Here is a 56271-nt window from a genome sequence, read left to right on the forward strand (position 1 = left end):
CCGCTCTCCACCTGCGCCAGGAAGTCGTCCAGCAGGCGGTTGTAGGCGTCGGGCTCCTCGACCGAGAGGGCGTGGCCGGTATTGGGCAGCATGGCGAGGGCGGCGGAGGGGATGACCCGCTTGAGCATCAGGCTCGGGGCGAGGCAAGGCCAGTCCTCGTCGCCGGCGACGATCAGGGTCGGGACGGTCATGCGCCCCAGCTCGTCCGTGAGATCGTAGAGCGACGGCCGCCCCTTCTGCACGCCGGCCTGGGTGTTGGCCGAGCCGAGGGCCGAATGCTCGGCGAGCATCCGCCTGAACTCGGCGTGCCCGCGCGGGTCCTTGGTCTCGAACTGCACCCGCGTCGGCCCGACGGCGTAGCGCTCCGCGAAGGCCGCCATGCCGTCGCGGAGGAGCATCGCGGCGGTCGCGTCCGCCTCGGCGCGGAACAGCGCCTGCCGCTCCGGCTCCGCGCCGTAGCCGCAGCCGCCGAGGCACAGCGACAGCGCCCGGTCGGGGTGCCGCAGGCCGAAATGCAGGGTCGCGAAGGCACCCATGGAGATGCCGGCGACGTGGGCCTTCGGCGCGCCGAGATGGTCGAGGATGGCCAGGATGTCGTCGGCCGCGCGCGCCTGCGCGTAGGCCGTGACGGACTCCGGCACGTCGGAGGGCGGGTAGCCCCGGGCGTTGAACGCGACCGCGCGGTAGCGCCGGCCGAAATGGCGCAGCTGCGCCTCGTAGCTGCGGTGATCGCCGGCGAACTCGTGGACGAAGATCAGCGGCGTCCCCTGGCCGCTCTCCTCGTAGTGGAGCCGTATCCCGTCGTCCGTCGTGGCGCTCGGCATGGCGATCCTCTCATCGGCCTCCCCCGGGTTTCCGAGATGGCGCGACGGGGCGCCCGGTCGAGAGTCGGGACCGGAGTTCGTGGAAGGAACGACGAAGCCGCACCCGGCGGACCGGGCGCGGCGCGTGGATCTCCGTGCCGGCGGGGACGCTCCCCGCCCGGCTCAAGCGGCCTTCTTGGAGGAGGCCGGCTTGACGGCCCCCTTCTTGGCGGCGACCTCGGCGAGCTTCGCGGCCAGCTTGGCGTCGAGCTTGCCCGAGGCACCGAGCGGCAGCTCGATGTCGAGGCCGAGGGTCGAGACACCCTCGCCGCGCTCCAGGGTGACCTTCACCTTGTCGGGCTCCACCGCGACGTGGTTGGCGATCACCGCCAGGATCTCCTCCCGGAGCTGGATCACGAGGTCGGGGCGACCCGACTCCGCGCGCTCGTGGGCGAGGATCAGCTGCAGGCGGTCGCGGGCGACCGCGCCGGAGCTGCGCTTCTGGAACAGTCCCAGGATGCTCACGCCGCCCTCCGCATGAACAGCTTGTCGAGGAAGGACTTGCGCTCGACCGGCAGGCTCATCGGCACGGACTCGCCCTTGAGCCGGCGGGCCGCGTCGGCATAGGCCCGCGCCGGGGCGCAGAGCGGGTTGTTCAGCGTCACCGGGCAGCCGAGGTTCGAGGCGCGCAGCACCTCCTGGCTCTCCGGGATGATCGCGAGCAGCGGGATCGACAGGATGTCGAGCACGTCCTCGGTCTTGAGCATGTCGCCGCGGTCGGCCCGCATCGGGTCGTAGCGGGTGAGGATCAGGTGCTTCTCGATGTCCTCGCCCTTCTCTGCCTTGGCGGTCTTGGAATCGAGGAGGCCGATGATCCGGTCGGAGTCGCGCACCGAGGAGACCTCGGGGTTGGTCACGACCACCGCCACGTCGGCGTGGTGCATGGCGAGCTGGGCGCCGCGCTCGATGCCGGCGGGGGAATCGCAGATCACCCAGTCGAACTTCGCGCGCAGCTCGTCCATCACCCGGGCCACGCCCTCATCGGTGAGCGCGTCCTTGTCGCGGGTCTGCGAGGCCGGCAGCAGGTGCAGGGTCTCGAGCCGCTTGTCCTTGATCAGCGCCTGCGGGAGCTTGGCGTCGCCGTTGACCACGTTGATGAGGTCGTAGACGACCCGGCGCTCGGCGCCCATGACGAGGTCGAGGTTGCGCAGGCCGACGTCGAAGTCGACGACGCACACGCTCTGCCCGCCCTGGGCCAGGGCCGCTCCGAGGGCCGCGGTCGTCGTCGTCTTGCCGACGCCGCCCTTGCCCGATGTGACGACGAGAACCTTTGCCACGCGTCGATCTCCCTTAATCCAGGCTTGCCATTCGGATGTTGCCGCCATCGAGCCAGACCTGGGCGGCCTTGCCGCGCAGGGCCGTGCCCATGTCCTCCGCCGTCCGCACGAGGCGGTCGATCCCCAGCAACTCGGGTTCGAATTTGCGGCAGTAGATTCGTGCGCGCGGGTTGCGCGCGGCTCCGGCGATCGCGCGACCGCGCAGGGCGCCGTAGACGTGGATCGAGCCGCCGGCCAGGATCTCGGCCCCGGAGGAGACGGACCCCATCACGGTCACGTCGCCGGTCGGGTTGATGACGCTCTGTCCGGAGCGGACCGAGCCCTCGACGGTGATCGAGGTGACCACCTGCGGCTCCGGCTCGGCCGGGACGCTCGGGATCTCGATCGTCTCGGACGGGTGCCCCTTGACCAGCAGCGGCGGCAGGCCGTCCACCACCGCGTCGGCCCCCTCGATGCCCAGGACCGCGATGCCGCGGGCCTTGAGCTCGTTCATGAGCGTCTCGAGCGCGTCCGGCTCGGGCTTGAGCTGGGCGCAGTCCAGGATGACGGCCCGGCCTTTCAGCAGGGTCGGCGAGCGCTTGAGCGCCGCGTCGAGGCCCGCGAGCCACTCGGGGAGCGGCGGCTCGGGGGAGAGGGCCAGGGCCTTGAAGGCCCGCCCGCGCAGGCTGAGCGGCCGGGGCGCGGAAGGAGCCGCCGCTGTGGCGGTCTCCGGGTCGATCGGCTCGGGGAGGGTGTCGCTCATGTCCGCCCGTTAAGAGTCCTTACCGGACCATTGACGGCGGGTATGGTTACCGAAGGGTTAAGTTTCTGATCCGGTCGGCAAATTCTGCCGGGATCCTTGTATCGGGGCAGCGGAGGATGGTCTCACGCCCTCGGGCGCGCGTCGCGGGGGGCTCGGCCCCGGTCTCCGTGGGTTCTGCGCGGGCTGAAAGGCCGTTAACCGACGGCCTGAACGCCGGAGCTGCGAAGCCTCTCAACCTCGCTCGAACAGGTTCAGCTTGATCGCGTCCTCCAGCAGCCGCACCTCCACGGCCTGCCCCCGGAAGGCCGGGTCGAGGTCGTCGGCGGCGCGGTAGAGACCGTCGATCGCGACCAGCTCCGGCTCGAACCGCCGGCACCAGATCCGCGCCGTCGGGTTGCCGGCCGCGCCCGCGATCGCGCGGCCGCGCAGGGCGCCGTAGACGTGGATCGAGCCGCCCGCGATGACCTCGGCGCCCGACGCCACGGCGCCCAGCACCGTGACGTCGCCCTCGAGGTGCAGCACGGTCTGGCCGGAGCGCACGGGCGCGTCGAGGATCAGCGACCGCACCGTCTCCCGGGCCTGCGGCTCGGCCGGCGCGGGCGCGTCCGCAGCCGACTCGTCCGGGGCGGCGACCTCCCCCGCGGGCCGTCCGCCCGACAGGGCCGGCGGGGTCGCGGAATCCAGGAGCGACGGCGCCGCGCCCTCGATCCCCAGGATCGGGATGTTGCGGGCGGCCAGCTCGGCGAGCAGACCGTCGAGATCCTCGCGGTTGAGCTGCAATCCGGACAGGTCGAGGATCACCGGCCGGCCGGCGAAGAAGTTCGGGGCACGGCGGTTGAGGGCGTCGAGGTCGCCGAACCAGTCGGCGACCGGGGGGATCGGCGCCAGGACGGTGGCCATGAAGGAGCGGCCGCGGAAGCGGATCGGCGGGCGCGCCGGCTCGGATGTCGGCTGGGTCACGGGCGTGTTCGGTGTGCGCGGAAGGGATCGTCTGCATCCATGGGACGGCGCCGCGCCCGGGGCAATCCCGCGAGGGCCGGTGTGACGCCTTGGCGGGCCCGCGGGCGCGTTTCTGTTGTAGAGAGTGCCGGCAGCCGAGCCGGACCGGACCGTTGAGCAGCGCCACCCCGCACGCCCCCGCCCCCTTCGTCGTCGACGACCTGACCCGCGCCAACCAGCGTCGGGCGGCCGACCCGCGCGCCTCCGCCTGGGTCTCGGCCAATGCCGGCGCGGGCAAGACCAAGGTCCTCACCGACCGGGTGGTCCGGCTGCTCCTCGACGAGGCGCCGCCCGGCCGGATCCTGTGCCTGACCTTCACCAAGGCCGCCGCGGCCAACATGGCGATCCGCGTCTTCCGGCTGCTCGGCCGCTGGGTCACGCTGGACGACGAGACCCTCGCCGCCGAACTCGCCGAGCTCACCGGCGAGCGCGCCGGGCCCGAGCGCCTGCGGCTGGCGCGCCGCCTCTTCGCCCGGGCGGTCGAGACGCCGGGCGGCCTCAAGATCGAGACGCTGCACGCCCTGTGCGAGCGGCTGCTCCACATGTTCCCCTTCGAGGCGAACGTGCCGGCCCGCTTCGTGGTGCTCGACGAGGCCAAGGCCCGGGAACTGTTCGACATCGAGATGGCCAACGTCCTGGCCGACGCCGTCGCGAACGGCGACACGCCGCTCAGCGCGGCCCTCGCGCGGGTCACGCCGGAAGCCACGGGCGACACCCTGCGGGCGGCGATCCGGGCGGCCGTGCGAGCGCGGAGCTTCATCGGCGACGCCGCCGGCCTGGAGCGGGCCTTCGGGCGGCTGCACGGGGCGCTGGGGCTGGCGGCCGAGGAATCCGCCGAGCGGATCGAGGCCGCGATCCTCGAGGGCGGTCCCGATTGCCGCCCGGAGGAGCGCGCCGCGCTGGTCGCGGCGCTGCGCACCGGCAAGGCCAACGACGAGAAGCTCGCCGACGCGCTCGAAGCCGCCGAGGCCGAGCGGCTCCGCTCCGCGGACCTTCCCGACCGGGCCGAGGCGCTCGCGCTCTACCGCGCGGTCTTCTTCACCCAGAAGGACGAGCCCAAGGCCGACAGCAGCCTCGGGACCAAGGGCGTGCCGGCCGGCGTCAAGGCGTCGCTGCTCGCCGAGCGGGACCGGTTGGAGCCCCTGTTCGACCGCCTGCGCGCCGCCCGGGCCCATGCCCGCACGCAGGCGCTGTTCCAGATCGCGGCCGAGATCCACCGCCGCGTCGAGGCGCAGAAGGCGCGCCTCGGCGCCCTCGACTTCGACGACCTGATCCACAAGGCGCTGGACCTGCTCGGCCGCGTCGGCGCCGGCTGGGTCCTGTACAAGCTCGACCGCGGCATCGACCACGTCCTCGTCGACGAGGCGCAGGACACGAACCCGGAGCAGTGGGCGATCCTGCGGGCGATCACGCAGGAATTCGCCGCCGGCGAGGGCGCGCGGTCCGGCAGCCGCACGCGCTTCGCGGTGGGCGACCCCAAGCAGTCGATCTACGGCTTCCAGGGCGCGGAGCCGCGGGAATTCGCCCTGACCCGCGCGTCCTGGATCGCGGAATCGCGCTCGGCCGGACTGACCTTCGAGGACGTGCCGCTCACCCTGTCGTTCCGCTCGACCGGCCTCGTCCTGCGCGCCGTCGACGCGGTCTTCGCCCTCGACGCCCACAACGAGGGCCTGTCGTTCGAGGACACGGTCCGCACGACCGTGCACGCCAGCGCCCGGCCGGGCGCGCCCGGCGCCGTCGAGCTGTGGCCGATCGCCGAGCCTGAGCCGGCCGCGGAGCCCGATGCCTGGACCGCCCCCGTGGACGCGCCCGAGACCAGCGCTCCCGCGATCGTCACCGCCCGGCGGGTGGCGCAGGCGGTGCGCGCCTGGACCACCGCGGGGGACGCGACCGGCCGGATCTGGCGCCCCGGGGACGTCCTGATCCTGGTCCGGAAGCGCGGGCCGGCCTTCGAGGAGGTGATCCGCGCCCTGAAGGGGCTCGGCGTCCCGGTCGCCGGGCAGGACCGGCTCGAGGTCTCCGCCCACATCGCGGTGGCCGACCTGGTCGCCGCCGGCCGGGCGGGCCTCCTGCCGGCCGACGACCTGACCCTCGCCACCGCCCTCAAGACGCCGCTCGTCGGCCTCACCGACGACGACCTCGTGCGGATCGCCGCCCGCCGCGACCTCGCCGAGACCCTGGAGGATGCCCTGCACCGCCACGCCGCGGCGGGCGACGCGGCCGCGCGGCGCGGGCTCGAGGCCCTGTCGGGCTGGATCGCCCTGGCGGGGCTCCACGGCCCGTTCGGCTTCTACGCCCGGCTCCTCGGGCCGCAGGGCGGCCGGGCCAAGCTGGTCGCCCGCCTCGGCGGCGAGGCCGGGGACGCGATCGACGTGTTCCTCGCCGCCGCCGCCCAGGCCGAGACCGGCGAGGACGCCCCGTCGCTGGGCGGCTTCCTCGCCCGCTACGTCGGGGCCGAGGCCGGCCACACGGTCAAGCGCGACCTCGAATCGGGCCGCGACGAGGTCCGGGTCATGACGGTCCACGGCGCCAAGGGCCTGGAGGCGCCGGTCGTGGTGATCCTCGACGGGTGCGAGCCCCTCGGCCGCAACGACCCGCCCCTCCTGCCGCTCCCGGCGACGGAGATCGCCCTGCCGCCGGTCTGGTCGGGCGGGCGGACGCAGGACTGCGCCGCCACCGACGCGGCGCGGGCGGCCCTGCTCGCCAAGGCCCGGCAGGAGCACAACCGCCTGCTCTACGTCGCCATGACCCGCGCGGCCGACCGGCTGATCGTCGCGCCCTTCCGCGGCCACGAGCGCGAGACCGAGGCGGCGTGGTGCCGGATGATCCAGGCCGGCCTGGAGGCGGCACTCGGCGCCGGCCGGGCGCTGGAACTCCCCTACGGGCCCGCGACTCTCTGGCAGGACGGCGCCCCGCCGGATTCCGCCCCCGCCGCGGGTGCCGCGTCGGCCGGAGCGGAGGCCGGGCCGGAGCCCGACTGGCTGCGCGGCCCGGTGCCGCCGGAACCGACCTCCGAGGCCCTGAACCCCTCCGGCGCCCTGCAGGCGGCGGACGGAACGCGCGTGCCGCCGCCGCGCCTCGCCGACGCGCAGGCCCGGCGCCGCGGGATCCTGACCCACGCCCTGCTGCAGCACCTGCCCCGGGTCGAGCCGGACCGCCGGGAGACGGCGGGGCGCGCCTTCGTGCAGGCCCGGGCGCCCGGTCTGCCGCGCGCGGCCGCCCCCGCGATCGTCCGGTCGGTCCTCCGGATCATCGACGCCCCCGACCTCGCGCCGCTCTTCGCCCGGGACGCCCGCGCGGAGGTGGCGCTGTCGGGGCGTGTCCGTGCCGGCGGGACAGAGAGGGTGGTCCAGGGGCGCGTCGACCGCCTCGCCGTGACGGCGGACATGGTGCACCTCGCCGACTTCAAGACCGGGCGCCCGCCCGAGCCCGGCGCGCCGCTGCCCGCCGCGGAGGCCGGCCAGATCGCCCTCTATGCGCGCCTCCTCGCGCAGATCTACCCGGGCCGGACGATCCGGCCGATTCTCGTCTGGACCTCGGGGCCGGTGATCCGCGCCCTCGATTCCGACGACGTCGCGACGGCCCTGGACCGGATCGGGATCGAGGCGTGACCCGTGCCCCGGGGCGCGTGCCCGGAAGCGGTCCGCATGCGCCAGCGCACGTCGCGGTGGGGCGATTCACCGAGAGAGCCGTGCGTCCCGGGCACCCCCGCCCTCCCCCGGCGACCGGACTTCTTGACCGGGCGCCGGGCCGTCGCCAATTCTGACCGGACCGCGCGGGCCTCTGCCCGTTCGACGCCGCCCGACGGGCGGCGGATTCCGAAAGGTGACGTTATGGCGACGGTGAAAGTAACCGACGCGAGCTTCGAGCAGGACGTTCTCAAGTCCGCCGAGCCCGTCGTGGTGGATTTCTGGGCGGAGTGGTGCGGCCCCTGCCGTCAGATCGGCCCGGCCCTCGAGGAGATCGCGACCGACCTGCAGGGCAAGGTGAAGATCGCCAAGGTCAACGTCGACGAGAACCCGCAGATCGCCGCCCAGTACGGCATCCGCTCGATCCCGACGCTGCTGCTCTTCAAGAACGGCGAGCGCGTGGACCAGAAGGTCGGCGCCGCACCGAAGGGCGACCTGTCGCGCTGGATCGGCGCCCAGACCGCCTGATCTGCCGTCACGGCTCCGAACGACAAAAAGAAAGCCCGGCCGCGAGGCCGGGCTTTCTCGGTTTCGAGCCCAAGTTTTTTATTTCGGGATCCCGGTGCTTGGCCCGGGATCCCGTATTCCGTCTCAGTACGAGCCGAACTTGTAGTTCAGGCCGGCGCGGACGACGGCGAAGGCGTTCTCGTTCCGGCTGGCGCCGGCGAGCGAGTACACCGGCACGAGGCCGACCGGGGAGATCGCAGCACCAACCAGCGGCGCCTGGGCGCGGCCGTTGTTGTTGTCGAGGTTCACGTACAGACCTTCGACCTTCAGCGTGACGGCCGAAGAGCGGAAGAAGTTCAGGAACGAGTCGGTGGGCAGGGCGTACTCGACACCGCCGCCGACCGTCCAGCCGGTCTTGAAGTCGTTCCGGCGGCCGGCGAAGTTCTGCAGGCCGACGCGAGCGCCGTCATCCGTGCCGGTGGCGTAGGCGAAACCGCCGGTAGCGTACACGAGGGTCCGGTCGAAGGCCCAGCCGAGACGACCGCGGACGGTGCCGAAGAAGTCGATGGTGTTGAGCGTGCCGTTGACCGGGATGAAGCCCGGGTTGATCGCCGCGGCGTTGGTGGCGAAGCGGGCGCGACGGCCGAAGTCGAGGTACTGCGCGTCAGCCTCGAAGCCGATCACGGCGCCGGAGCCCGGGGTCAGCTGCCAGTTGTAGCCGATCTGGCCACCGCCCGAGAAACCCTCGCGGCTGTCGTTGCTGTAGACCAGCGACGAGCCGTTCGGCAGCAGGGCCTGGTAGGGGACGAGACCGCCCGGAACCAGAGCGACCGGGTTGCCGGGCGTCTGGACGAAGCCGCGGGTGGAGTTGCTGCTGGCGTCGAACGCGTAGCCGGCGTTGATACCGAAGTAGGCGCCGGTCCAGGTGAACACCGGAACGGGGGTGAACACCGGCGGCGGCGCGGCGCGGCGCGGCAGGTCGGCGGCCGAAGCGGCGGCCGTGAGCGCGGTGAACGCCGCGAGAGAGGTGAGAAGCTTCTTCATTACTGTGATCCCCAGCATAAGCCCGATCGCCGGTGAAACTATGCGATCGGGCCCCGCGAGGATGTAGCTTAGCTGCCACAGCGGGAGGAAAGCGTGGCCGTGGACGGGTGTCCGTCCGGGCGATTGCGGCGATTCGACGGATTTTCGAATGCAGAATCCGGATTTCACAGGTCTCCGGTTCCCGGCCACTTGATACAGCGGCCGCGCGCGGCGCTCCCAGACTGGAGACGACTCAGACCGGCGGCGTGTCGTTGGCGGCGAGAACCATGCCGGCCAAGTAGAGCGATCCGCAGATCAGGATTCGCGGCGGGCGCTCGAAGGCGATGTCCCGCACGAGGGCGAGGGCCGCCTCGATGCTCGGCGCCGCGTAGGTCTTGAGGCCGACATCCTCGCCGATCCGGGCCACCTCCTCGGCCGGGCGCGCGGCCATGGTCCCGGTGATCGGGACGGCCACCAGGGCCCGGGCCAGGCCCACGAAGTTGCGCAGGAACCCGTCGGCGTCCTTCGTGCCGAGCAGGCCGACCACGAGGACGAGCGGCACGTCGCTCTTCTCGCCGAGATCCGCCATGGCGGCCGCGAGGATCCGGCCGCCGTCGATGTTGTGGCCGCCGTCGAGCCACAGCTCGGTGCCGGCATCGAGCTGGGCGGCCAGCCGGCCGCGGCCGAGGCGCTGCAGCCGGCCCGGCCACTCGACCTCGGTCAGGCCCCGCTCCAGGGCCGCGATCCCGATGTCGCCGAACCCGGCGGCGCGCAGCGCGGTGATCGCGGTTCCGGCGTTGACCAGCTGGTGACGCCCGGCGAGGCGCGGCCGCGGGAGGTCGAACAGGTCGGTCTCGTCCTGGTAGACGAGCCGGCCGCGCTCCTCGTGCACGGAGAAGTCCTGGTTGCCCACCAGCACGGGCCCGGCCCCGAGGGCTTCCGCGCGCCGGCAGAGGACGGCGTCGGCCTCGGCGTAGTCCTGGGCGGCGATCACCGCCGGGCAGCCGCGCTTGAAGATCCCGGCCTTCTCGGTCGCGACCGACTCGACCGTGTCGCCGAGATACTCGGCATGGTCGCGGCCGATCGGCGTCACCACCGCGCAGGCCGGCCGGTCGATGACGTTGGTGGCGTCGAGCCGGCCCCCGAGGCCGACCTCCAGGAGCAGGACGTCGGCCGGGCTCTCCGAGAAGAGCAGGAACGCCGCGGCCGTGGTGATCTCGAACATCGTGATCGGCTCGCCGGCATTGGCGCTCTCGCAGCGCGCGAAGGCGTCGGCCAGCCGGTCCTCGTCCACGAAATGCCCGCCGCCGATCCCGCCGATGCGGATCCGCTCGTGGAAGCGGACGAGGTGCGGGGAGGTGTAGACGTGGGCGGCCAGGCCCCCGGCCTCCAGGATCGACCGCATGAACGCGATGGTCGAGCCCTTGCCGTTGGTGCCGGCCACGTGGATCACGGGCGGCAGGCGGCGCTCGGGATGGTTGAGCCGCGCGAGCAGCCGCTCGATGCGCCCGAGCGACAGGTCGATGGTGCGGGGGTGGAGCGCCAGGAAGCGCGCCATCAGAGCGTCGGACGAGGCCATCGCCGGGCTCAGGCCGCCTCGGAAGCCGCGGCCGGCGCGTCGGCCTGGGCCGCGTTGGTGAGGAGGCTGCAGAGACGCGTGATCGTCTCCTTGAGCTGGTGCCGGTGGACCACCTGATCGACCATGCCGTGCTCGCGCAGGTACTCCGCCCGCTGGAAGCCGTCGGGCAGCTTCTCGCGGATCGTCTGCTCGATCACCCGCGGTCCCGCGAAGCAGATCAGCGCGCCGGGCTCGGCGAGGTGGACGTCGCCCAGCATCGCGTAGGAGGCGGTGACGCCGCCCGTGGTCGGGTTCGTGAGCACCACAATGTAGGGGAGCCGGGCCGCGTTGAGCCGGCGCACCGCCACGGTGGTCCGCGGCATCTGCATCAGCGACAGGATCCCCTCCTGCATGCGCGCGCCGCCGGAGGCCGCGAACAGCACGTAGGGCGTGCGCTTCTCCAGCGCCGTCTCGGCGCCGCGCACGAAGGCCTCGCCCGCCGCCATGCCGAGCGATCCGGCCATGAAGCCGAATTCCTGCGCGGCCAGCGTCATCGGAAGGCCGCCGACCCGGCCGAAGCCGATCTTGAACGCGTCCTGCAGGCCGGTCTTGGCCCGGGCCTCCTTGAGCCGGTCGACGTAGCGCTTCTCGTCGCGGAACTTCAGCGGGTCGGGGGTGACCTCGGGCAGGGCCACGTCGATCCACGTGCCCTCGTCGAACATCATCTTCAGGCGCGCCTGGGCGCCCATCTTCAGGTGATGCTCGGAACCGGGAATGACCCAGTGATTGGCCTCCACCTCCTTGTGGAACACCATCTGCCCCGTGTCCGGGCACTTGACCCAGAGGTTCTCGGGCGTCTCGCGCTTGAACAAGGTCTTGATCCGGGGGCGCACCACCTCCGAGATCCAGTTCATCGGTTCGACCATCGACTTGCGTCCGTCCGCTTCAAGCCCGCGCAGATATCAGGTGCGGCGCGCTCCGCCGCCAGGGGTGCCCGGTCCGCCCGTCAGGCGGCCCGCCCGACGCCCGCCGACCGCACGCCCGCGGCGAGTTCGCGCACCAGCTCCGTCACGGCCTCGACGGTTCCGGGCTGCGGCCGGCCCTCGCCGTCGAGGGAGCGCACCAGGACGTCCACGAGCGCGGAGCCGACCACGACGCCGTCAGCGCCCTCGGCGATCGCCGCCGCGTGGGCGCCGGTCTTGACGCCGAATCCCACGACGACGGGCAGCTCGGTGTGGCGCCGGATGCGGGCGACCGCCTCGGAGACCTTGCCGAAATCCGGGGTCGCCGTCCCGGTGATGCCGGTGATCGACACGTAGTAGACGAAGCCCGCCGTGTTCGCGAGGACGGCCGGGAGGCGCCGCTCGTCGGTGGTCGGGGTGGCGAGGCGGATGAAGGCGAGGCCCTTGCCGAGGGCCGGCAGGCACAGCTCGGAATCCTCCTCGGGTGGGAGATCGACGACGATCAGCCCGTCGACGCCGGCCGCCAGCGCGTCGTCGAGGAAGCGGTCGACGCCGTAGGTGTGGATCGGGTTGTAGTACCCCATCAGCACGATTGGCGTGGTGTCGTTGCCGGCGCGGAAGCGGCGCACGAGGTCGAGGGTGCCCGACACCGTCTGGCCCGCCTTGAGCGCCCGCAGGCCGGCCGCCTGGATCGCCGGGCCGTCCGCCATCGGGTCGGTGAACGGCAGGCCGAATTCCAGGATGTCGGCGCCGGCGCCCGGCAGCGCCTTCAGGACCTCGAGCGAGGTCGCGGGATCGGGATCGCCGGACATCACGTAGGTGACGAAGACGGACCGGTTCTCCGCGCGGGCGCGGGCGAAGGTGGCGTCGATGCGGCTCGGCATGGTCGGTCGATATTCGCTTCTGCAGGGCCGCCGACGGCCCGGGATTGCCCCCGCGCTACACCAAAGGCACCGGCCCGTGAAGCGGGCGGGCCCGCGGCGACCGCGGGCGAAGGCGTCCCGGAGGCCCGGCCACGCGCGAGACGCGGCCATGCGCGCGGGCCGGTTGCCGGGACGGCGGCGCCGGCCTAGCCCTCGCCCATGCCCGAGTCAGCCCTCCCGTCGCGCCCCCTGGCGGCGCTCCTGTTCGACATGGACGGGACGATCATCAGCTCGATCGCCTCCGCGGAGCGGATCTGGTCGCGCTGGGCCGAGGCGCACGGCCTCGACGCGGCGTCCTTCCTGCCGACGATCCACGGCGTGCAGTCGGTCGAGACCATCCGGCGGCTGAACCTGCCGGGCGTCGATCCCGTGGCCGAGGCGGCCGCGATCACCGAGGCCGAGATGGCGGATGTCGACGACATCGTGGCGATCCCGGGGGCGCAGGCCTTCCTGGAGGCGCTGCCGCGCCACCGCTGGGCGATCGTCACCTCGGCGCCCCGGCGGCTGGCGGAGCGCCGCCTCGCGGCGGCCGGAATGCCGGTCCCCGACCTTCTGGTGGCCGCCGAGGACGTGGCGCGGGGCAAGCCCGCGCCGGACTGCTTCCTCCTGGCGGCCGGGCGCCTCGGCGTCGCGGCGCCGGACTGCCTCGTGTTCGAGGACGCCCCGGCCGGCATCCGGGCGGCCGAGGCCGCGGATGCGGCCGTCGTGGTCGTCACCGCGACCCATCACGAGCCGGTGAGGACCAATCATCCCACCATCGCCGACTACACCGGGCTGCGCGTCGCGGCGGCCCCGGAGGGGATCCGGGTGACACGGACCGCCTGAGCCTCTCCATCCCGGCCGCGGATCCGCTGGCGGCCGGCCCCGCCCGGTCGTATCGCCCGCTTGCGCCGCGCGGATCGCGGTGAAGGGACACGGCCATGGTGACGATCAGTCGACGCCGCGCGCTCGGGGCGGTCGCCGCCGGCGCCACCGCGGGCCTCGGCCCCGCCGCGGCCGCCGAGGCGCAGCCGGCCCCGCTGTTCCCGCTGCCGCAGGCCATCATCCCGATCCTGGGCGAGGCGCAGGTCTTCCCGGTCCGCCGGATCTACTGCATCGGCCGGAACTACGCGGCCCACGCCCGCGAGATGGGCTCCGACCCGTCGCGCGAGCCGCCCTTCTTCTTCCAGAAGCCGGCGGATGCCGTGCAGGTCGTCGCGGGCGGCGTCGCCGACCATCCCTACCCGTCGCTCACCCAGAACTACCACCACGAGATCGAGCTCGTGGCCGTGCTGAAGTCGGGCGGGCGCGACATCCCGGCCGCGCAGGCGCTCGACCACGTCTACGGCTACGCCACCGGCCTCGACATGACCCGCCGGGACCTCCAGCGCGGCATGGGCAACCAGAAGAAGCCCTGGGAGATCGGCAAGAGCTTCGACCAGTCCGCGCCGATCACGCCGATCCTGCCGGTCGCCCGGGTCGGCCATCCGGCGCGCGGCCGCATCCGGCTCGCCGTGAACGGCACCGTGCGGCAGGACGCCGACCTGTCGGACATGATCTGGTCGGTCGCCGAGCAGATCGCCGAGCTGTCGCGGGCCTTCGAGCTGAAGGCAGGCGACATCGTCTTCTCGGGAACGCCCGAGAATGTCGGGCCGGTCGTCCGTGGGGACGTGCTCGCCGGCTCGATCGAGGGCCTGCCGGACCTGTCGATCCGCATCGTGTGATCGCGCGTCGCGCGATCCCCCGCGGAGATCCGGTTGCGGCGGGGCGTTGACTTTCCCTGCCGGCGTCGCGGCTTTATCCGGTACGGATCCGCGGGGGCAGGAGCAGCGCGCGTATGACCAAGCCCGACGGCGTGCCGCCGCACCTCTTCGAGACCGCCGAGGGCCGCCGTCTCGTGGAGGCCCGCTCCGATCCGGCGTGGCGCCGCTGGGGGCCCTACCTCAGCGACCGGCAATGGGGCACGGTGCGGGAGGATTACAGCCCGAAGGGCGACGCCTGGGACTACCTGCCCCACGACCACGCCCGGTCCCGCGCCTATCGCTGGGGCGAGGACGGGATCGGCGGCTTCGGCGACCGCCACCTGAACTGGTGCCTGTCCCTGGCGCTGTGGAACGGGCGCGACCCGATCCTGAAGGAGCGGCTGTTCGGCCTGACTAACCAGGAGGGCAACCACGGCGAGGACGTCAAGGAACTCTACTACTACCTCGACGGGATCCCGACCCACGCCTTCATGCGGATGCTCTACAAGTACCCGCAGGCCGCCTTCCCGTACGGGCGCCTGGTCGATGAGAACGCGCGGCGCGGCCTCGACGATCCGGAATTCGAGCTCCTCGACACGGGCCTGTTCGACGAGGGCCGCTACTTCGACGTCGAGATCGCCTACGCCAAGGCCGCCCCCGACGACATCCTGATGCGGGTGACCGCGACCAACCGCGGCCCGGACCCGGCCGCCCTGACGCTGCTGCCGCAGCTCTGGGCCCGCAACACGTGGTCGTGGAAGCAGGGCACGCCGAAGCCGGAGCTGATGGCCGGGTCGGAGGGCTCGGTCTGGGCGCGCCACCCCGAGTTGCCGACCTTCCGGTTCTTCGCCGAGGGCGCGGGCGACCTGCTGTTCACCGAGAACGAGACCAACACGCACCGGCTGTTCGGCAGCGGCCCCGCCGAGGGCTTCTACAAGGACGGGATCGACCGGTGCGTCGTGGGCGGCGACCGGGCCGCCGTCAACGCCCTGTCCGGCACCAAGTGCGCCGCCCGCTACGACCTGCATCTCGGCCCCGGCGAGACTCGGACCGTGCGCCTGCGCCTGCGCGCCGAGACCGCGCCGGGCGCGCCCTTCGCGGATTTCGACGCCGTCTTCGCCGCCCGCGAGGGCGAGGCCGACGACTTCTACGGGGCGCTCCAGGCGCCGATCGCCGATCCCGAGATGCGGCTCGTGCAGCGGCAGGCGCTCGCCGGCATGCTCTGGTCGAAGCAGCTCTACCATTACGACGTGCGCGAGTGGCTCGCCGGCGACCCAGCGCAGCCCGCGCCGGCGCCGGAGCGGCGACACGGCCGCAACAGCGACTGGTCGCACCTGCGCGCCAACGACATCATCTCGATGCCGGATGCCTGGGAGTATCCCTGGTTCGCGTCCTGGGACCTCGCCCTGCAGGCGATCGTGTTCGGGCTCATCGACCCGGACTTCGCCAAGAACCAGCTCCTGCTGCTGGTCGACGAGGCCTACACCCACCCGAACGCCGCGCTGCCGGCCTACGAGTGGGGCTTCGGGGACGCCAACCCGCCGGTCCACGCGCTGGCCGCCTGGCGGGTGTTCGAGCTGGACCGGGCGCTCACCGGCCAGCCGGACCACGCCTTCCTCAAGCGGATCTTCAACAAGCTCACCCTTAACTTCACGTGGTGGGTGAACCGGAAGGATTCCGACGACCGCAACCTGTTCCAGGGCGGCTTCCTCGGCCTCGACAATATCGGGATCTTCGACCGGTCGAAGCCGGTAGGCGACGGCGCCACGCTGACCCAGTCCGACGCGACGGCCTGGATGGCGACCTACGCGCTGAACCTGATGCGGATCGCCATCGAGCTGGCGCTCGACGACCCGACCTTCGAGGACATGGCGGAGAAGTTCTTCGAGCACTTCCTCCTCATCGCCGGAGCCACGGGAGCGGGCGTGTGGGACGAGCCGGACGGCTTCTTCTACGACGTCATCGAGACGCGCGACGGGCAGCGCCTCCCGATCCGCGCCCGGACCATGGTCGGCCTGATCCCGATCTTCGCGGTGGCGGTGATCAACGAGTGCGACCTCGCGCGGCTGCCGTCCCTGCGCAGCCGAATGGTGTTCTTCCTCAAGAACCGCCCGGACCTCGCGACCCTGGTCTCGCGCTGGAACGAGCCCGGCGAGGGCCAGACGGCGCTGCTGTCGCTGCTGCGCGGGCACCGGCTGAAGGCGCTGCTCCACCGCGCCCTCGACCCGAACGAGTTCCTCTCGGATTACGGGCTGCGCGCCGTGTCCCGCGTCTACGCGGACGAGCCGTTCTGCTTCGCCTGGGACGGGCGGGACCTGGGGCTCGCCTACGAGCCGGCCGAGTCGCGCTCGCGGCTGTTCGGCGGCAACTCGAACTGGCGGGGACCGGTGTGGATGCCGGTCAACTACTTGCTCATCGCCGGGCTGAACCGCTTCCACGACTATTACGGCCCGGATTTCAGAGTCGAAGCGCCGACCGGGTCGGGCCGGACCTACGCGCTCCGGGAGATCGCCGCCCACCTGTCACGGCGGCTGATCAGCCTCTCGACCCGCCGCCCGGACGGGCGCAGGCCGGTCTACGGCGACAGCCGGATCGAGCAGGAGGATCCGCATTTCCGCGACCACGTCCTGTTCTACGAGTACTACCACGGGGACAGCGGCCGCGGGGTCGGCGCGTCGCACCAGACCGGATGGTCCGGGCTCGTGGCCCTGCTGATCCAGGAAGTGGCGACCGCCGCCGCCGAGGCGCAGAACCCGGGCTGGCCGTGAGGACCGGTCGCCGGGCTCGCGCGCCGGCGACCGACGCCCATTTACTCCGCGGCCTGCTGCATCCGCAGGCGCTGGCCTTCGCCGATCTGGCGGGAGATCGTCGAGCGGCGGGCGCTGTAGACCGCCGAGACCAGCGGGTAATCGACGGGCAGGCCCCACTTGGCCTTGTAGGCCTCGGGCGTGAGGCCGCGCATCGTCAGGTGACGCCGCAGGGCCTTGTAGGGCTTGCCGTCCTCGAAGCTGATGAGCGTGTCCGGCCGGATCGAGGCCCGGATCTGCGCCTCGGTCGGCCGCCGGACCTGCGGCTCCGCGGGCTGGTCCAGGGCGGTGATCGAGCGGTGTACCTCGGAGAGCAGGTCCGGCAGCGTTCCCGCCGGGACACTGTTGCGCGTGACGTAGGCGCTCAGGATCTTTGCGGCGAGTTCGACGCTCGGCGATGTCATCTGCATGGTCGTCACCTCGATTCTACGTGTTTCGGATGTGGCTCTCGTCGGTTTCCGTCGGGCTCTTCGCCGCCGACGGCCGGTGCATGTCCCTGAGACGTTCTCGGCCTCGGCCGGAGGCGGCGGATGGCCTCATTATGGGCCAGTCCGCCGCCGCTACAACCGAGCCGCGCATTTATCGCGCCGATATTTCTACTTAGGATTGAGATTTAGGGTCAACGACGAATCAACGGGCGCGTCGTTGTTCCGGCTCAAGTGCGGTATTGAGGACTCACCTGCCCAACCGGGCGCGTTGGAGAACGCGAAGACATGGAGGCCCTGGTCGTCGGAGCCGGCGTCGTCGGACTCGCCATCGGGCGGGCACTCGCGCTGCGCGGGCATGCCGTCATCGTGGCGGAAGCCGAGGACGCCTTCGGAACGGGGGTCTCGTCCCGCAGCTCGGAAGTGATCCACGCCGGCATGTACTACCCGGGCGGATCCGAGCGCGCGCACCACTGCGTCGAGGGCGCCCGCCAATTATACAACTTTTGCGCGAGTCATGGCGTCCCGCATCGCGCGTGCGGCAAGCTGATCGTCGCGTCCGACGACGCGGAGGCCGAGAAGATCGCGGCGATCCGACGCCAGGGCGAGGCCAACGGCGTCCCGGGCCTCGAACTCCTCGACGGACGCGCCGCCCGGCAGCTGGAGCCGAATCTCGCCTGCACGGTGGCGCTGCACTCGCCACGCACCGGCGTCGTCGACAGCCACGCGCTGATGCTCGCCCTGCTCGGGGCGATCGAGGATCACGGCGGCGCGCTCGCCCTGCGCACCCCGGTCGAGGGCTTGGCACGGCGGGACGGGCAGTGGCGGGCCGCGTTCGGCGGCGCCGAGCCCGGCACGATGGCCTTCGACGCGGTGGTCAACGCCGCGAGCTTCGGTGCCCCGGCCCTGGCCGCCGGCACGGAGGGCTACCCGGCCGAGCGCGTCCCGACGCTGCGCCTCGCCCGCGGCAACTACTTCGGCTGCACCGGCAAGCCGGCCTTCTCGCGGCTGATCTACCCGGCGCCGCGGATCGACGGCGGCCTCGGAATCCATCTCACCCTCGACCTCGCCGGCCGCACCCGCTTCGGGCCCGACGTGGAGTGGGTCGACGGGTTCGACTACCGGGTCGATCCCGCGCGCGCCGAGGCCTTCTACGGCGCGATCCGGCGCTACTGGCCCGGCCTGCCCGACGGGGCGCTGTACCCGGACTACGCGGGCCTGCGGCCGAAGCTGACCGGGCCCGGCGAGGCGGCGGCCGACTTCCGGATCGACGGGCCGGCCGAGCACGGCCTGCCGGGGATCGTCCACCTGTTCGGGATCGAGAGCCCCGGCCTGACCTCCAGCCTGTCGCTCGCCGAGGCCGTGGCCGACCGGCTGGACGCCTGAGGCCTCAGAACAGCAGGTGCTCAGAACAGCAGGTGCAGCGCCAGGGGCGCGAGGATCGCCGTCAGGAAGGCGTTGAGCCCCATGGCGATGCCCGCGAAGGTGCCGGCGACCTCGCTGACCTGGAAGGCGCGGGCCGTCCCGATGCCGTGGGCCGCGAGCCCGGCCGCGAAGCCGCGGGCGCGCATGTCGCGGATCCGCAGGAGGTTCATCATCGGCGTCACGAGGATCGCCCCGATGATGCCGGTGAGGATCACCAGGATCGCCGTGAGCGTCGGGTCGCCGCCGAGCGCCTCCGCGATGCCCATCGCGACGCCCGAGGTCACGGATTTCGGGGCCAGCGAGACGAGGATCGGCTGCGGGATGTCGAGGAGGCGCGCGAGGCCGATCACCACGGCGAGGGTGGTGGCCGAGCCGGCGGCGAGGGCCGCCAGCATCGGCGCGAGGGCGCGCAGGACGGTCGCCCGCCGCTCGTAGAGCGGCATCGCCAGCACCACGGTGGCGGGCCCGAGCAGGAAGTGGACGAACTGCGCGCCCTCGAAATAGGCCCCGTAGGGCGTGCCAGTGACGGCCAGGACCGCCCCCACCAGGACGACGGTGATGAGGACGGGGTTGGCGATCGGGTGCCGGCCGGTCACGGCGGCGATCCGGTCCGCCAGGACGTAGGCGGTCAGCGTCACCGTCAGCCACAGGAGCGGCGTCTTGGCGAGGTAGACCCAGAGCGAGAAGTCGCCGGCCACCCGTCAGGGCTCCCCGTCGGTCCCGCGCCGCTCGACCAGCGCGGCGACGGCGCGGAACACCAGGACGGTGACCAGCAGCGACAGGGCGGTCGAGACGACCAGCACGAGGGCCAGTTTGGCGCCTTGCGCCCGCAGCAGGTCGAGGCGGCCGACGACGCCGACGCCCGCGGGGACGAACAGGAGCGACAGGTTCATCAGCAGCCCGCGCGCGGTCGTCTCGAGCGTCCCGTCGGTCAGCGGCTTCGGCAGCACGCGCGGTAGGCCGAGGCGGGCATTGTCGCGCAGCAGCAGGAACGCGAACATCAGGCCCATGCCGATCACCGGCCCCGGGATCGGGACGCCCGCGCCGCGCGCGAGGGCTTCGCCCAGCAGCTGCGCGAGCAGGATCAGGGCCAGGCTGGCGATCATCGCGGGCGGCCGGGACTACGCGGCCGCGACGCCCTGCTGTCCGCTGCGGCGGGCCGCCGCGATGGCGGCCTCGTCGAAGCCGAGCAGGCGGCCGAGGCGCTCGACCAGCGCCTCCTCGAACTCGTCGACGTTGCCGTCCGCCGCCGCCACCGACCACGCCATGGTCAGCAGCTCTTCGCGCTCGGACCGGTCGGCCTCGTGCGGGATCATCTCCACGAGGCTCGCCACGTCGCGCACCTCCGAATCCATGGCGGCGGCGCGCTCGATCAGCGCCCGCGCCGCATCCGGACCGTCGGCGTAGTGGCCCTGCACGAGGCGCGAGAGGCGCTCGCTCTCGGCCGGCGCCAGGATGCCGTCGACGCGGGCGACGTGGACGAGGAGCGCGGTGGCCGCGAGATGCGTCTCGTCCACGGTCTCTTGCGTGCCGACGCCGAGAGCCTCGGCCGCGTAGGCGCGCAGGCGTGCGATCAGGGACATGGCGGCTCCGGGGGATCGTGCACCGCAACAGTTCGGGCCCCGGCGGCGCGCCGTCAAGCACGCCGCCGCACGTCGCGCCGGACCGTGTCCCGGTTGCATCGCCGGCGCGGCGCTCACCGGCGCGCTGCGGCCTCCGCCCCCGTCACCAGCGGCGCGAGGATCGCCTCGGCCGCCCGGACGGTCGCCGGCCCGGCCTCGGCGGGCGTGCCGGCGCGGAAGGGCGGCGCCGGGGCGTACTCGGCGACGAGCTGCGCGGTGCGGGCGTAGGTATCCCCGCGCAGGCGCGCGGCGAGCGCCAGCCCGAGATCGAGCCCCGCCGAGACCCCGGCCGCGGTGACGCGGTCGCGGTCGAAGACGACGCGCTCGGCCACCGGACGGGCGCCCAGGAGCGGCAGCACCGCGTCGCGCACGCTCCAGTGGGACGTCGCGCGGTAGCCGCGCAGCAGGCCCGCCGCCCCGAGGATCAGCGACCCGGTGCAGACGCTGGCGATCCAGCCGGCCCGCGCGGCGCGGTCGCGCAGGAAGGCGAGGAGCGCAGCGTCGCCCATCTGTGCGGGGGTGCCGTCGCCTCCGGGGACGAACAGGACGTCGAGGTCCGCCGGGCAGGTCGCGAAGCCGTGGGTCGCCACCAGGACGAGGCCGGTGTCGCTCGTCACCGGCCCGGGCTCCGCGCCGACGAGGTGGAGGCTGCCGGGGGCGAGGCCGGCGAGGAAGGTCTGCGGCCCCACGAGATCGAGCGCGGTGAGGCCCGGATAGACCAGCATGGCGATCCGGACGGGCCGATCCGGCGGGATCGGCGCCGGATCGCCGGCGCCGGCGGCCAGGGCCGGACGGAGCGGCGCGGCGAGGGCTGCAGCGAGCGCGGCGGCGACGAGATCGCGGCGGCTGGCGTCCGGCGCGGTCACGGGCGCGCCGGGCGGGTCACAGGGCCCAGGCCGCGTCGCGGTAGGCGCTGTCCCAGAACTGCCACTCGAGCCGGGTGGCCTGCGTGAACGCCCGGTGCATCCGCGCGCGCTCGGCCTCCGACGCGTCCCGCGCCGCGCAGTCGGTGGCGGCGATCATGGCCGCGACCGCTGCGGCGAAATCGTCGCCCGCGTAGGTGTCGATCCAGGCGCGATACGGGTTGTCGGGCTGCGCGCGGGCGAAGATGTCGTCGCCGACCGCCTTGTAGATCCAGAAGCAGGGCAGCAGGGCCGCGCAGAGGACCGCGTAGGGCTCGGCGTAGGCGGTGGCCGTGAGGTAGCTGACGTAGTGGTCGCAGGCCGGCGTCAGGGGCGTGGCCGCGAAGGTGTCCGGCCCGATGCCGTAGTCGCGGAAGAAGCCGCCGTGGAGGGCGCGCTCGACCACGATCGCCTCCTGCGCGGCGCGGGAGAACTGCACGATCGTGTCCGGATCCGGCGCCTTCGCGGCGGCGAGGCTCAGCGCCCGGCCGAAGCCGATCAGGTAGTGCGCGTCCTGCACGATGTAGTGCCGGAACCGGTCCTGCGGCAGCGTGCCGGCGGCGAGCTCGGCGTTGAACGGCATCGACCGGATGGTCTCGTAGGCGGCGGCGTTGCGCGCCCAGGCCTCCCAGGAGAAGGCGTCGTCAGGTCCGGGGGATGCCACGGCTTAGCCCTGCCGCTGCGCGTGGGTGACGGCGACGTGGATCAGCTCGGCGAGGGTGCGCACGCCGAGCTTCTGGCGCATCTGCGAGCAGGCGTTCGTCACGGTCTTGTAGCTCACCGACAGGTCGGCCGCGATGGCTCCGTAGGAGCGGCCCTGCGCGAGGCGCGCCAGGATCTGCTGCTCGCGGGGGGTCAGCTGCGATTCCGGCGCGCGGCGGGCGTCGGCGCGCAGCATCGCCACCTCGGTGGCGAGGCGCCGGTCGAGGTAGACCTCGCCGACGCGGACCTTGGCGAAGGCCTCGAACAGCTCGGCCGAGGCGTGGTCCTTGAGGACGTAGCCCAGGGCCCCCGCCTCGAGGGCGCGGGCGACGATCACCGGGTCGTTGTGCATGCTGAAGACCAGGATGCGCGTCTCGGGCGCGACCGCCCGGATCCGCCGGATCAGGCCGAGCCCGGCCATGCCGCTGCCCTGGAAGGTCAGGTCGCAGATCACGACCGGCGGGCGGAGCCGGTGGAAGATCCGGTAGCCGCCGACGACTGTCGTCGCCTCCGCGATGGTCTCGACGCCGGAATCCTCCAGCACGCGTCGACAGCCCTGCAGGACGATGGGGTGATCATCGATGACGAGAACCGGCAGGCGCGTGGCGGCGGCGTCGATCTGGGATGCGATGGCGTTCATGCGCTCGGCGCGGTGTTGTTCTCGTCGCCCCGGTCGGGCGGAACGGGGATCGTGATCCGGACGATCGCCCCGGGGCCGGCATTGTCAAGGGCGAAGGTGCCGTCGAGGGCCTCCACGCGCTCGCGCATCCCCGACAGACCGAGCCCGGTACCGTGTTCCGGCGGGATTCCGGTGCCGTTGTCGCGGATGGTGAGGTCGATCCGGCCGCCGGTCTCGGCTGCCTCGGCCTCCACCCGGGTCGCGGCGCCGTGCCGCACGGCGTTGGTGGCGCTCTCCTGAACGCAGCGGAACACCGTGAGGTCGACGAGGTCGCCGTAGCCCCGGGCCAGCCCGTCGAAGCGGCCCGCGAAGGTGATGCCGGGATGGCGCTGCTCGAAGCCGCGCAGGAGTAGGTCGAGGCAGGTCGCCAGGGGCGCCTGCCCGAGGCCGTGCGGCCGCAGGCGGTTCAGGAGTTCCCGGTTGACGGTCTGGACCTGCCCGACGATCGCGCTGATCTCGGCCGCCCGGGCGGCGAGCTTCTCGCGGCTCGGCTCGGCCGTGCCGGAGGCGATGCGGCCGATCGAGGCGGCGTTGGCCTCAAGGGCGAACAGGCACGGACCAAACTCGTCGTGCAGCTCCAGGGCCGTCCGGCGGCGCTCGTCGTCCTGCGCGGTCAGGAGCTGGCGGTTGAGGCGGCCGTTGGCGGCCCGGACCTCGCCCAGGGCCTCGGCGACCTTGTTGAACCGCTCGGCGATCACGGCCAGCTCCCGGGCGCCGGGCGGCTCCAGGCGGGCGGTGTAGTCGTGGTGCTCCAGCTGGGTCAGGCCGGCGCCGAGCCGCCGCAGCGGCGCGAGGATCCGGCCCAGCGCGATGTAGAGCGCGATCAGCATCGCGGCGTTGATCGCCAGGGTGGTCAGCGAGAGCGCCCGGGCGTAGCCCCAGATCTCGTCGATCTCGTCCATCGGCTGCGTGGTGATCTGCGCCGTGCCGAGCCGCCGCCCGTTGACGACGATCGGAAGGGCGTGGCGCTCGATCGGCGGCATGATCAGGTCGGCGAACCAGCGCGGCGCCTCCCGGTCGGCGCGCGGCGGCGGCAGCGGCCGGCCGACCTCGTCGCCGTCCGCGTCGAGCACAGCGACCCGGACGTGCCGGAGGACCTTGAAGCGCAGGTCGAGGGTCTGGAGCAGCGTGTCGGGCGCGGCCGTGTCGGACAGGCGGATCGTGTCGGCCACTAGCGACTCGACGGTCGCGAGCGACGCGCGGGTCTCGACGCGCACGGCCGACCGGGCGTTCAGGACGATGACCGCGCAGGAGATCACGGCCGCGAAGGCGTCGATCAGCAGGACCACCGCGACGAGCCGCGCGCGGGTGGACCACGCCGACCAGGGCCAGCGGCGGAGCCGGGGAGCGTCCGGCGCTTCGGCCGTCTCGGTACGCGGGGACAGGTTCGGGCGGGTATCCACGCGCTGACGCATAGCGACCGCGCCGGCGAAGTCCATGGCGCCCGCCGCGGGCGGCCGGCGGAGTGGCGACCCGGACGTGCTCAGGCCGCCCCGCCCCCAGTGCCGCGGACGGGGCGAACACCGATTCTTAAGCGGCGTGGCGTAATCTTGTGGATAGCCGCGCCAGGACTGGCTGGGCAGGCAATTCGGACCGACATCATTGCGCCGTATTGCAGCTCCTCTATCGCCACCAGAGTCGAACCAGCTTCGAATCCTCGGAGTGTGGCGGCCGGTGAAGGGGAGCCCGGTCGCGCGCGGCGTGTATCGTGTCAGAGACCCCGGCCTATGATCGATCTCAACCTCGACCCGTCCGAGACCCGGCCTGACCGGACGCCGTCGGCCAAGCCCGGGCCGTCGCTGAACCTCAAGGTCGTGCTGTTCAGCGTGGCCGGCGCGAGCGCGCTGGTCGGCTTCGGCGTCGCCGCCTCGACGGTGATGGCCGGCCTGGCGGCGCCGACCCCCGTGAAGATCATCGCGTCCCGGCAGGCCGCGGACTGGCCGGAGCTGAAGGACGGGCTGCCCGCCATCAAGGGCTCCGTCCAGGCGGCGGCCGCCCCGGCGCAGCCCGCCAAGCCGGAGACACCGGCGCTCAGGATGGTGTCGCTGCCGGAGGCGTTCGCGGCGATCACGCCCGCGCCGACGCCGCCCGCGCCCGACGCCCCGCGGCCGGCGGCCCCGCGGCCCGCGAAGGTCGCCGCCGCCCCCGTCGCGCCGACGCAGCGCATCCCGGTTCCGACGCCCGTCACGCCGGTCGCGGCCGCGCGGGAAGTCGCGCCGCTGGCGCCGGGCCGCACGGCCGCGCTTCAGACGCCCCGCGCCTCCGAGACGGTCCGGGCCCGCGAGCTCGTCGAGCCGGCCGCGCCGAAGCCGGTGGCGGAGAGCACCGAGCGCGCGGAGAAGGCCGAGCGTCCCGAGAAGAAGGAGCGGGCCGAGAAGACGGAGCGCTCCGGGAAATCGGAGAGGACGGAGCGCGCCGAGAAGATCGAGCGCCCCGAGAAGCCCGTGCCCAAGGCGGCGACCCGCCAAACGCCCGCGCCGACGCGGACCGCCGATAAGGCGAAGGGCGCCGCCACCGCGACCGTTGCCCAGGCGGAGCCCGCCGAGGCTGAGGATACCGAGGTGCTCGGCATCAAGCTCCCGTCCCTGGCGCCGGCCGGGCGGAAGCTGAAGGAGAGCGTCGACGCCCTCGGTGACGCCGTCAAGAACGTCTTCTGATCCGCCGCGGCGGCCCCGCTCACGGGGCCGGACGTCTGCCGGGGCCGGCGCTCAGGCCCGGCCCGTCTGGCGCCCGGCCTTGTCGCCCTTCGGCCCGGTGCGCTCGGCCTTGCGCTGGTGCTTGCCGGCCCGCGGGCTCGCGAATCCCTTCGGCCCGGCGGGCGGGCCCCGGCGCTCGGCCGGCGCCCCATCGCCCGCGAGCGCTTCGACCTGGATCTCCGGCGAGCCGTTGCGGGCGAAGGATTCGGCGAAGCGCGCCGCCGCGTTGCCACGCACCTCGAACTTGGTCTCGCGGTCGAAGATCCGGATGGCGCCGATCTCCTGGCGCCCGATCCCGCCCCGACGGGTCAGCATCGGCAGCAGCCGGCGCGGGTCGGCGTTGTCGCGGCGGCCGAGGTTCAGCCGGAACCAGACCGCCGGGCCCATGGCGGCGATCCGCTCCGGGTCCATCGGGTCGTAGGGCGGACGCTCGCCGCGGGGCGCGCGGCCCTCGCCCGGATCGCTGACCTCCTCGGGGGCCGGCAGGCGGGTGCGGTACACGCGGGCCAGGAGCGCGGCGAGCTCCTCGGGGCTCTTGCCGGCGAGCAGCGTCTCGGCCAGCGCGACGTCCTCCTCGGCCGGCGGCTCGGCGAAGAGCGGGTCGGAGAGCATGCGCTCGCCGTCGAGCCGGCGGATCTCGTCGGCCGAGGGCGGTCCCGACCATTCGGGGCTCACCTTGGCGATGGCGAACATCTGCTCGGCCCGGCGCCGCCGGGAATTGGGGATCAGCAGCACCGAGGTGCCCTTGCGGCCGGCGCGGCCGGTGCGGCCGCTGCGGTGCTGGAGCACCTCGGCGTCGTGCGGGAGATCCGCGTGGATGACGAGGCTGAGCGACGGCAGGTCGATGCCGCGGGCGGCCACGTCGGTGGCGACGCAGACGCGGGCGCGGCCATCGCGCAGGGCCTGGAGCGCGGCGTTGCGCTCGCCCTGCCCCAGCTCGCCCGAGAGCGCCACCACCGAGAAGCCCCGCTCGGTCAGGCTGGCCTGGAGGTGCCGGACGGCGTTGCGGGTGTTGCAGAAGACGATCGCGGTCTTGGCGTCCGCCTCGCGCAGAAGGTTGAGCACCACGTGCTCGGTCTCCCGCGGCATGATCCGCACCGCGCGGTAGGCGATGTCGGCGTGGCCCTTGGTCTCGCCCTTGATCGCGAGCCGGAGGGCCCCGCGCTGGTAGCGCTCGGCCAGCGTCTCGATCGCCTTCGGCAGGGTCGCGGAGAACAGGTAGGTGGCCCGCTCCGCGGGCGTCGCCGAGAGGATGAACTCGATGTCCTCGCGGAAGCCGAGATCGAGCATCTCGTCCGCCTCGTCGAGGACCACGGCGCGCAGCGCCGTCGGGTCGAGGTTGCGGCGCTCGAGGTGGTCGCGCAGGCGGCCCGGCGTCCCGACCACGATGTGGGTGCCGTCCGCGAGCATCCGGCTCTCCCGGCGCGGATCCATGCCGCCGACGCAGGCCGCAACCCGGCCACCGGCCGGGCCGTAGAGCCAGGACAGCTCCCGCTGGACCTGCAGGGCAAGTTCCCGGGTCGGGGCGATCACGAGGGCGAGGGGCGCCGCCGGGGGCGGCAGATGCTCGGCCTCCCCGATCAGCATGCTGGCCATGGCGAGGCCGTAGGCCACGGTCTTGCCGGACCCGGTCTGGGCCGAGACGAGGAGGTCGCGGGAGCCGGCGGCGGCTTCCAGCACGGCGGCCTGGACCGGCGTCGGGTCGGCGTAGCCGCGGTCGCTCAGGGCCCGCGCGAGGGGGGCGGGCAGGGTCGGGAAAGGCAAGCTTCGGGAACTCTCAACGGCCGTGCCGCGCCCGGCAGCGCGCCATCGCGCGGCGGGGGAATCAGGCGCCGGACTTTATTCGGGTGCCGGGAAGGTAACGCCAACCGGGCCGACTGACCACTCCCGTCGCAGCATGGGGCGGTTGCGCGCGCTCGATCCGGGATCCGGCCCGCCTCATCGGCGCGCGAATGGACCCGCGGCCGATCGGCCGTCGACGCCGACACTGGTCCGACGACCTGCTAAGGCTCCCGTGAATCGCGCACGTCGAGGCCCGACGCGAACCGAGCGGAGTACACGTTCATCATGATGGCAGCCCTGCGGGTGGCGGTAGCCTGGGCGACGGTTCTCGCCTTCACGTGGTTCGGCAAGGACTGGCTCGGGGACCTGTCTCAGCCGCTGTTCGCGGGGGGCCTGTTCGCGTGGCTGCTCGCCGTGATCGTCTGGGCCGCCTTCGGCGTGGTGCACGAGGCCGAAGAACTGGCACACCGCCTCGGCGAGCCCCTCGGGACGCTGGTCCTGACGCTGGCGATCGTCATCATCGAGGTGGCGCTGATCTCCGCCGTGATGCTGTCGGCCAAGGACGCGCCGACCCTCGGTCGCGACACGATGTTCGCGGTGCTGATGATCGTGCTGAACGGCGTCGTCGGGCTGGGCCTCCTGGTCGGCGGCCTGCGCCACCACCAGCAGCGGTACAACCTCCAGGGTGCCTCGGCCTTCATGGCGGTGATCATCCCGCTCACCACGATCGCGCTGATCATCCCGAACTTCACCAGTTCCACCAGCGACGGGACCCTGACGACGCTTCAGGCGGTCACGTTCTCGGTGTTCACCCTCGCCCTCTACGGCGTGTTCCTGCTCATCCAGACCGGGCGCCACAGCGAGTTCTTCATCGACGCGGAGATCCCCGAGGCGACGGAGCCGCCGCACGGCGCGGATCCGGTCTCGGGCGGCAGCGTCGCCAAGCATGTCGGCCTGCTGCTCGCCAACGTCCTGCCGATCGTGATCCTGGCCAAGAGCCTCGCGGTGATCCTCGACCACGGCATCGCGGCGCTCGGCGCGCCGACGGCGCTGGGCGGCGTGCTGATCGCCGCCATCGTGTTCACGCCGGAGGGGATCTCGGCGCTCAAGGCGGTGGCCCGCAACGAGCTCCAGCGGGCGATCAACCTGTGCCTGGGGGCGGCCACCTCCACGGTCGGCCTCACCGTGCCGGCGATCCTGACCATCGGGCTGCTCACCGGCCAGACCGTGGTGCTCGGCCTCAAGCCGACCGAGATGACCCTGCTGGCCGTGACGCTGATCCTCAGCGCCCAGACCTTCTCGGGCTCGCGCACCACCGTGCTGGAGGGCGCGGTGCACCTCGTGCTGTTCTTCGTCTACCTCGTGCTGATCTTCAGCCCCTGATTCGGCTTCCGGCGGAACGCTTCGGTCGGCGCAACCCGCTCCGTCATCGCGAGCGCAGCGAAGCGACCCGGGGCGGCGCGACGTTGGAGAATGTGGCGCACTCTGGATTGCTTCGCTTCGCTCGCAACGACGACAGAGCCGAGATCCTCGACCGGAAAGCGCCAGGCCTCGTTCAGGCGCCGAAGCGCTCGGTGCGGATCAGGCCCGGCGCGACGCCCTGCGCCAGGATCAGGTCCGAGGCCGCGGCCACGAACCGGTTCGAGCCGCAGAGGAACACCTTCCCGGGCGCCCCGATCCGCGCCAGCGCGTCGGCGACGAGGTGCGCGTCGATCCGCTTGCCGCCGGGCTCGCGCGTGGTGGCGAGATGCAGGGAGAAGTTGGGATCCGTCTCGGCGAGCCGCTCCAGCTCGGCGACCGCGATCGCCTCCGCGCGGGTGCGGGCCGAGTAGATCAGCGCCGCCGGGATCGCCCGCCAGTGCTGCGCCCGCCGCCGCAGCATCGCCAGGAGCGGCACCACGCCGGACCCGCCGCCGCCCAGGAGCAGCGGCCCGCCGTCGGACCCGTCCCAGGAGAACGAGCCGCCGATCGGCCCGCGCAGCTCGACCCGGTCGCCGACCTCGGCGCAGTGCGAGAACCAGCCCGAGACCTCGCCGTCCGGCAGGGCCTCGATCATCAGCTCCAGGGTGCCGCTGCCGTCCTGCGCCGAGGCGATGGAATAGCTCCGCTGCGCTTGGTAGCCGTCCTCGGCGGTGAGCCGGACATCGACGTGCTGCCCGGCCCGGTAGGACTCGGCGAGGCCGCAGCGCAGCCGGACGCTCTTCACGTGCGGCGTCACCGGCGCGATCGCGGTGATCTCCGCCTCGTGCCAGCGGAAGACGATGGGCTCGAACGCCGGGTCAGTCACTGTGTCCGTCACCGCGTCAGTCACCACCTCAGGAACCGCCTCAGTCACCGATGTAGCGCTGCTCACGCCAGGGATCCCCGTACATGTGGTAGCCGCGCAATTCCCAGAAACCGGCCGTGTCGGTCTGAGTGAACCGCAGGCCCTTCACCCACTTGGCGCTCTTCCAGAAATAGAGGTGCGGCACGAACAGCCGCGCCGGGCCGCCGTGATCCGGATGGATCGGCTGACCCTCGTAGCGCGTCGCCACCAGGGCGCGACCGCCCACGAGGTCGGCCACCGGGACATTCGTGGTGTAGTCGTCGTGGGATTCCGCCAGGAGGTAGCCGGTCGGTGCCGTGATCCCGGCATCGGCCAGGATGTCGTCGAAGCTGACGCCCTCCCAGGTCGTGTCGAACTTCGACCACTTGGTGACGCAGTGGATGTCGCCGCGCCAGGTGGTGCGGGGCAGCGCCTCGAACTCCGCCCAGCTCCACGCCTTGATCGGCCGGGATCCCTCGCGCAGCGTGAACCGCCACGTCGCCATGTCGACGGTCGGGTTGGGGCCGATCTGGAGGATCGGGAAATCGTCGGTGAGATATTGACCCGGCGGCAGGCGCGCGCCGGTCTCGGGCGGCTGCCTGCGTCCGACGAAGCCCCGTGTCACCATGACGGTCGCCGCTCCTCTCGCTCGCCCTCCGGCTCGCCCCCGGGTTTGGTGCGGCGGAGCACCTCACGTCAAGCCGGCACGTGCGGCCGAACAAACGCCCCAAAGCTCGGGTGTGCTAGCAGCTCTGTGCCGATCGATCGGCACGAATCGCCTGCTTTCAGGGGGATGTCATGAAGTACCTTCTCGCGACGAGCCTTGTCGTCGGGAGCCTCGCCACGCTCGCGCCGGCCGCCCAGGCCCGCGACGGCATCGGCGCCGGCGGCGCGGCCGCCCTCGGCGTGCTCGGCGGCCTGGCCGTCGGCGGCGCCATCGCGTCGGCCAACAACGGCTACTACCCGGGCCGCCCGGTCTACCGCGCCCCGCCGCCGGTCTACGTCGAGGAGGATTACGGCCCGGTCTGCCACTTCGAGCGCCGCCGGACCTACGATGCCTACGGCGACGTCTACATCCGCCGCGTCCGCGTCTGCGAGTAGGCGGCTTCCGGAGTCGCCTCTGCGGCGGGCGCCGGTTTCAGGCGCTCGGCGCAGGCGATCCCGGCCAGCACCAGGGCCAGGGCGACCCCTTCCGTCGCGCCGAACGGCTCGCCGACCAGCAGGACGGCGAGGATCGCGCCGAAGATCGGCACGAGGTTGACGAACAGGCCGGCGCGGTTCGGGCCGATGATCTCGACGCCGCGCATGAAGAAGAGCTGCGCCAGCAGCGACGGCCCGAGGCCCACGAAGGCGACCATCAGCCAGCCCTCGCGGTTGGGCCAGACGGCGTGGCCCGTCGCCCACTCGACGGCGAGCGGCGGCAGCGAGGTGACGAAGGCCGCGACCGCCATCGCGGCGAAGAACACCAGGGCCGGCACCTTCGGGCGCGTCGGCAGGAAGATCGTGTAGCCCGCGTAAAGCAGGCAGGCGCCGAAGACGAGCACGTCGCCGCGGTTGAACGCGAGGGTCGTGAGCACCGACAGGTCGCCGTGCGTGGCGGCGAGGCCGGCGCCGACCAGGGTCAGCGCCACGCCCAGGACCTGCCCCGGCGTGACCGGCACCCGGTAGGCGAGCCGGTTCAGGACGATCACCAGCACGGGGATCGCCCCCTGGAACAGGGCGAGGTTGATCGCGCCGGTATGCACACCGGCCGCGTAGAACAGGCAGTTGAAGGCCGTGTAGCCGAGGCCGCCCATCAGCAGGATGCGCAGCCAGTGCGGCCGCAGGAGCGGCCACGCGGCGGCGAGCCGGCGCGCGGCGAAGGGCATGAGCACCAGGCAGGCGACCGCCCATCGGAGCGTCGTGATGACCTGGGGCGACACGTGACCGGGCGCCCAGCGGCTGGTGACGGCGTTGCCGGCCCAGAGCAGCGCCGTGACGGTCAAGAGCAGGTAGGCGGGCGCGGCCGGGGAAGCCCGGCGCGCGCGCCCGGTCGTCAACGGCGGCGGAACTGACCGCCGCGCACCGGCGGGCGGGGTCCGGACGAGCGCTCGTCCTTGTGGCGGAACACGAGGCGGCCCTTCTCAAGGTCGTAGGGCGACATCTCGACCGTCACCCGGTCGCCCGCCAGCGTCTTGATGCGGTTCTTCTTCATCTTGCCGGCCGTGTAGGCCACGATCTCGTGGCCCTGGTCGAGCTGCACGCGGTAGCGCGCATCCGGCAGGATCTCGATCACGAGACCATCGAACTGCATCAATTCTTCTTTCGCCATGCACCTTCTCCAGTCGGACCGTCCGGCAGCAGGCGTTCCGGCAATGCGTGTTCGGCTGTCATCGAGCTCGGGAAACGCCGCAGGGCGCGGATCCGATCCGGTGGACCGCCCGCGCCAGCTCAGCAGCACCGCCCGCATGTAGTCCCCGCGGGAACCGGCCGCAAGTCACGGACACCGAACACGTTCCGTCATCGACACGATTTGCCGGCTCTCAGGGCTCGGCGTCGTTGCCGGCATAGTCGAGGCGACCGTCCGGCGTCCGGCGCCAGATCCGCAGGGCGATCGGTGCTCCGGCGCGGTCGCCCCGCGCGTCGAAGGCCACCGATCCGAGCAGCGTCCGGGACGGCCCCGTCCGCACGGCCTCGGCCACCTTGTGGCCGTCCGCGATGCGGCCGGTCCTCGGGTCGGCGGCGCGGGTGCGCTCGGTCGCCTGCGCCAGGAGCTCCACGGCCGCGTAGGCGTTGGCCGCGACGCTCTCCGCCTCGGGCGAGCGCGGCACCGGGCGAGCGCCGCGGATCTCGGGCAGGCGCGGCGGATCGGGAACCAGGGTCATGACCGTCCCCTCCCCGTCCCCGTCGACCGCGGCGAAGGCGGGGTCGAGGATGCCGTCGCTCGCCACCAGCGTCGCGCCGAGGCCGGCCTCGCGCATGGCGCGGAGCAGGGTCGCGGCCTCGGGCGCGAGGCCGCCGAAATACACCGCGTCGGGGCGCGCCGCCTTCAGCCGCGCGACGAGGTCCGCGAGGTCGCGGGTGCCCCGGGGGAAGCCGTCGAACAGCACCTCCGGCGTGCCGGCCTCCTTCAGCCGCGCCGCCACCGCGTCGGCGAGGCCGCGGCCGAAGGTCGAGCGGTCGCTGAGGATCCCGACCCGGCGTCCCGCGAAGGCCTTCGCCAGGTAGGCCCCGGCCGCCCGACCCTGCTGGGCGTCGCTCGGTCCGAGGCGGAACAGGTTCCACAGACCCCGGCCGGTCAGCGGCCCGTAGGACGCCCCCGGCGCGACCATGACTGCGCCCGCCTCCTCGTAGACGGGCGCCGCGGCCGCGACCGCCCCGGATTCAAGCGGTCCGACGACGAGGCGCACCCCGTCGGCGGCGAACTTCTTCGCGACGGCGACGGCCTGCCGGGCCTCGCCGCCGTCGTCGGCCGGGACGAGGACCCAGCGCGAGCGGCCGCCCGCGGCGCGGTTGAGATCGGCCACCGCCTGCTCGGCGCCCTGCCGGAGCCCCTGGCCGAAGGCGGAATCCGGACCGGTCAGCGGCGCCGACAGGCCGATCCGCACCGGTGCCTGCGCGACGGCCGGGGCGGCCGCGAGGAGAAGGGCGAGGAACGGGAGGAGGCGACGGATCATGGCGGCACTCTAGGACCGTCTCCGCCCCGACCGGAAGGGCGCCGCTCCCGGATCGCCCGGACTATCGTCGGGCGCAGCGTCGCGCAGATCGTTGAGCGGATCGGGACGCTGATGCGCGCGGAAGCGCTGGCGGGCGAGCGCGATGTGCGGAATAAGGGCGTCGGCCCGGCCCGTCGCCGGGCGTGCCGGCGCCCCTCCGCGCGTCGCCGGCCGAGACCCTCTGGGACGATTGACGATCATGACCTCGCTGTTCGCCGGCATCCAGGACGCGCCGCTCGACCCGATCATGCGCCTGTTCGAGGCCTTCAACGCCGACCCGAGCCCCAAGAAGCTCAACCTCGTGGTCGGCGTGTACACGGACGCGGACGGCAAGGTGCCGCGCCTGCGCGCCGTGCAGACCGCCGAGAAGCGCTGGATCGAGAAGGGCCTGCCGAAGACCTACCGGCCGATCGAGGGCACCAAGCCGTTCCGCGACGCGGTCCAGGAACTCCTGTTCGGCAAGGGCGCGCCGATCCTGTCCCAGAACCGGGCCGCGACGCTCCAGAGCATCGGCGGCACCGGCGCGCTGAAGACCGGCGCCGACCTGCTCGCCAAGCTCTACCCGAACGCCACCGTGGCGGTGAGCAACCCGAGCTGGGAGAACCACAAGGCGCTGTTCAGCCAGGCCGGCTTCACCGTGGTCGACTATCCCTACTTCTCGGCCGAGACCGGCGGCGCCGACTACCCGGCCATGAAGGCCTATCTCCAGGATCTGCCGAAGGGCTCGATCGTGGTGCTGCACGCCTGCTGCCACAACCCGACCGGCGCCGATCTCGGCCTCGACGAGTGGCGGGACCTCGTGCCCCTGATGGCCGAGCGCGGCCTGATCCCGTTCCTCGACATCGCCTACCAGGGCTTCGGCAACGGCCTCGACGCCGACGCCGAGCCGGTGCGCCTGTTCGCCGAGTCGGGCCAGGAATTCCTGGTCGCCTCCTCGTTCTCGAAGTCGTTCTCGCTCTACGGCGAGCGCGTCGGCGCGCTCACCATCGTGGCCGAGAACCCGGCCGCGAAGGCCAAGGTCGAGGCCTTCGCCAAGCGGCTGGTGCGGGCGAGCTACTCGAACCCGCACACCCACGGCGCGGCGATCGTCGAGATCGTGCTCACCGACCCGGAGCTGCGCGCCGACTGGGAGCGGGAACTCGGCGAGATGCGCGACCGGATCCGCGCCATGCGCGAGCGGATGGCCGACAGCCTGCAGCAGCGTCACCCGGAGCGCGGCTTCGACGCCATCAAGGCGCAGAAGGGCATGTTCTCCTACACGGGCCTGAGCCCCGCCGAGGCCACCCGCCTGCGCGAGGACCACGAGGTCTACGCCCTGGAGACGGGCCGGATCTGCGTCGCCGCCGTCAACACCCACAACATCGACCACGTCATCGACGCGATCGACGCGGTGGTGAAGGGCTGAACCGGGTGTCGGCCACCAAGCGCGTCTGCCGATTCAACGTCTGGATCAATCCGGTCTTCGACGCGCGCCTGGGGGCCGAGCCCGACATCGACCTGCAGGTCGGCGACCTGCAGGGACCGGAGGACGCGCTCGCGGCGCTGCTGGCGCGGGCCCACGTCCTCCACGTATCGCCGGCGCGGGACGAGCTGCCGCGCCGCTGGCACGTGACCGACGCGCTGCTCGCCGAATGCCCGAATCTGATCGCGGTCTCGTCGGCCGGGGCGGGCTTCGACACGGTGGACGCCGCCGCCTGCACCCGGGCCGGCGTCGCGGTGGTGAACCAAGTGGGCGGCAATGCCCGCTCGGTGGCGGAACTGGCGATCGGCCTGATGCTCGCCGTCTCGCGCAAGATCTGCGTCTCCGACCGCCTGCTCCGGACCGCGCGCGGCTTCACCCGCGAATCGCTGATGGGCCACGAGATCGGCGGCGCGACCCTGGGCCTCATCGGGATCGGTCATACCGGCCGGGAGGTCGCCAAGCTGGCCCGCGGCTTCGACATGCGGGTCCTCGCCCACGATCCCCTCCTCCCGGACGCGGAGATCCGGGCCCGCGGCGCGGAGCCGGTGGACCGGGCGCGGCTGCTCGCCGAGTCCGACATCGTGTCCCTTCACTGCCCCCTCGACGACACCACCCGGGGCAGCTTCGACGCCGCGTCCTTCGCGGCGATGAAGCCGGGGGCGCTGTTCATCACCACCGCCCGGGGCCGGGTCCACGACGAGGCGGCGCTCGCCGCCGCGCTCACCGCCGGCCATCTCGCCGGCGCGGGCCTCGATGTCTGGTCGCCGGAACCGCCGTGCCTCGACGCGGCCCTGCTGCAGCTCGACACCGTGGTGGCGACCTACCACACCGCCGGCGTCACCCACGAGGCGCGGCGCAACGTGGCCGCCTGGGGGGCCGAGCAGATCGTCGGCCTGCTCCGGGGCGAGACGCCGCCGCGGCTCGTCAATCCCGAGGTCTGGCCCACGGTCCTCGAGCGCCGGGCGCGGCTGCTCGGCGGCGCCTGAGCGGGAACAGGTCCCGCTCCGCCCTTTCTGGGCGGCGCGCGAACCGGTCACGATCGCTCGGACGACGCGAGAGGCGTCGTCTGTGCAGATGCCCCGCGACCCGGCGTGTTGAGAGCCCGTGCGCCGGAGCGACCCTCCCCTTCCCTCACCGCTCGAACCGGCGACGACGGCGTCTTCGCGCGCTTCGTGCGGGCGCACCGTCGATCCCGATCAGATTGTAGTTATTCAAAATCTAGTCTGGAGGCTCCGCCGGCGATCAAGCTTGACCGTGAATGTTTCCGCACCGTATCTGGCGCCACTCGAAACAGAATGGTCGACATCGTGGTACGGCGTAACTGTGCAAGGTCTTGCACGCGGTCTTCGCGCGCCGTTTCCGGGCGCGCAGCCAGAATCTCCCTCTTCCTCGCTCCGGTATTGCTCCCGTCTCCAGGCTGGGCTCAACTTGCCATTGACAGTTCCCAGGAAGTCCAGCTGGAGGAGCTGTCGGTGGCGGGGACCGGCGACGGGACGTCCCGCGTCGACGGTTACCGGGCCACGCGGGCAGTGAGCGCCACGCGGACCGACACGCCCGTCCGCGAGGTGCCGCAGACCATCGTGGCGGTGCCGCAGGAGGTGCTGGAGGACGCGGCGGCGACGCGGATCGACAGCGCCCTCGACCTCGCGGGCGTCGGCCGCGGCAACAATTTCGGCGGTCTCGGCCTGACCGAGTTCACGATCCGCGGCGTGGCGACCGGCGAGTATTACCGCAACGGGTTCCCGATCAACCGCGGCTACCCCAACAGCCCCGACATCGTCTCCATCGAGCGCATCGAGGTCCTCAAGGGCCCCTCGGCCTTCCTGTACGGTCGCGGCGATCCCGGCGGCACCTTCAACATTGTGACCAAGCAGCCGCTGGCGGCGCGCTCCCTCACGGTCGGCACGCAGTACGGCAGCTTCGGCGCCAAGCGGAGCACCTTCGACGCCACCGGCGCCCTCGATGAGAGCGGGCAGGTGCTGGCCCGCGTCACCGGCGCTGTCGAGGACAACGGCAGCTTCCGGGACTTCGTCACCAGCGACCGCTACGCCCTCGCCCCGGTCATCGCCTGGAAGCCGACGACGGACACGACCGTCACCCTGGAGGGCGACTTCGTCAGCACGGCGCAGACCTTCGACCGCGGCATCGTCCCGCTGGGGGGCAACGTGCGCGCCCTGCCGCGCAGCCGCTTCATCGGCGAGCCGGGCCTGCCGCCGGCCCATGTCGACAACGCCCTCGGCCAGCTGCGCGTCGAGCACCGGTTCGACCAGGACTGGGTGCTGAACGTCGGTGCCCAGGTTCTCGGCGGGAACCTGTCGGGCTACGGGGTCGGCGCCATCGGCCTGCTGCCGGATGGCCGGACCCAGCGGCGGACCCTGGAATGGCGGGACCTGACGTGGTCCGACCTCGACCTGCAGGCGAATCTCGCGGGCAAGTTCGAGACCGGCCCGTTCCGCCACACGCTCCTGCTCGGGCTGGAATACGACAGCTACCGCTACCGGGAGGTGTTCAACCGCTCGAACGTGGCGACGAACCCGTTCCTCCTCGACCTGCTGGCGCCGCGCTACGGCCAGCCGCTGCCGCCGATCACCGCGCAGGTCACGAACTTCCTGCAGAAGACCGAGAGCTACGCCGGCTACGTGCAGGACCAGATCGACCTCACGCCCCGCCTCCACGCCCTCCTGGGTGTCCGGGTCGAGGACCTCGGGCTGGTCTCGACGAACAACCTCACGAAGAGCACCACCAGCCTCCAGGGTCTGGTTGCGACGCCGCGCTTCGGCCTGCTCTACGACCTGACCGACACGGTCGCGCTCTACGGCAACTACGCGCGCTCGTTCCGGCCCAATATCGGCACGGATCGCAGCGGCCGGCCCTTCGCGTTCGAGGAGGGTGAGGGCTACGAGGCCGGCGCGAAGGTCAGCCTGCTCGACGGGCGCCTCGACGCCACCGCCGCCCTGTTCGAGATCCGGCGCTCCAACGTCCTGAGCACCGATCCGGTCGACCCGAACTTCAGCGTGGCCACCGGCACGGTGCGCAGCCGCGGCTTCGACCTGACCGCCGCCGGCTACCTGGCCCCGGGCTGGCGCGTGATCGGGACCTACACGCGCGTCGACGCGGCCGTCGCCCGCGACAACACCCTGCCGGTCGGCACGCGCATCGCCAACGTGCCCGCCAACAGCCTCGCGTTCCAGACCGTCTACGAGTTCCAGAGCGGCGACCTGAAGGGGCTCGGCCTGGGCGGCGGCCTCGACTTCGTCGGCCGGCGCGCCGCGGGGACGGCGCTCGCGACCTTCAACCTGCCGCAATACACGCTGGTCAACCTGATCTCGTACTACCAGATCGCGCCGGGCGTGCGGATCTACCTCAACGTCGACAACGTGTTCGACGCGACGTTCTACGACCGCGCGTTCCAGAACCGCTACGCGACGCCGGGGCAGCCCCGCACGATCATCGGCGGCGTCGCCGCCCGGTTCTGAGGCCCCGGCGCTACGCCGCTGCCGCCCGCATCCAGCCGAGCCCTGCCTCGGTGCCGGCCGCGGGATGGTACTCGCAGCCGACGAAGCCGGAATAGCCGACCTCCTCCAGGGCGGCGAAGATCGGGTCGAAGGCGATCGTGCCGGTCCCCGGCTCGTGCCGCCCGGGATCGTCGGCGATCTGGACATGGGCGATGAGCGGCGCGTGCGCGCGGATCAGCGCCGCCGGGTCATGGCCGAGGCACACGCAGTGATAGGCGTCGAACAGCAGCTTGACGTTGTCGCGGCCGATCGCCCGGATCGCCTCGACCGCCAGCAGCGGGTCGTCGATCGCGTAGTCGGTGATCGAACCGGGACCGATCGGCTCGACGATCACCGTCATGCCGCGCGCGCCGGCGGCGTCGGCTGCGAAGGCGAGGTTGTCGAGATAGGTGTCCCAGAGCCGCGCCCGCTCGACTCCCGCGGGCCGGACGCCCGCCATCGGGTGGACCATCCGGCAGCCGAGCTGCGCGACGTAGTCCAGGGTCGGCTCGATCGTGGAGCGGAAGTAATCGATCCGGTCGGGCAGCGCCGCGAAGCCCTTCTCGCCCTTGGCGGCGTCCCCCGCCGGGAAGCCGGTCTGGACCAGCGGCACGCCCGCCCGCTCCAGCCAGCCCGCGACCTCCCGGGCCGGCGTCGCGAACAGGTTGGGATGCTCGACCGCGCGGAACCCGGCACGGGCCGCGGCCGCGAAGCGCTCGGCCAGCGGCAGCTCCGTGAACAGGAAGCCGCAATGGCCGCTGAGACGATCCTTGTAGGCACCGAGCTTCATGGGTCAGGCGCTCCCGCCGGTCTCGATCATCGCCCGCATCCGGTCCACCGCCGCGTGGGGCGCGGTCAGAACCGGGACGTCGACGGCCTTCCGCACGGCCTCGGCCGCGCGCGAGGTGGAGAAATGCGCGAGCATGATCGCGTCGCAGTCGCGCAGGTCCGGCGCCCGCTCGGCGATCAGCCGGTTGTGGGTCTCGGCGTCGCCGGCGCGCAGCCGCGCCATCGCGTCGTCCACCAGGACCGTCCGCAGACTCGCCGGGCGCCCGGACTCGGCGACGAACTCCTCGAACTCGTCCGTCATCGTGCCGACCGAGGGCCCGAAGGTCGCCAGCATGCCGATGCGCGCGCCCTGCGCGATCGCCGCGCGGAACATCGCCTCGTTGGGCTTGAGCACCGGGACCGGTACGGTCTCGATCAGCCGGTCGATGGCCGGACCGAAGGCCGAGCAGGTGATCAGGATGCCGTCGGCGCCCATGTCGTGGCCGTAGCGGCCGAACCGCACGAAGCGCTCGATCATCGTCTCCGAGATCGCGCCCGGCTCCCTCGCCCGATCGAGGGACAGGCCGTCGTCGAGCAGGTTGACGGTCTCGGCCTCCGGCCAGCGCTCGGCGAAGGCGGCCTGGATCGGCGCCATGGCGACCGGCGTCGCGTGCAGGAGGACGATGCGGGGAGCCATGCTGTGTTCCGGAGAGTCTACGGAGCCGGACGGGGCCGGTCCGCATGTTGTAAGCGATTTCAACTGGGTGGCAAGATAGCGCAGGTCAGGCGTCGGCACGCCGCGGCGGAGCCGTGCTGGCGCGCAGGATCAGCTCGGCGTCGATCTCGGTGAGACGGACCATCGGCCGCCCCTGGATCCGGGCGATCAGGTGGTCGCCGGCGGCGTGGCCGATCTCGGCGGAGTGGATGCGGATCGTCGTCAGCGCCGGGTCGAGGAAGGGCGCGAAGTCGGAATCGTTGTGGCCGATCACCGACAGGTCGCCGGGAATGGAGAGCCCCCTTGCCCGCGCCTCGATCATCGCCCCGAAGGCGATCTGGTCGGTGCCGCAGATGATCGCGGTCGGGGGCGGGCCGCCGGCCAGCATCTGGCGGAACCCGTCGCGGCCGCCGCCGATCCCGTAGGAGATCTCGATGTCGTGCTCCGGGGCGAGCCGCAGGCCGCGGGCCGCGAGCGCCGCCGCGATGCCCGTCACCCGGGCGCCGCCGCGGTCGTTGTCCTTGCGCAGGCCCGAGATCACCCCGATCCGGCGATGGCCGAGATCCATCAGGTAGTTGGCCGCCCGGGCCGCCGAGGCAGCGTTGTCGAAGCCCACGCAGGGGCGCTCGCGGGACAGACTGAAGGTCTGCACCATCGGGATGCCGGCGCGGGCGATCCGGGCGTGGAGGTCCGGGTGGTGGATGTCGCCGACCAGCATCAGTCCGTCGACGCCGCGCTCCAGCAGGAAGGTCGCCTCGCGGAGCTCGTCCTCCAGGTCGTAGCCGGCATTGGCCGCCACCAGGGTGTAGCCCGCCTGCCGCAGCCGGTCCTGGAAGCTCGACAGGACGCGCACGAAGGCCTCGTTCTCGATGTTCGGCACGACGGCGCCGACGGCCATGAAGCGGCGCGTCGAGAGCGCCCGGGCCGCCCCGTTGGCGACGAAGCCGAGATCCTGCGCGGCCCGCATCACCGCCGCGCGCTTGTCGGCCCGGACGCCGGCGGAGCCGTTCAGCACCCGGGACACCGTCGCAGTCGAGACGCCGGCGCGGCGGGCGACGTCCCGGGCAACCGGGCTGCGCGTCGGCGGCTCGAGGATCTCCTCCGGCAGGTCCAGCACTGAGATCGATCCTCCTCCCGAACGGCCCCGCGGGGCAGCGCGTCGGCCCCGGATACGCGACGCGGCGATGCCCGGCCAGCAGAAGCGGGCCGAACCGGCAGTATATTGACACCCCACCCGACCGCTGGCTATCTGAAAGCGCTTTCAAGAGGCTGCTCGATCGGGCGGCCCACAGGAGGATCCGATGGCGACGCTCGACCGGCCGGCCTCCGGACTGGGAGCCCCAGAGCGCGCCGCGCCGACCGTCGGCGGCGCGGACGCCGCGGCGCCGGGCATCGCGGCCCCGCAGGCCATCATCACCAGCCTGAAGCGCAGCGACGCGGTCACGCCCTACCGGTTCCGCGACCTGCTGGCCCTCGACGATTTCGAGCGGCACGCCCGCAAGCTCCTGCCGCCGATGATCTTCCAGTACGTGGCCGGCGGGGTCGAGACCGGCTCGGCCCTGGCGCAGAGCCGCGGCGCCTACGCCGACTACGCCCTGGTCCCCCGCCTGATGCGGGACACCTCGGCGCGGGACACCGCCACCACGCTGTTCGGCCAGACCTACGCGGCGCCGTTCGGGATCGGGCCGCTGGGCGGGGCCGCCTTCATCGCCTACCGGGGCGACCTCGTGCTCGCCGAGGCGGCCCGGCGGATGAACCTGCCGATGTGCCTGAGCGCGTCCTCGCTGATCAGGCTGGAGGACGTCCACGCCCAGAACCCGCAGGCCTGGTTCCAGGGCTACCTGCCGGGCGACCAGAACCGGATCGACCGCCTCCTCGACCGGGTCGAAGCCACCGGCTACCGGACCTTCGTGGTGACCGCCGACACGCCGACCCTCGGCAACCGCGAGCACAACATTCGCAGCGGCTTCTCCATGCCGATCAAGGTCACGCCGAAGGTGGCGTGGCAGAGCGCCACCCACCCGCGCTGGCTGCTCGGAACCGTCGCCCGGACCTTCCTCAAGCACGGGGCCCCGCACTTCGAGAACACCGAGGCCGAGCGCGGGCCGCCGATGATGTCCCAGGGCGCGGTGCGCAACACCATCGCCCGCGACCAGCTCTCGTGGAAGAACCTGGAGGCGATCCGCAAGCGGTGGTCCGGCAACCTGCTGGTGAAGGGCCTGCTGGCGCCCGAGGACGTCGACATCGCGCGGGAGTGCGGCGCCGACGGCGTGATCCTGTCGACCCACGGCGGCCGCCAGCTCGACTACGCCGTCGCCCCCCTCGACGTGCTGCCGGAGATCGCCGCCCGGAAGGGCGGGCTGAAGATCATCGTCGACAGCGGCATCCGCCGGGGCACCGACGTGATGAAGGCGCTGGCGCTGGGCGCCGACTTCGTCCTGCTCGGCCGGCCCTTCATGTTCGCCGCGGCGCTCGGGGGCGCCGCGGGGGTCGAGCACGCGATGCGGATCCTCAAGGAGGAACTCAACCGCGACATGGCGCTGATCGGGGTGAATCGCCTGTCCGAACTCAATCCCGACTTCCTGCGCCGCACCCCGCGGCGGGCCTGAGCCGATGGCGGGAGGATCGACCGTGATCGGCTTCCCGGACACGCGCGGCGCGCCGGCGAGCGGCAGCGGGACAGCCGCCCGGGGCGCCGGGGCCGCCGCGCCCGGGCGCCCGGCATCCCTGCACCGTCGATCCCGCCGGCTGTCCCCGCAGCCCCGTCCCCGATCCGGATGCTCCGCATGACCGACCCCGCCCCCCGCGGCCTCGCCTTCGTGGGCTGCTTCACCACCGAGCGGCGCCGGGCGCGCGGCCGGGGCATCGACATCTACCGGACCGGTCGCGACCTCGGCGACTGGACGCATCTCGGCCGGGTCGAGAACCTGACGAACCCGTCCTTCCTGGTGACCGACCCGGCGCGCGCGATCCTCTACACGGTCCAGGGCGACGGCGAGGCAGCGAGCGCCTTCGCGCTGGAGCCCGACGGCACCCTGCGTGGCCTCGGCAGCGCCGCCACCGGCGGCACCAACAGCGTGCACCAGGCCCTCGACCCCGGGGGTCGGTTCCTGATCGTGGCCAACTACGCCAGCGGATCGGTCGCCCTCATGCCGGTGCGCGCCGATGGCGGCCTGGAGCCCGCGTGCCAAGTGCTGCCGCTCCCGGGCGAGCCGGGCCCGCACCGAACCGAGCAGGCCTGCGCCCACCCGCACCACGTGGTCCTGTCACCCGACGGTCGCCACGTCATCGTCCCCGACAAGGGCCTCGACCGCGTCTTCGTCCTGAAGCTCGCGGGTGAGCGGCTCGCCATCGTCTCGGAAACCGCCATGCGTCCCGGCGCCGGCCCGCGCCACATCGCGTTCCACCCGCATGAGCCGCTCGCCTTCCTGGTCAACGAGCTCGACTCGAGCGTCGCCACCTGCCGGTGGGACGCGGACGCCGGAGCGCTGACGCCCCTGCACCTCGTCTCGACCCTGCCGCCGGACTTCTTCGGCGCGAGCACCGCCGCGGCCATCGCGGTCACGCCCGACGGACGATTCGTCTACGCGTCGAACCGCGGACAGGACGGGATCGCGCGGTTCCGGGCGGACCCGGCCGGGCGCCTCGAACCCGCGGGCTGGACGTCCTCCGGCGGCCGCGACCCGCGCTTCATGGTCCTGGCACCGGACGGAGGCCACCTGCTCGTCGCCAACGAGCAGGGCGACTGCCTCGTCGCCTTCGCCATCGATCCCGAGAGCGGAGACCTCACTCGGACCGGTTCGCGCCCGAGCCTCAGTCCCTGCACGATCGCGTTCCTGTAGGAGGCGCCGACGCGTTCAGGCCCGCGCCGCGCGCGGGCCCGACCATGCCCCTCGAAGGGGCAAGAGAGGCGGAACCGGCGGCGGTCGAGCCGTGACCTCTGACCGCCGGGCCGCACCAAGCAAACAAGAAAAGAAAATCATAAATATTCTGGAGGATGCCCATGTTCGCCAAGCGTTACAGGTTCCTGATCGCGTTCCTGCTGTTCATCGCCGGTATCATCAACTACATGGACCGAGCCGCGCTCGGCGTCGCCGCGCCCTTCGTCAAGCAGGACCTGAACCTGTCGCCCTCGGAGCTGGGGGTGATCTTCAGCACGTTCTTCTTCGGCTACGCGCTGTTCGCCTTCGTGGGCGGGCAGCTCGCCGACCGCTACGGGCCGCGCAGCGTCTACAGCTGGGCGGCGGCCTCCTGGTCGGTCCTGTGCATGCTCACAGGGGCGGTGACCGGCTTCGCCCAGATGTTCATCGTCCGCGCCCTGTTCGGCTTCGCCGAGGGGCCGATGAACTCCACCACGAACCGCACCATCACCACGTGGTTCCCCCGCGAGGAGACCGCTCGGACCATCGGCTTCACCTTCTCGGGCCAGACGGTGGGCAGCGCCATCGCGGCGCCGGTCGTCGGCCTGCTGGCGATCCAGTACGGCTGGCGCGTGGCGTTCGTGGCCATCGGCGCCGTCGGCCTGCTGTGGGTCGTGGCGTGGCGGATGCTGATGACCGACCGGCCGCAGGACAACCCGCGGGTCCATCCGGAGGAGATCGCCCTCGTGGAGCGCAGCCGGGCGGTCACGCACCTCGCGCCCTCCGACCATGCCCGCTCGCTGAAGGAGTACCTGTTCCTGCCGAGCACCCTGTCGCTCGGGCTCGGCATGTTCGCGGTGAATTACACCCTCTACATCTTCCTCTCGTGGCTCCCGAGCTATCTCACCGACGCGCTGCACATGCCGGTGAAGGAGATGGCGCTCGTGGCGTCGATCCCCTGGGCCTGCGGCTTCGTCGGCTATGTCGGCGGGGGCGTGGTGGCGGACTTCGTCTACACGCGCATGGGCGACAAGCTCGCCGCGCGGAAGATCACCACGATCGTGCCGCTCGCCATCGCGGGGGTGGCCCTGATCATGGTCAACGCCGCGACCAGCACCGCCATGGCGGTCTCGCTGATCGCGCTCGCCGTGCTGATGCTGACCAGCTCGGTGCAATCCTGCTGGGCGACGATCCACGAGCTGGTGCCCGAGGCCCGGGTCGGCGGCGTCAGCGGCTTCATCCACCTCCTGAGCAACATCTCGGGCATCATCGGGCCGACTGCCACGGGACTGGCCGTGCAGTATCTCGGGGGCTACGCCAGCGCCTTCGTGATCGCCGCCCTGATCGCGGCGGCCGGCGTCGTCGCGATGGCGATCTTCGTGCGGCGGCCGCGCAACCCGGCGGAAGCCGGCCCCCTCACCGCGGCCAAGGCCGTCTGACCGAGGCTGTCCGATCAAGTCCGCCGGAATCTGGAGCAGCGTCCCATGAGCCCCGAGACCGTCCCGCCCAAACCCGTCCTCCTGACCGGAGCCTCCGGCGCCCTCGGGCGCGTCCTGACCCGCGCGCTCGGCGCGCAGGGCTGGACGCTCCGGCTCACGGACCGCGTCCCCTTCCCCGACCCGTTGCCGGAGGGGGCGCGGTTCCAGGTCGCCGACCTGGAGGACGGGCCGGCGATCCTCCGGCTGGCAGAGGGCTGCGGCACGATCCTCCATTTCGGGGGGATCTCGGTGGAGCACCCGTTCGAGACCGTGATCGGCCCGAACATTCGCGGCCTCTACCACGCCTACGAGGCGGCCCGGCGCGAGGGCGCCCGGATGATCTTCGCCTCGTCGAACCACGCGATCGGCTTCCACCCGCGGTCCGAGGTGCTGGACGACGATTGCGGCCTCGCGCCCGACGGCTATTACGGCCTGTCCAAGGCCTACGGCGAGCTGATGGGCGGCCTCTACCGCGACAAGCACGGGGTCGAGAGCGTCTTCCTGCGGATCGGCTCGTGCTTCCCGGAGCCGACCGACGCGCGGATGCTGGCCACGTGGCTGTCCTACGCCGACCTGACCCGGCTGATCACCCGCGCCACCCTGGCCCCGGACCTCGGCCCGACGGGCTCGGTGGTGATCTGGGGCGCCTCGAACAACAGCCGCATGACCTGGTGGCGGAAGGACGGGCGCGCCGTCATCGGCTGGACGCCGCAGGACAGCGCCGATTCCCACGCGGCGGCGCTGGAGGGGAAGACCAGCGGCAACCCGGTGGTGGAGCGCTACCAGGGCGGCGGCTTCACGGCGATCGACTATTCCCGCGCCGCGCCGCCGCGGTGACGGACCGCTTCTTCGGCGCGCGGCCGCCCGACCGCTCCTCCCGAGACGAGAGACTGGACACACGATGCCGAACGAGCGACCCGAGACACGCCTCAAATGCGCCCTGGTGGTGCGCGGCGCCTTCGACGCCCACGTCGTCCCGGCCTTCGAGGCCGCGGGGGGCCGGACGGCGATCCACTGGGCGCCGACCACGGTCATCATGAAGACCCTCGCCGAGGGCGAGACCGCCGACGCGGTGCTCGTCCTGTCGGATGCCATGGATCGGCTCGTCGCCGAGGACCGCGTCGAGCCCGAGAGCCGGGTCGACGTGGTGCGCTCGCGCTACGGCATCGCCGTCAAGGCCGGGGCTCCGCATCCGGACATCGCGACCGTCGAGGCGCTGAAGCGCACCCTGGTGGAGGCGCGGTCGGTGGCCTACTCGCGGACCGGCGCCAGCGGGATCTACTTCGCCGGCCTGCTGCCGCGGCTCGGCCTTGCCGACGCGGTGAACGCCCGGGCGACGATCATCCCGCAGGGCTTCACGGCCGAGAAGCTGGTCTCCGGGGAGGCCGACATCGCCGTCCAGCAGATCAGCGAGCTGATGGTCGTGCCCGGCATCGAGGTGGTCGGCCCCCTCCCCGACCCGGTGCAGGAGATGACGACCTTCGCGGCGGCGATCCTGCGCGGCGCGACGGACCGGGACGGCGCGGCCCGATTCCTCGCCGGGCTGACGACGCCGCAGGCGGCCGAGGCCTATCGGACCAGCGGGCTGGAGCCGGCCTACTGACGGCGGCCGACGCCCCCGACCGCGCGCATTCCGGCCCCGCTCTGCGCCGCTTAAGTTGAAGCGGCGGGGTGGGACCGGGGTTCGCGACCGCAAAAAAGTCCTTATGCTCGTGCTGTCCGGACGCCCAATCCCGTCCGACCGGATCGCTCCATTCATGCTGAAGACAGCCTTCGTTGCCGCCCGCGACCGCCAGCGGCTGTCGGAGATCGCGACGATCCTCATCGGCTTCGGCGTCACCCGCGTCGTGGACCGGCTCGGCCTGCGCTACCTGCCGCTCCTGCCGCGCCGGCAGCCCCGGGTCGACGTCACGCGCCTGTCCGAGCCGGAGCGGCTGCGCCGGGCGATCGAGGCGCTCGGGCCGACCTTCATCAAGTTCGGGCAGGTGCTGGCGAGCCGGCCGGACCTCCTGTCGCCGGCCTGGACCGAGGAGCTGCAGAAGCTCCACAGCCAGGTCGTGCCGGTGACGTGGGAGCAGATCGGCCCGCAGCTCGAGCTCGATCTCGGCGCCTCGCCCATGGAGGTGTTCGCCGAGTTCGACACCAACCCGATCGCCTCGGCGTCGATCGCACAGGTCTACCGGGCGCGACTGCACTCGGGCGAGGACGTCATCGTCAAGGTGCTGCGGCCGAATCTGCGCAAGATCATCGAGGCGGATCTGCGCCTCATGGCGCACGGTGCCCGCATCGTCGAGAACGAGTGGCCCGACATGGCCCGCTACCAGCCGCGGGAGCAGATGCGCCACCTCGCGGAGGGTCTCAACGGCGAGCTCGACCTGCTCAACGAGGCGCGCAACTGCGAGCTGCTGGCCCAGATCTTCGAGGACCGCGACGACATCGTCTTCCCGAAGATCCACTGGGAGTACTGCTCCGAGCGGGTGCTGGTGCAGGACTTCATCCACGGCATCCCGCCCAACGACGAGGCGGCCCTCCGCGCGGCGGGTATCGACAAGAAGCTGCTCGCCCAGAAGGGAACCGACGCGTTCCTGCAGATGGCGCTGATCGAGGGCGTGTTCCACGCCGACCCGCATCCCGGCAACATGCTGGCCCTGCCCGGCAACAAGATCGGCTTCATCGATTTCGGGATCATCGGGCGGCTGTCGCAGCGGCGGCGCTCGCAGCTGCTCGTGCTGATTGGCGCCATGCTCAAGCAGGACGCCGACGGCCTCATGGCCGTGCTCCTCGACTGGACCGGCACCAGCAACCCGGACCTCACCCGCCTCCAGGTCTCGGCCCAGTCCTTCGTGGAGAGCCACTCGTCGATCCCGCTGAACCTCGGGCTGGTGCTGACCGACTTCATGAACATGGCCCGCGAGAACGACCTCGCGATGCCGACCGACCTGGCCATCCTGTTCAAGGGGCTGGTCACCGCCGACGGCGTCATGCGCCACCTCGACCCGAATTTCGACCTGTTCGCCGCCGCGGGCCCCACGGTCCGGGCGAGCATGCAGACGCAGTTCTCGCTCTCCGCCCTCAAGCAGAAGGCCGAGGCCCTGGGCGTCGGCCTCTACGGCGCCGCCTCGGAGCTGCCGACCCTGATCCACCTGATGCTGGTGCGGCTGAAGCAGGGCCGCGTCACTGTCGAGATCGAGGTGAAGGGCCTCGACAAGGTCACCCGCGGCATCGAGCGCGCGGCCGCGCGGGTCGCCGTGGCCCTGGTGGTGGCGGCCTTCGCCACGCAGCTCGCACCCCGCCTCATCGATCTCGGCACGCCCGTCTTCGTCTCGATCGGATTGATAATTTTTATCCTCGGGATCGGCTGGCTCGTGCTGCTGATGCGAAACAAGTAACCGTCTTCGCACCCGCACAGGGCTCCAACATAAGTTTTCACCCGCAGGCGAATACCGAGCTGATTTGATAATCCTGCGCGCCATGCTAGCGTGAGACATCCAACGATTCGCTCGGCTGCGGGCGGGGAACCGGCACCAGAAGCGGTCTGAACCGCCGGTGCGGCCCTGCCATCGACATCCGTTGCCGCGCCGCGCGGTCGGGGAGCTCCGACGGCGCGCCGCGCACGGGCGCCCCGTCGGGATGACGAGGGGGGCGGGCGATGGAAGTGGACATCGTACGGCCGCGGATCGACGGGGCGGAGCGCCGCGTCGAGACGCTCGAGGCGGAGAACATCCGCCTGCGCAGCCTGCTCAGCCAGGCGACCGCCCAGGCCGACTGGGAGCGGCAGCGGAGCCGGCGGCTCGGCCGAATCATCGAGACGGCGAGCCGCGTCGAGGCCGGTCGCATGGCGGCCGAGCGGGTCGAGGCGCCCCGCGGGCCGTCGCCCCGCGAACCGGCCGGACTCGGGCTCGAGGCGAGGCCGCGCCCCTCCGGCCGCGCGCGCGCGATCGGCCTGCCGCAGGCCCCGAACGATTACCTGGAACTGCTGGACCGCGACGGGCGCCTGATCACCGCCAGCGAGGACGGTCCGGCCCTGTCCGCCGCCGGGGACGAGGCGGACGCCATCGGCCGGCCCTGGATCGACGCCTGGACGCGCCCCGAGGACCGGGAGGCGGTGGCCGAGGCGCTCGATCGGGCCCGGATCGGCCGCCCGAGCCGGTTCCAGGCCCAGTCGGAATCCGGCGGCGCGCTCCGCTGGTGGGACGTGGCCGTCACGCCGATCGGCGCGGCGCCGGACCGGCCCGAGCGGATCCTGGCGGTGTCGCGCGACATCACCGACCAGAAGCTGTCCGAGGCGCGCCAGACGCTGTTGATGCAGGAACTCGCCCACCGGATGAAGAACACCATGGCCATGGTTCAGGCCGTCGCGACGCAGACCATGCGCAACGCGCCGTCGCTGGAGGCAGCCGGCGAGGCCCTGGCCGCGCGGCTCCTGGCGCTCGCGAAGGCGCACGACGTGCTGCTCCAGGGCTCCTTCACCCGGGCCTCCCTGAGTGGCCTGGTCGAGGGCGCCGTGTCGCTCCACGGGGACGGCGTCGCGGGCCGGTTCCGCATCGCCGGTCCCGAGCTGACGCTCGGACCGCGCCACGGCATGACCCTGGCGCTGATGCTGCACGAGCTCGGAACCAACGCGGCCAAGTACGGCGCGCTGTCGGTGGCCGCCGGCTGGGTCTGCATCACGTGGAACGTGGCCGAGGCAGAGGGCGGCCAGACCCTCCGGTTCCGCTGGGAGGAGAGCGGCGGACCGCCGGTCACGCCACCGACCCGCACGGGGTTCGGCACACGGCTCATCGCCCGCAGCCTCGCCCACAGCTTCGGCGGGACCGCCCGCATGAGCTACCCGCGCGAGGGGGCGGTGCTGACCTTCGAGGCGCCCCTCGACGCGGTGATGGTCGCCTGATCCCGACGCGGCCGCGCGGCCCTAGGCGCTCAGCCGGGTCTCCGCCTGCAGGTCCCGCAGGGCCGCGACGGTCCGGTCGCGCAGGGTCCTCAGGTCGACCAGCGAACGGGTCAGATCGTCGCCCGACAGGGCCGATTCCTCGAGGCCGCGGCAGGCCCGGGACAGCTCGGCGCAGCCCAGCATGCCGGACATCGAGACCAGTGTGTGCGCCTCGCGGCCGTAATCGTCGTTCGCGCGATCCGGTCCCTCGAAGGCGGTGGTCAGGCTGACGACGAACCGATCGAGGATGCGGACGAGCTTTTCCGTGCCGATCACGGCCGTCAGTTCCTCGAGCGCGTCCCGGTTCACCAGGGAGTGCGACACCGTCGGTCTCCAAGTACGGATCCGCGACAGCGATCCGAGAGAGGCGCGCAACCGAGGCGCCGCCCAACGGCCCAGTTTGCAGCGAAGTGTTTACACCGCGTTGCGTCAGCTTTTCAACGAAGCGTGACCGTTCCCCAGGCTCCGCAGGGTTGACCCGGGTGCATGGATCGGCCGTCGCGACTGGCCGAAGCTTCGCGATGGTCGTTGCGAATCAGTTCGGGCTCTCCTAGCCTCGTGCTCCTGTCGCGCTCGTACCAGGGAGGGAGCTGCATGATCGCTGTGTTTGCCACCCTCCGAGCAGGATTCGTCGGCGCCCCCGCGCGGGTCGGCTAGCCTCTTCCCGCTCTCGCCCGGCCCTGCCGCCCGGCGCCTCTGAACCCGATCCTGCCTGATCTCGCCGGCGCGCATCGTTCGCGATGGGACGCGGCGTCACCCGGAGCCGACGCTCGCCCGCGTCGGGCACTCGCATGTCTCTGTCGTCTCCCCGGAAGGCGGACGCGGTCCGTCGCGTCCTGGCCTTCGTCGTCCGCAGCTGGCGCAGGCGCTGGCCCCTCGTCGCCGGTCTCACCGGCGCGATCACGCTCGCCACCCTGGCGGAGGTGCTGCTGCCGCTCTTCGCGGGCCGCTTGGTCGACGCGCTCTCCGGGAGCGACCGACGCGCGGCGCTGGACGCGGCCTGGCCGGCCTTCCTGGCGATGACCGGGCTCGGCCTCGCCACCGCGCTGCTGCGGCACGTCGCCTGGAGCCTCGTGGTGCCGCTCTCCCTGCGCACCATGAGCGACATCGTCGGCAACGGCTTCGCCCGGGTCCAGCGCTTCTCGACGGAGTGGCACGCCAACACCTTCTCGGGCTCGACCGTCCGGAAGATCTCCCGCGGCATGTGGGCGATCGACGGGCTCAACGACACGCTGCTGCTGTCGCTCCTGCCCGCGCTCGTCGTCCTCGTGGGCACGGCCCTGGTCCTCGGCCTGCACTGGCCGGCCCTCGGCGCGACGGTCGCGATCGGCGCGGGCGCCTATGTCGGCGCGACCGCGCTGCTCGCGACCCGCGTCATCGCGCCCGCGGCCGCGCTCTCGAACGCCCTCGACACCCGCCTCGGCGGCGCGCTGAGCGACGCGATCGGCAACAACGCCGTCGTCAAGGCCTTCGGCGCGGAGGCGCGGGAGGAGGCGCGGCTCGGCCGGCTGCTGGCGAAGTGGCAGCGGCGGACCCGGCGCACGTGGATGATCGTCACCTGGGGCGGCACCGGCCAGCTCGGGCTGCTGCTCGTCCTGCGCACCGCCATCGTCGCCATCGCCCTGTGGCTGTGGTGGCGGGAGCGGGCGAGCCCGGGCGACGTCGCCTACGTCCTGACCGCGACCTTCGTGGTGCACGGCTACCTCCGCGACATCGGCGGCCACATCAACCACCTGCAGCGGGCCATCAACGAGATGGAGGAGCTGGTCGCCCTGGAGGCCGAACCCGTCGGCGTCGCCGACCGGCCCGGCGCGGTCCCGCTCGCGGTCACGGGCGGGGCGATCCGGTTCGAGACCGTGCGCTTCCACTACGGCGACCACACGCGGCCCCTCTACGACGGGCTGACCGTGACGATTCCGGCCGGCCAGCGCGTCGGGCTGGTCGGGCGCTCGGGCTCCGGCAAGACGACCTTCGTCAAGCTGATCCAGCGGCTCTACGACGTGTCGGGCGGGCGCGTGACGATCGACGGGCAGGACGTGGCGTCGGCGAGCCAGGCGAGCCTGCGCGCGCAGGTCGCCATCGTGCCCCAGGAGCCGGTGCTGTTCCACCGCTCCCTGGCCGAGAACATCGCCTACGCCCGGCCCGGCGCCTCGGCGCAGGAGATCGAGCGGGCGGCGCGCCTCGCCAACGCGCACGACTTCATCGCGCGGCTGCCGAAGGGCTACGCGACGCTGGTGGGCGAGCGCGGGGTCAAGCTGTCGGGCGGCGAGCGCCAGCGGGTGGCGCTCGCCCGCGCCTTCCTGGCGGACGCGCCGATCCTGATCCTCGACGAGGCGACCTCGAGCCTGGATTCCGAGTCGGAAGCTCTGGTGCAGGAGGCCATGGCGCGGCTGATGCGCGGGCGAACCGCCATCGTCATCGCCCACCGCCTGTCCACGGTGCGGGCCCTCGACCGGATCCTCGTCTTCGACCGCGGTCGCATCGTCGAGGACGGGCCTCACGCCGCCCTGCTGCGCCGCCCGAACGGGGCGTACCGCGCCCTGTTCGAGCGGCAAGCCGACCTCGCGGAGAGCGCGTGAGGATCCTGTTCGTCTGCGGCCGGGCGCGTGCCCGCAGCCCGACCGCGGAACAGATCTTCGCGCGGCTGCCCGGCATCGAGACCGCCAGCGCGGGGGTGTCACCCGACGCCGACGAGCCGGTGGACGCCGATCATCTCGCCTGGGCGGAGATCGTCGTCGTCATGGAGCGCGCGCACCGGCGCAAGCTGATGCGCCGCTTCGGGGCCGCCCTGCGCGGGACCCGCCTCGTCTGCCTCGACATCCCCGACGTGCACGACTTCATGGCGCCGGCGCTGGTGGCGCTGCTCGACGCGCGCGCCGGCCGCTTCCTGCCGCGCTGAGACCCGCCGCGCCGACACCCGCCACGCCCGGCGGCGCATTGCCGTTCTTTAATCTTCCGGTCATGCGACCAAATGGCGGCCGATCTATTATCTGAACACGGAATGAATGAGGCCAATGCAGATGAAGGCCTTATCTCCGGCACTAGAGGGAGATATTACTATGTCCTATCGCAAATCTATGGCTGCGGCTCTCGTGCTCACCACAATCCTCGGTGGAACCGCCTACGCGGCGGAGCAGGCCGCCCAGACCAACGGCACGCAGATCAGCGCGAGCCAGGCGGCGGTCGACAAGGATGTCGGCAAGCTCTCGAAGGACGGCGCACAGGGCTTCAGGGATCTTCAGCTCACCCGCCTCGCGATCTTCGAGGCCAATCCCGGCCAGGCCAAGGACATGATCGCCAAGGCGCAGGCCGCCTTCGCCAAGGCCAAGACCGACGACGCGGTCTTCACCAAGGCCGAGGCCGACCTCAAGTCGCCGGCCGACATGGCCGCCCACAAGGCGACTGCGCCGAGCGCCAAGGCCGACACTAAGGCCGATACCAAGACGGCCTCCAAGGAGCAGGTGGCCTGGGTCCCGGTCGACGCGCAGCTGACCCTCGGCGACGACTTCGTGGCCACGCCCGCCAAGGCCTCCGCGGTGACCGAGGCGAACAAGAACCTCGCTCAGGGCGACCAGAAGGGGGCCCTGGAGAAGCTCAAGCTCGCCCATGTCGACGTCAACTTCACCATGGCGGTCCTGCCCCTGAACAAGACCATCACCGACGTCGATCAGGCCGCGACGCTGATCAATCAGGGCAAGTATTACGAGGCCAACGCCGCCCTGAAGTCGGCCCAGGACAACATGCGCTTCGACGTGATCGACGCGATCGCGGTGCCCCAGAAGGCGGCCGCCGCGACGGCCGACAAGGGCGCGCCGCAGGCCACCGGCACGACGGCGGGTGCCAAGACCAGCAAGTGACCGAACGCCGACGACGGCCGCGCCTGACGGATCTCGGGCGCGGCCCGGTCGGCGCACAGGAGGGAGGGTCGCGTGCGGCGATTCTGGATCTCGACCATCCTGGGACTCGAACTGCTCCTCGGCGGGACCCTGGCGGCCTCCGCCCGGACGGCGGGGGTTCCGGACTTCAACATCCGGGCGATCTGCGCGCCGGAGCACCGGGCGGGATCGACCGCCGTCGACCGGGCGAGCTACCGCGGCTGCCTGTCCGACGAGGCCGCCGCCCGGCGCACCCTGATCAAGCGCTGGGCGACGTTCGACGTGGCGGAGCGCCGGACCTGCGCGACGGAGAGCCAGATCGGCGGAGCGCCGTCCTACGTGGCGATGCTGACCTGCGTGCAGCTCGGAAGCGACGCCCTGCCGATCAACCCGTCGGGCCAGCCCTGAGACGAGACCATCCGCGCGACGGATCGCACGCCCGTGATCCGCGCATGAGGAACCGGCGGCATCGCCAAGACGTCCTGCAATATCGATTGAGTGGAGGAGGCATCATGTTCAAGACTACGGCGCGCGCTGCTCTTTGCCTGGCCTGTCTCTGGTCGGTCACGCCGGCCCTGGCGGCCCCGAAGGAGATGCCTCAGGGCAAGCGTGACGAGATGTCGATGAAGGACACCAAGCACGAAGTGGTGATGCAACGGAAGGAGAATAAGGAAGCCAACAAGAACGTCGACAGCCTCATCACGAACCGCAAGTGAGCGCGCGCGCCGACGACTGATCGATCGTACGTCCGAGAGGGGTGCCGGACGCGGCGCCCCTCTCCCGGCGGTCCCGGGCCCGGCCCGGGGCCGTAAGCGCGCGTCGCCCCGTCACCGTGGGACCCGCGCAGTCTCCGCGTGGTCGGGGACCGGACAATGGCTTAGGAACGGGGTCCGGGCGCGCGACGCCGCCGCAGGAGCCACCGCCATGCCGGGTCGGACACCGCCGTGACGGCCTACAGCCTGCGCGCCCGGCTGCTCGCGCTCTGGGTCCTGCTGGTCGCCTCCGCGGCCGCCACCGCCTACCTGATGCTCGGCGTCTACGATCAGTCGACGGGCGTCCAGGTGGCGCAGGCCGATCTCGCGGTCGGGCGGGCCTGCCGCGAGATCATCGACCGGTACGCCGCTCTGGTCCGAGCCCGCGGCCCGAGGATCGCGGAGGCCGATCTCGTCGGCACCGTGTCGGCCGCGCTGACGCGCTTCCCGGGGATCGAGGGCGGGATCTGGAGCACCGCGCGCGGGTCGGTGGCTTACGCCTATCCGACCTACGAGGGATCCGGGCCGAAGACCGACTTTCCGGCGGCCGAGCGCGACGCCATCGCGGCGCTGAACGCGCAGGCTCTGCGGGTCGACCACGCGGCCTCGGAGCGGCGGCCGAGCCGGACCCAGGTTCTCATGCTCCAGGCCTGCCCGCTGCACGGGCCGGAGGCCGGCCTGACCGCGTGGTCGATGACGCGCGCGCACGTGAACGACGGCCCCACCTACACGCGCTTCCTCGCGGGCCTGGGCTTCCTCGCCGCCACGGTACTCGGATCGGCCGCGTTCCTGAGCTGGTTCCTGTACGGGTTCTCGGGGCGGATCGCCCGGCTCGAGGCCGCGCTCGCCGCGCCGCGTCCGGACGGCCAGGACCTGCCCCATCTCGACCGCACCGGCGAGCACGAGCTCGACCGGCTGGTCGACGCCCTCAACGCCGCCGGCGGGCGGCTGCGGGAGGCCCAGGCCCGGATCGTGGCGACCGAGCGCCTCGCCGCCGTCGGCCGTCTGGCGGCGAGCATCGCCCACGAGATCCGCAATCCCATCGCGGCGATGCGGCTGAAGGCCGAGAACGCCCTCGTCAGCGGTGATCCGCAGCGCGCCGCCGTCGCCCTCGAGACCGTTCTCGGCCAGATCGCCCGGGTCGACACGCTGCTGCGCGACCTCCTCAACCTGACGCAGGCGCGGCCGCTCAATCGGATGCCCACACCCGTGGCACCGCTCCTGGCCGAGTGCGCGGGCCTGCACGAGGACCTGGCGCGCGCGCGCGCGGTCCGGATCGCGGTCGAGGCCGACGGGCTGCCCGCCGCGGACCACCCGCATCTCGACCGGGCGCAGGTCGCCCGCGCCGTCGACAACCTGCTGCTGAACGCCCTGCAACACGCGCCGCCGGGCGGGCGGGTCCGCCTCGGCGCCGAGCGCGTGACGGTCGACGGCGCGCTGCGGCTGCGCCTCAGCGTCGCCGACACCGGCGGCGGGGTCGACCCGGCGATCCGCGCCAGCCTGTTCGAGCCCTTCGTCACCGGCCGGCCCGACGGGACCGGTCTGGGGCTCGCGATCGTGCGCGAGATCGCCGTAGCGCATCGGGGCGAGGCGAGGCTGGTCGAGGGCGCGCCGGAGACCACCTTTGTCCTGGATCTGCCATGGCAACCATCCTGATCGTCGACGACGACAGAGCCCTGCGCGACGGGCTCGC

At 72.4% G+C, this 56271-nt stretch carries 53 protein-coding genes (2 of these 53 running past the window's edge); 26 read left to right on the forward strand and 27 right to left on the reverse strand.

Annotation, left to right across the window (positions count from 1 at the left end; all coding sequences use genetic code 11):
* The 5 genes from LXM90_RS24885 to minC (LXM90_RS24905) form a co-directional block, all read right to left on the reverse strand.
* On the reverse strand, positions 1–824 hold the 5' portion of the coding sequence (locus tag LXM90_RS24885) for an alpha/beta fold hydrolase (protein ID WP_020093048.1). 61 nt of this gene lie to the left of the window's left edge; the window shows 824 of its 885 coding nt (coding positions 1–824); it begins with the start codon at positions 822–824; its stop codon lies off the left edge, out of view.
* A gap of 162 nt (positions 825–986) precedes the next feature.
* Positions 987–1328 carry a cell division topological specificity factor MinE gene (gene minE / locus LXM90_RS24890; RefSeq protein WP_020093047.1) on the reverse strand — a complete coding sequence of 114 codons (342 nt, stop codon included), beginning with the start codon at positions 1326–1328 and terminating at the stop codon, positions 987–989.
* Entirely contained in the window at positions 1325–2140 is an 816-nt protein-coding gene (gene minD, locus LXM90_RS24895) for a septum site-determining protein MinD (RefSeq protein WP_020093046.1), read from the reverse strand. The genes minE and minD overlap by 4 nt, the downstream gene beginning before the upstream one ends.
* Positions 2141–2153: 13 nt before the next feature.
* Positions 2154–2882 carry a septum site-determining protein MinC gene (gene minC, locus LXM90_RS24900; protein WP_020093045.1) on the reverse strand — a complete coding sequence of 243 codons (729 nt, stop codon included), beginning with the start codon at positions 2880–2882 and terminating at the stop codon, positions 2154–2156.
* Between the two features lie 231 nt (positions 2883–3113).
* Positions 3114–3782, reverse strand: coding sequence for a septum site-determining protein MinC (minC, locus tag LXM90_RS24905; RefSeq protein WP_042672281.1), 669 nt, complete (start codon positions 3780–3782; stop codon positions 3114–3116).
* Positions 3783–3994: 212 nt separating this feature from the next.
* Here minC (LXM90_RS24905) and addA point away from each other — a divergent pair, with 212 nt between their 5' ends.
* Together addA and trxA are read left to right on the forward strand one after the other, a co-directional pair.
* Positions 3995–7492, forward strand: a complete 3498-nt coding sequence (gene addA / locus LXM90_RS24910) for a double-strand break repair helicase AddA (RefSeq protein WP_020093043.1) — start codon at positions 3995–3997, stop codon at positions 7490–7492.
* Positions 7493–7714: 222 nt separating this feature from the next.
* Entirely contained in the window at positions 7715–8038 is a 324-nt protein-coding gene (gene trxA / locus LXM90_RS24915; protein ID WP_010682902.1) for a thioredoxin, read from the forward strand.
* 123 nt (positions 8039–8161) lie between these two features.
* Here the strand turns inward: trxA and LXM90_RS24920 are convergent, their stop codons facing one another.
* From LXM90_RS24920 to trpA, 4 genes are all read right to left on the reverse strand, one after another.
* Positions 8162–9061, reverse strand: a complete 900-nt coding sequence (locus tag LXM90_RS24920; RefSeq protein WP_234081184.1) for an outer membrane protein — start codon at positions 9059–9061, stop codon at positions 8162–8164.
* Between the two features lie 232 nt (positions 9062–9293).
* Positions 9294–10619 (reverse strand): bifunctional folylpolyglutamate synthase/dihydrofolate synthase, encoded by a 1326-nt coding sequence (locus tag LXM90_RS24925; RefSeq protein WP_020093041.1) that lies wholly within the window; start codon positions 10617–10619, stop codon positions 9294–9296.
* A gap of 8 nt (positions 10620–10627) precedes the next feature.
* Positions 10628–11524 (reverse strand): acetyl-CoA carboxylase, carboxyltransferase subunit beta, encoded by an 897-nt coding sequence (accD, locus tag LXM90_RS24930; protein WP_020093040.1) that lies wholly within the window; start codon positions 11522–11524, stop codon positions 10628–10630.
* 80 nt (positions 11525–11604) lie between these two features.
* Positions 11605–12444 (reverse strand): tryptophan synthase subunit alpha, encoded by an 840-nt coding sequence (gene trpA / locus LXM90_RS24935; RefSeq protein WP_020093039.1) that lies wholly within the window; start codon positions 12442–12444, stop codon positions 11605–11607.
* A gap of 198 nt (positions 12445–12642) precedes the next feature.
* On the opposite strand from trpA, the gene LXM90_RS24940 reads away from it, so the two are divergent.
* From LXM90_RS24940 to LXM90_RS24950, 3 genes are all read left to right on the forward strand, one after another.
* Positions 12643–13308: an HAD-IA family hydrolase gene (locus LXM90_RS24940; RefSeq protein ID WP_020093038.1), complete on the forward strand. Its 666-nt coding sequence runs from the start codon at positions 12643–12645 to the stop codon at positions 13306–13308.
* 95 nt (positions 13309–13403) lie between these two features.
* A complete protein-coding gene (locus LXM90_RS24945) occupies positions 13404–14186 on the forward strand; it encodes a fumarylacetoacetate hydrolase family protein (protein ID WP_020093037.1) in 783 nt (260 codons plus the stop codon).
* 113 nt (positions 14187–14299) lie between these two features.
* On the forward strand, positions 14300–16972 hold the full coding sequence (locus tag LXM90_RS24950) for an MGH1-like glycoside hydrolase domain-containing protein (RefSeq protein WP_020093036.1): 2673 nt from the start codon (positions 14300–14302) through the stop codon (positions 16970–16972).
* A 41-nt stretch (positions 16973–17013) separates the two neighbouring features.
* Here the strand turns inward: LXM90_RS24950 and LXM90_RS24955 are convergent, their stop codons facing one another.
* Entirely contained in the window at positions 17014–17421 is a 408-nt protein-coding gene (locus tag LXM90_RS24955; protein WP_026604910.1) for a MucR family transcriptional regulator, read from the reverse strand.
* 303 nt (positions 17422–17724) lie between these two features.
* Between LXM90_RS24955 and LXM90_RS24960 the strand changes: the two genes are divergently transcribed.
* Positions 17725–18822 (forward strand): NAD(P)/FAD-dependent oxidoreductase, encoded by a 1098-nt coding sequence (locus LXM90_RS24960; RefSeq protein WP_020093034.1) that lies wholly within the window; start codon positions 17725–17727, stop codon positions 18820–18822.
* 20 nt (positions 18823–18842) lie between these two features.
* Here LXM90_RS24960 and LXM90_RS24965 read toward each other — a convergent pair whose 3' ends face one another.
* The 7 genes from LXM90_RS24965 to LXM90_RS24995 form a co-directional block, all read right to left on the reverse strand.
* Positions 18843–19559 (reverse strand): LrgB family protein, encoded by a 717-nt coding sequence (locus tag LXM90_RS24965; protein ID WP_020093033.1) that lies wholly within the window; start codon positions 19557–19559, stop codon positions 18843–18845.
* A 3-nt stretch (positions 19560–19562) separates the two neighbouring features.
* A complete protein-coding gene (locus tag LXM90_RS24970; protein WP_020093032.1) occupies positions 19563–19967 on the reverse strand; it encodes a CidA/LrgA family protein in 405 nt (134 codons plus the stop codon).
* 15 nt (positions 19968–19982) lie between these two features.
* Positions 19983–20444, reverse strand: a complete 462-nt coding sequence (locus tag LXM90_RS24975; RefSeq protein WP_020093031.1) for a TerB family tellurite resistance protein — start codon at positions 20442–20444, stop codon at positions 19983–19985.
* A 113-nt stretch (positions 20445–20557) separates the two neighbouring features.
* Positions 20558–21349: a DJ-1/PfpI family protein gene (locus tag LXM90_RS24980; RefSeq protein WP_020093030.1), complete on the reverse strand. Its 792-nt coding sequence runs from the start codon at positions 21347–21349 to the stop codon at positions 20558–20560.
* A gap of 16 nt (positions 21350–21365) precedes the next feature.
* A complete protein-coding gene (tenA, locus tag LXM90_RS24985) occupies positions 21366–22049 on the reverse strand; it encodes a thiaminase II (RefSeq protein ID WP_020093029.1) in 684 nt (227 codons plus the stop codon).
* 3 nt (positions 22050–22052) lie between these two features.
* On the reverse strand, positions 22053–22727 hold the full coding sequence (locus tag LXM90_RS24990) for a response regulator (RefSeq protein ID WP_012320334.1): 675 nt from the start codon (positions 22725–22727) through the stop codon (positions 22053–22055).
* Positions 22724–24205: an ATP-binding protein gene (locus tag LXM90_RS24995; RefSeq protein ID WP_020093028.1), complete on the reverse strand. Its 1482-nt coding sequence runs from the start codon at positions 24203–24205 to the stop codon at positions 22724–22726. The genes LXM90_RS24990 and LXM90_RS24995 overlap by 4 nt, the downstream gene beginning before the upstream one ends.
* A 288-nt stretch (positions 24206–24493) precedes the next feature.
* Here LXM90_RS24995 and LXM90_RS25000 point away from each other — a divergent pair, with 288 nt between their 5' ends.
* A complete protein-coding gene (locus LXM90_RS25000) occupies positions 24494–25423 on the forward strand; it encodes a hypothetical protein (RefSeq protein ID WP_020093027.1) in 930 nt (309 codons plus the stop codon).
* 51 nt (positions 25424–25474) lie between these two features.
* Here LXM90_RS25000 and LXM90_RS25005 read toward each other — a convergent pair whose 3' ends face one another.
* The gene (locus LXM90_RS25005) at positions 25475–27226 is read right to left on the reverse strand and encodes a DEAD/DEAH box helicase (protein ID WP_020093026.1); all 1752 of its coding nucleotides are present in this window, start codon (positions 27224–27226) and stop codon (positions 25475–25477) included.
* A gap of 303 nt (positions 27227–27529) precedes the next feature.
* Here LXM90_RS25005 and LXM90_RS25010 point away from each other — a divergent pair, with 303 nt between their 5' ends.
* Positions 27530–28627, forward strand: coding sequence for a calcium:proton antiporter (locus LXM90_RS25010; RefSeq protein WP_042671759.1), 1098 nt, complete (start codon positions 27530–27532; stop codon positions 28625–28627).
* Positions 28628–28799: 172 nt separating this feature from the next.
* Here LXM90_RS25010 and LXM90_RS25015 read toward each other — a convergent pair whose 3' ends face one another.
* The gene (locus LXM90_RS25015; RefSeq protein ID WP_234081186.1) at positions 28800–29543 is read right to left on the reverse strand and encodes an FAD-binding oxidoreductase; all 744 of its coding nucleotides are present in this window, start codon (positions 29541–29543) and stop codon (positions 28800–28802) included.
* Between the two features lie 28 nt (positions 29544–29571).
* Positions 29572–30177 (reverse strand): sulfite oxidase-like oxidoreductase, encoded by a 606-nt coding sequence (locus LXM90_RS25020; protein ID WP_020093023.1) that lies wholly within the window; start codon positions 30175–30177, stop codon positions 29572–29574.
* A 170-nt stretch (positions 30178–30347) separates the two neighbouring features.
* On the opposite strand from LXM90_RS25020, the gene LXM90_RS25025 reads away from it, so the two are divergent.
* Positions 30348–30650: a hypothetical protein gene (locus LXM90_RS25025; protein ID WP_012320341.1), complete on the forward strand. Its 303-nt coding sequence runs from the start codon at positions 30348–30350 to the stop codon at positions 30648–30650.
* Here the strand turns inward: LXM90_RS25025 and LXM90_RS25030 are convergent.
* The 3 genes from LXM90_RS25030 to LXM90_RS25040 all read right to left on the reverse strand — a co-directional run bounded on the left by LXM90_RS25030 (position 30620) and on the right by LXM90_RS25040 (position 33205).
* Positions 30620–31588: a DMT family transporter gene (locus LXM90_RS25030; RefSeq protein WP_020093022.1), complete on the reverse strand. Its 969-nt coding sequence runs from the start codon at positions 31586–31588 to the stop codon at positions 30620–30622. The genes LXM90_RS25025 and LXM90_RS25030 overlap by 31 nt on opposite strands.
* Positions 31585–31860: a translation initiation factor IF-1 gene (gene infA / locus LXM90_RS25035; RefSeq protein WP_012320343.1), complete on the reverse strand. Its 276-nt coding sequence runs from the start codon at positions 31858–31860 to the stop codon at positions 31585–31587. The genes LXM90_RS25030 and infA overlap by 4 nt, the downstream gene beginning before the upstream one ends.
* A 211-nt stretch (positions 31861–32071) precedes the next feature.
* Positions 32072–33205, reverse strand: coding sequence for a branched-chain amino acid ABC transporter substrate-binding protein (locus tag LXM90_RS25040; RefSeq protein WP_020093020.1), 1134 nt, complete (start codon positions 33203–33205; stop codon positions 32072–32074).
* Positions 33206–33443: 238 nt separating this feature from the next.
* Between LXM90_RS25040 and LXM90_RS25045 the strand changes: the two genes are divergently transcribed.
* The 3 genes from LXM90_RS25045 to LXM90_RS25055 all read left to right on the forward strand — a co-directional run bounded on the left by LXM90_RS25045 (position 33444) and on the right by LXM90_RS25055 (position 38182).
* The gene (locus tag LXM90_RS25045) at positions 33444–34649 is read left to right on the forward strand and encodes an amino acid aminotransferase (protein ID WP_020093019.1); all 1206 of its coding nucleotides are present in this window, start codon (positions 33444–33446) and stop codon (positions 34647–34649) included.
* A gap of 5 nt (positions 34650–34654) precedes the next feature.
* Positions 34655–35692, forward strand: a complete 1038-nt coding sequence (locus LXM90_RS25050; RefSeq protein WP_234081188.1) for an NAD(P)-dependent oxidoreductase — start codon at positions 34655–34657, stop codon at positions 35690–35692.
* Positions 35693–36178: 486 nt separating this feature from the next.
* Positions 36179–38182, forward strand: a complete 2004-nt coding sequence (locus tag LXM90_RS25055; protein ID WP_103985223.1) for a TonB-dependent siderophore receptor — start codon at positions 36179–36181, stop codon at positions 38180–38182.
* A gap of 10 nt (positions 38183–38192) precedes the next feature.
* Here LXM90_RS25055 and LXM90_RS25060 read toward each other — a convergent pair whose 3' ends face one another.
* The 3 genes from LXM90_RS25060 to LXM90_RS25070 form a co-directional block, all read right to left on the reverse strand.
* Positions 38193–38990, reverse strand: coding sequence for a hydroxypyruvate isomerase family protein (locus LXM90_RS25060; RefSeq protein WP_020093016.1), 798 nt, complete (start codon positions 38988–38990; stop codon positions 38193–38195).
* 3 nt (positions 38991–38993) lie between these two features.
* On the reverse strand, positions 38994–39665 hold the full coding sequence (locus tag LXM90_RS25065) for an aspartate/glutamate racemase family protein (protein WP_020093015.1): 672 nt from the start codon (positions 39663–39665) through the stop codon (positions 38994–38996).
* An 85-nt stretch (positions 39666–39750) separates the two neighbouring features.
* Complete coding sequence (locus LXM90_RS25070) at positions 39751–40800, reverse strand: LacI family DNA-binding transcriptional regulator (protein WP_020093014.1); 1050 nt, start codon at positions 40798–40800, stop codon at positions 39751–39753.
* 184 nt (positions 40801–40984) lie between these two features.
* Here LXM90_RS25070 and LXM90_RS25075 point away from each other — a divergent pair, with 184 nt between their 5' ends.
* The 7 genes from LXM90_RS25075 to LXM90_RS25105 all read left to right on the forward strand — a co-directional run bounded on the left by LXM90_RS25075 (position 40985) and on the right by LXM90_RS25105 (position 49912).
* Positions 40985–42292 (forward strand): alpha-hydroxy acid oxidase, encoded by a 1308-nt coding sequence (locus LXM90_RS25075; protein ID WP_020093013.1) that lies wholly within the window; start codon positions 40985–40987, stop codon positions 42290–42292.
* Between the two features lie 177 nt (positions 42293–42469).
* Positions 42470–43525, forward strand: coding sequence for a lactonase family protein (locus LXM90_RS25080; protein WP_234081191.1), 1056 nt, complete (start codon positions 42470–42472; stop codon positions 43523–43525).
* 161 nt (positions 43526–43686) lie between these two features.
* Positions 43687–44982, forward strand: a complete 1296-nt coding sequence (locus LXM90_RS25085; RefSeq protein ID WP_020093011.1) for an MFS transporter — start codon at positions 43687–43689, stop codon at positions 44980–44982.
* A 45-nt stretch (positions 44983–45027) separates the two neighbouring features.
* A complete protein-coding gene (locus LXM90_RS25090) occupies positions 45028–45858 on the forward strand; it encodes an NAD-dependent epimerase/dehydratase family protein (RefSeq protein ID WP_020093010.1) in 831 nt (276 codons plus the stop codon).
* Positions 45859–45922: 64 nt separating this feature from the next.
* Positions 45923–46624 carry a molybdate ABC transporter substrate-binding protein gene (locus LXM90_RS25095; protein WP_020093009.1) on the forward strand — a complete coding sequence of 234 codons (702 nt, stop codon included), beginning with the start codon at positions 45923–45925 and terminating at the stop codon, positions 46622–46624.
* A 154-nt stretch (positions 46625–46778) separates the two neighbouring features.
* Positions 46779–48410 carry an ABC1 kinase family protein gene (locus LXM90_RS25100; protein WP_020093008.1) on the forward strand — a complete coding sequence of 544 codons (1632 nt, stop codon included), beginning with the start codon at positions 46779–46781 and terminating at the stop codon, positions 48408–48410.
* Between the two features lie 260 nt (positions 48411–48670).
* Entirely contained in the window at positions 48671–49912 is a 1242-nt protein-coding gene (locus LXM90_RS25105; RefSeq protein WP_020093007.1) for a sensor histidine kinase, read from the forward strand.
* A 21-nt stretch (positions 49913–49933) separates the two neighbouring features.
* Here LXM90_RS25105 and LXM90_RS25110 read toward each other — a convergent pair whose 3' ends face one another.
* Positions 49934–50275: an Hpt domain-containing protein gene (locus LXM90_RS25110; protein WP_020093006.1), complete on the reverse strand. Its 342-nt coding sequence runs from the start codon at positions 50273–50275 to the stop codon at positions 49934–49936.
* Positions 50276–50742: 467 nt separating this feature from the next.
* Between LXM90_RS25110 and LXM90_RS25115 the strand changes: the two genes are divergently transcribed.
* The 7 genes from LXM90_RS25115 to LXM90_RS25145 form a co-directional block, all read left to right on the forward strand.
* Complete coding sequence (locus LXM90_RS25115; protein WP_020093005.1) at positions 50743–52530, forward strand: ABC transporter ATP-binding protein; 1788 nt, start codon at positions 50743–50745, stop codon at positions 52528–52530.
* The gene (locus LXM90_RS25120; protein ID WP_020093004.1) at positions 52527–52850 is read left to right on the forward strand and encodes a low molecular weight protein tyrosine phosphatase family protein; all 324 of its coding nucleotides are present in this window, start codon (positions 52527–52529) and stop codon (positions 52848–52850) included. Before LXM90_RS25115 ends, LXM90_RS25120 begins: the two co-directional genes overlap by 4 nt.
* 178 nt (positions 52851–53028) lie before the next feature.
* Entirely contained in the window at positions 53029–53808 is a 780-nt protein-coding gene (locus tag LXM90_RS25125; RefSeq protein WP_020093003.1) for a YfdX family protein, read from the forward strand.
* 72 nt (positions 53809–53880) lie between these two features.
* Positions 53881–54234 (forward strand): hypothetical protein, encoded by a 354-nt coding sequence (locus tag LXM90_RS25130; RefSeq protein ID WP_020093002.1) that lies wholly within the window; start codon positions 53881–53883, stop codon positions 54232–54234.
* A 104-nt stretch (positions 54235–54338) separates the two neighbouring features.
* Positions 54339–54542 carry a hypothetical protein gene (locus tag LXM90_RS25135; RefSeq protein WP_020093001.1) on the forward strand — a complete coding sequence of 68 codons (204 nt, stop codon included), beginning with the start codon at positions 54339–54341 and terminating at the stop codon, positions 54540–54542.
* Positions 54543–54770: 228 nt separating this feature from the next.
* A complete protein-coding gene (locus tag LXM90_RS25140; RefSeq protein WP_020093000.1) occupies positions 54771–56234 on the forward strand; it encodes a sensor histidine kinase in 1464 nt (487 codons plus the stop codon).
* A protein-coding gene (locus LXM90_RS25145; protein ID WP_234081193.1) for a sigma-54-dependent transcriptional regulator crosses the window boundary here: on the forward strand, positions 56219–56271 show its 5' end (the start). Its footprint extends 1348 nt past the window's final position; 53 of the gene's 1401 nt are visible here — the first part of the coding sequence; the start codon lies at positions 56219–56221; its stop codon lies off the right edge, out of view. The genes LXM90_RS25140 and LXM90_RS25145 overlap by 16 nt, the downstream gene beginning before the upstream one ends.

Source organism: Methylobacterium oryzae, assembly GCF_021398735.1.
Lineage (GTDB): Bacteria > Pseudomonadota > Alphaproteobacteria > Rhizobiales > Beijerinckiaceae > Methylobacterium.

Bases quoted from the DNA above. Each gene is read 5' to 3' on its own strand.
- infA (WP_012320343.1), bottom strand. From the start codon at position 31,860: ATGGCGAAAGAAGAATTGATGCAGTTCGATGGTCTCGTGATCGAGATC.
- trxA (WP_010682902.1), top strand. From the start codon at position 7,715: ATGGCGACGGTGAAAGTAACCGACGCGAGCTTCGAGCAGGACGTTCTC.
- trpA (WP_020093039.1), bottom strand. From the start codon at position 12,444: ATGCCGAGCCGCATCGACGCCACCTTCGCCCGCGCCCGCGCGGAGAAC.
- LXM90_RS24950 (WP_020093036.1), top strand. From the start codon at position 14,300: ATGACCAAGCCCGACGGCGTGCCGCCGCACCTCTTCGAGACCGCCGAG.
- LXM90_RS25085 (WP_020093011.1), top strand. From the start codon at position 43,687: ATGTTCGCCAAGCGTTACAGGTTCCTGATCGCGTTCCTGCTGTTCATC.
- LXM90_RS24920 (WP_234081184.1), bottom strand. From the start codon at position 9,061: ATGAAGAAGCTTCTCACCTCTCTCGCGGCGTTCACCGCGCTCACGGCC.
- LXM90_RS25135 (WP_020093001.1), top strand. From the start codon at position 54,339: ATGTTCAAGACTACGGCGCGCGCTGCTCTTTGCCTGGCCTGTCTCTGG.
- LXM90_RS24975 (WP_020093031.1), bottom strand. From the start codon at position 20,444: ATGTCCCTGATCGCACGCCTGCGCGCCTACGCGGCCGAGGCTCTCGGC.
- LXM90_RS25000 (WP_020093027.1), top strand. From the start codon at position 24,494: ATGATCGATCTCAACCTCGACCCGTCCGAGACCCGGCCTGACCGGACG.
- LXM90_RS24960 (WP_020093034.1), top strand. From the start codon at position 17,725: ATGGAGGCCCTGGTCGTCGGAGCCGGCGTCGTCGGACTCGCCATCGGG.
- LXM90_RS25095 (WP_020093009.1), top strand. From the start codon at position 45,923: ATGCCGAACGAGCGACCCGAGACACGCCTCAAATGCGCCCTGGTGGTG.
- LXM90_RS24990 (WP_012320334.1), bottom strand. From the start codon at position 22,727: ATGAACGCCATCGCATCCCAGATCGACGCCGCCGCCACGCGCCTGCCG.
- LXM90_RS25010 (WP_042671759.1), top strand. From the start codon at position 27,530: ATGATGGCAGCCCTGCGGGTGGCGGTAGCCTGGGCGACGGTTCTCGCC.
- LXM90_RS24955 (WP_026604910.1), bottom strand. From the start codon at position 17,421: ATGCAGATGACATCGCCGAGCGTCGAACTCGCCGCAAAGATCCTGAGC.
- LXM90_RS25020 (WP_020093023.1), bottom strand. From the start codon at position 30,177: ATGGTGACACGGGGCTTCGTCGGACGCAGGCAGCCGCCCGAGACCGGC.
- LXM90_RS24970 (WP_020093032.1), bottom strand. From the start codon at position 19,967: ATGATCGCCAGCCTGGCCCTGATCCTGCTCGCGCAGCTGCTGGGCGAA.
- LXM90_RS25045 (WP_020093019.1), top strand. From the start codon at position 33,444: ATGACCTCGCTGTTCGCCGGCATCCAGGACGCGCCGCTCGACCCGATC.
- LXM90_RS25075 (WP_020093013.1), top strand. From the start codon at position 40,985: ATGGCGACGCTCGACCGGCCGGCCTCCGGACTGGGAGCCCCAGAGCGC.
- LXM90_RS25115 (WP_020093005.1), top strand. From the start codon at position 50,743: ATGTCTCTGTCGTCTCCCCGGAAGGCGGACGCGGTCCGTCGCGTCCTG.
- LXM90_RS25105 (WP_020093007.1), top strand. From the start codon at position 48,671: ATGGAAGTGGACATCGTACGGCCGCGGATCGACGGGGCGGAGCGCCGC.
- LXM90_RS25080 (WP_234081191.1), top strand. From the start codon at position 42,470: ATGACCGACCCCGCCCCCCGCGGCCTCGCCTTCGTGGGCTGCTTCACC.
- LXM90_RS25100 (WP_020093008.1), top strand. From the start codon at position 46,779: ATGCTGAAGACAGCCTTCGTTGCCGCCCGCGACCGCCAGCGGCTGTCG.
- LXM90_RS24995 (WP_020093028.1), bottom strand. From the start codon at position 24,205: ATGGACTTCGCCGGCGCGGTCGCTATGCGTCAGCGCGTGGATACCCGC.
- accD (WP_020093040.1), bottom strand. From the start codon at position 11,524: ATGGTCGAACCGATGAACTGGATCTCGGAGGTGGTGCGCCCCCGGATC.
- minC (WP_020093045.1), bottom strand. From the start codon at position 2,882: ATGAGCGACACCCTCCCCGAGCCGATCGACCCGGAGACCGCCACAGCG.
- LXM90_RS25065 (WP_020093015.1), bottom strand. From the start codon at position 39,665: ATGGCTCCCCGCATCGTCCTCCTGCACGCGACGCCGGTCGCCATGGCG.
- minC (WP_042672281.1), bottom strand. From the start codon at position 3,782: ATGGCCACCGTCCTGGCGCCGATCCCCCCGGTCGCCGACTGGTTCGGC.
- LXM90_RS24945 (WP_020093037.1), top strand. From the start codon at position 13,404: ATGGTGACGATCAGTCGACGCCGCGCGCTCGGGGCGGTCGCCGCCGGC.
- LXM90_RS25060 (WP_020093016.1), bottom strand. From the start codon at position 38,990: ATGAAGCTCGGTGCCTACAAGGATCGTCTCAGCGGCCATTGCGGCTTC.
- LXM90_RS25125 (WP_020093003.1), top strand. From the start codon at position 53,029: ATGGCTGCGGCTCTCGTGCTCACCACAATCCTCGGTGGAACCGCCTAC.
- LXM90_RS24940 (WP_020093038.1), top strand. From the start codon at position 12,643: ATGCCCGAGTCAGCCCTCCCGTCGCGCCCCCTGGCGGCGCTCCTGTTC.
- LXM90_RS24925 (WP_020093041.1), bottom strand. From the start codon at position 10,619: ATGGCCTCGTCCGACGCTCTGATGGCGCGCTTCCTGGCGCTCCACCCC.
- LXM90_RS25040 (WP_020093020.1), bottom strand. From the start codon at position 33,205: ATGATCCGTCGCCTCCTCCCGTTCCTCGCCCTTCTCCTCGCGGCCGCC.
- LXM90_RS25090 (WP_020093010.1), top strand. From the start codon at position 45,028: ATGAGCCCCGAGACCGTCCCGCCCAAACCCGTCCTCCTGACCGGAGCC.
- LXM90_RS25025 (WP_012320341.1), top strand. From the start codon at position 30,348: ATGAAGTACCTTCTCGCGACGAGCCTTGTCGTCGGGAGCCTCGCCACG.